Annotated in this window: 46 protein-coding genes, 1 tRNA gene and 1 pseudogene (1 of these 48 cut by a window edge); 22 read left to right on the top strand and 26 right to left on the bottom strand. The window is 65.8% G+C overall.

Going from position 1 to position 57,457, the window contains the following annotated elements; translation table 11 throughout:
- Both ABDJ40_RS23535 and ABDJ40_RS23530 read right to left on the bottom strand, forming a co-directional pair.
- Positions 1-1,686 carry the 5' portion of a TonB-dependent siderophore receptor gene (locus ABDJ40_RS23535; protein WP_347613406.1) on the bottom strand. The gene continues 426 nt to the left of window position 1, outside the view, so only the first 1,686 of its 2,112 coding nucleotides appear in the window; the start codon lies at positions 1,684-1,686; its stop codon lies off the left edge, out of view.
- Between the two features lie 18 nt (positions 1,687-1,704).
- Positions 1,705-2,376 carry a hypothetical protein gene (locus ABDJ40_RS23530; protein WP_347613405.1) on the bottom strand — a complete coding sequence of 224 codons (672 nt, stop codon included), beginning with the start codon at positions 2,374-2,376 and terminating at the stop codon, positions 1,705-1,707.
- 90 nt (positions 2,377-2,466) lie between these two features.
- Here ABDJ40_RS23530 and ABDJ40_RS23525 point away from each other — a divergent pair, with 90 nt between their 5' ends.
- The 8 genes from ABDJ40_RS23525 to nhaA all read left to right on the top strand — a co-directional run bounded on the left by ABDJ40_RS23525 (position 2,467) and on the right by nhaA (position 11,065).
- Positions 2,467-3,522 carry a TauD/TfdA family dioxygenase gene (locus ABDJ40_RS23525; RefSeq protein WP_347613403.1) on the top strand — a complete coding sequence of 352 codons (1,056 nt, stop codon included), beginning with the start codon at positions 2,467-2,469 and terminating at the stop codon, positions 3,520-3,522.
- A 10-nt stretch (positions 3,523-3,532) separates the two neighbouring features.
- A complete protein-coding gene (locus tag ABDJ40_RS23520) occupies positions 3,533-4,531 on the top strand; it encodes an ornithine cyclodeaminase family protein (protein ID WP_347613402.1) in 999 nt (332 codons plus the stop codon).
- Positions 4,531-5,931 carry an alanine racemase gene (locus ABDJ40_RS23515; protein ID WP_347613401.1) on the top strand — a complete coding sequence of 467 codons (1,401 nt, stop codon included), beginning with the start codon at positions 4,531-4,533 and terminating at the stop codon, positions 5,929-5,931. The genes ABDJ40_RS23520 and ABDJ40_RS23515 overlap by 1 nt, the downstream gene beginning before the upstream one ends.
- Positions 5,932-5,947: 16 nt before the next feature.
- The gene (locus tag ABDJ40_RS23510; RefSeq protein WP_347613399.1) at positions 5,948-6,991 is read left to right on the top strand and encodes a PLP-dependent cysteine synthase family protein; all 1,044 of its coding nucleotides are present in this window, start codon (positions 5,948-5,950) and stop codon (positions 6,989-6,991) included.
- Positions 6,988-8,376, top strand: a complete 1,389-nt coding sequence (locus ABDJ40_RS23505; RefSeq protein ID WP_347613397.1) for an MATE family efflux transporter — start codon at positions 6,988-6,990, stop codon at positions 8,374-8,376. The genes ABDJ40_RS23510 and ABDJ40_RS23505 overlap by 4 nt, the downstream gene beginning before the upstream one ends.
- Positions 8,373-8,867: a ParB N-terminal domain-containing protein gene (locus tag ABDJ40_RS23500; RefSeq protein ID WP_347613395.1), complete on the top strand. Its 495-nt coding sequence runs from the start codon at positions 8,373-8,375 to the stop codon at positions 8,865-8,867. The genes ABDJ40_RS23505 and ABDJ40_RS23500 overlap by 4 nt, the downstream gene beginning before the upstream one ends.
- Before the next feature lie 535 nt (positions 8,868-9,402).
- The gene (locus ABDJ40_RS23495) at positions 9,403-9,627 is read left to right on the top strand and encodes a hypothetical protein (RefSeq protein WP_347613393.1); all 225 of its coding nucleotides are present in this window, start codon (positions 9,403-9,405) and stop codon (positions 9,625-9,627) included.
- A 91-nt stretch (positions 9,628-9,718) separates the two neighbouring features.
- On the top strand, positions 9,719-11,065 hold the full coding sequence (gene nhaA, locus ABDJ40_RS23490; RefSeq protein WP_347613391.1) for a Na+/H+ antiporter NhaA: 1,347 nt from the start codon (positions 9,719-9,721) through the stop codon (positions 11,063-11,065).
- 24 nt (positions 11,066-11,089) lie between these two features.
- Here nhaA and ABDJ40_RS23485 read toward each other — a convergent pair whose 3' ends face one another.
- From ABDJ40_RS23485 to rimP, 12 genes and pseudogenes are all read right to left on the bottom strand, one after another.
- Complete coding sequence (locus ABDJ40_RS23485; RefSeq protein WP_347613388.1) at positions 11,090-11,656, bottom strand: hypothetical protein; 567 nt, start codon at positions 11,654-11,656, stop codon at positions 11,090-11,092.
- 4 nt (positions 11,657-11,660) lie between these two features.
- On the bottom strand, positions 11,661-12,029 hold the full coding sequence (locus ABDJ40_RS23480) for a hypothetical protein (protein ID WP_269633201.1): 369 nt from the start codon (positions 12,027-12,029) through the stop codon (positions 11,661-11,663).
- Positions 12,030-12,214: 185 nt separating this feature from the next.
- The gene (locus tag ABDJ40_RS23475) at positions 12,215-14,533 is read right to left on the bottom strand and encodes a M14 family zinc carboxypeptidase (protein ID WP_347613386.1); all 2,319 of its coding nucleotides are present in this window, start codon (positions 14,531-14,533) and stop codon (positions 12,215-12,217) included.
- 388 nt (positions 14,534-14,921) lie between these two features.
- Positions 14,922-16,586, bottom strand: coding sequence for a formate--tetrahydrofolate ligase (locus ABDJ40_RS23470; protein WP_347613384.1), 1,665 nt, complete (start codon positions 16,584-16,586; stop codon positions 14,922-14,924).
- Between the two features lie 110 nt (positions 16,587-16,696).
- Positions 16,697-17,815, bottom strand: coding sequence for an enoyl-CoA hydratase/isomerase family protein (locus ABDJ40_RS23465; RefSeq protein ID WP_347613382.1), 1,119 nt, complete (start codon positions 17,813-17,815; stop codon positions 16,697-16,699).
- 47 nt (positions 17,816-17,862) lie between these two features.
- Positions 17,863-18,744 (bottom strand): DMT family transporter, encoded by an 882-nt coding sequence (locus ABDJ40_RS23460; protein WP_347613379.1) that lies wholly within the window; start codon positions 18,742-18,744, stop codon positions 17,863-17,865.
- 118 nt (positions 18,745-18,862) lie between these two features.
- Positions 18,863-20,695: a translational GTPase TypA gene (gene typA / locus ABDJ40_RS23455; protein WP_269633206.1), complete on the bottom strand. Its 1,833-nt coding sequence runs from the start codon at positions 20,693-20,695 to the stop codon at positions 18,863-18,865.
- Between the two features lie 91 nt (positions 20,696-20,786).
- Positions 20,787-21,785 carry a tRNA pseudouridine(55) synthase TruB gene (gene truB, locus ABDJ40_RS23450; protein ID WP_430765675.1) on the bottom strand — a complete coding sequence of 333 codons (999 nt, stop codon included), beginning with the start codon at positions 21,783-21,785 and terminating at the stop codon, positions 20,787-20,789.
- Between the two features lie 36 nt (positions 21,786-21,821).
- Complete coding sequence (gene rbfA, locus ABDJ40_RS23445) at positions 21,822-22,205, bottom strand: 30S ribosome-binding factor RbfA (RefSeq protein WP_183104992.1); 384 nt, start codon at positions 22,203-22,205, stop codon at positions 21,822-21,824.
- 74 nt (positions 22,206-22,279) lie between these two features.
- A complete protein-coding gene (gene infB / locus ABDJ40_RS23440) occupies positions 22,280-25,237 on the bottom strand; it encodes a translation initiation factor IF-2 (RefSeq protein WP_347613377.1) in 2,958 nt (985 codons plus the stop codon).
- 50 nt (positions 25,238-25,287) lie between these two features.
- Entirely contained in the window at positions 25,288-26,766 is a 1,479-nt protein-coding gene (gene nusA / locus ABDJ40_RS23435; protein ID WP_269633208.1) for a transcription termination factor NusA, read from the bottom strand.
- 143 nt (positions 26,767-26,909) lie between these two features.
- A pseudogene (gene rimP, locus ABDJ40_RS23430) lies at positions 26,910-27,392 on the bottom strand (ribosome maturation factor RimP); the annotation flags it as partial.
- A 509-nt stretch (positions 27,393-27,901) separates the two neighbouring features.
- Here rimP and fabI point away from each other — a divergent pair.
- On the top strand, positions 27,902-28,681 hold the full coding sequence (fabI, locus tag ABDJ40_RS23425) for an enoyl-ACP reductase FabI (RefSeq protein WP_347613375.1): 780 nt from the start codon (positions 27,902-27,904) through the stop codon (positions 28,679-28,681).
- Positions 28,682-28,944: 263 nt separating this feature from the next.
- Here fabI and ABDJ40_RS23420 read toward each other — a convergent pair whose 3' ends face one another.
- Positions 28,945-31,203, bottom strand: a complete 2,259-nt coding sequence (locus tag ABDJ40_RS23420; RefSeq protein WP_347613373.1) for an Orn/Lys/Arg family decarboxylase — start codon at positions 31,201-31,203, stop codon at positions 28,945-28,947.
- Between the two features lie 164 nt (positions 31,204-31,367).
- Here ABDJ40_RS23420 and ABDJ40_RS23415 point away from each other — a divergent pair, with 164 nt between their 5' ends.
- From ABDJ40_RS23415 to ABDJ40_RS23395, 5 genes are all read left to right on the top strand, one after another.
- Positions 31,368-31,805, top strand: a complete 438-nt coding sequence (locus tag ABDJ40_RS23415) for an NfeD family protein (protein WP_347613370.1) — start codon at positions 31,368-31,370, stop codon at positions 31,803-31,805.
- Positions 31,806-31,853: 48 nt separating this feature from the next.
- Positions 31,854-32,765 carry an SPFH domain-containing protein gene (locus ABDJ40_RS23410; protein ID WP_285983413.1) on the top strand — a complete coding sequence of 304 codons (912 nt, stop codon included), beginning with the start codon at positions 31,854-31,856 and terminating at the stop codon, positions 32,763-32,765.
- Positions 32,766-32,871: 106 nt separating this feature from the next.
- A tRNA-Ser gene (locus ABDJ40_RS23405) sits at positions 32,872-32,962 on the top strand.
- A gap of 202 nt (positions 32,963-33,164) precedes the next feature.
- Positions 33,165-33,914, top strand: a complete 750-nt coding sequence (locus ABDJ40_RS23400) for a transcriptional regulator domain-containing protein (protein ID WP_347613368.1) — start codon at positions 33,165-33,167, stop codon at positions 33,912-33,914.
- A gap of 254 nt (positions 33,915-34,168) precedes the next feature.
- Complete coding sequence (locus tag ABDJ40_RS23395) at positions 34,169-34,888, top strand: NYN domain-containing protein (protein WP_347613366.1); 720 nt, start codon at positions 34,169-34,171, stop codon at positions 34,886-34,888.
- Between the two features lie 297 nt (positions 34,889-35,185).
- Here ABDJ40_RS23395 and ABDJ40_RS23390 read toward each other — a convergent pair whose 3' ends face one another.
- Positions 35,186-36,214 carry a hypothetical protein gene (locus tag ABDJ40_RS23390; RefSeq protein WP_347613364.1) on the bottom strand — a complete coding sequence of 343 codons (1,029 nt, stop codon included), beginning with the start codon at positions 36,212-36,214 and terminating at the stop codon, positions 35,186-35,188.
- Positions 36,215-36,275: 61 nt separating this feature from the next.
- Positions 36,276-38,528, bottom strand: coding sequence for an AAA family ATPase (locus ABDJ40_RS23385; protein ID WP_347613361.1), 2,253 nt, complete (start codon positions 38,526-38,528; stop codon positions 36,276-36,278).
- Positions 38,529-38,605: 77 nt separating this feature from the next.
- On the opposite strand from ABDJ40_RS23385, the gene ABDJ40_RS23380 reads away from it, so the two are divergent.
- From ABDJ40_RS23380 to ABDJ40_RS23355, 6 genes are all read left to right on the top strand, one after another.
- Positions 38,606-38,908, top strand: a complete 303-nt coding sequence (locus ABDJ40_RS23380; protein ID WP_347613359.1) for a hypothetical protein — start codon at positions 38,606-38,608, stop codon at positions 38,906-38,908.
- 309 nt (positions 38,909-39,217) lie between these two features.
- The gene (locus ABDJ40_RS23375) at positions 39,218-41,431 is read left to right on the top strand and encodes a type VI secretion system Vgr family protein (RefSeq protein ID WP_347613357.1); all 2,214 of its coding nucleotides are present in this window, start codon (positions 39,218-39,220) and stop codon (positions 41,429-41,431) included.
- Positions 41,432-41,439: 8 nt separating this feature from the next.
- Entirely contained in the window at positions 41,440-42,888 is a 1,449-nt protein-coding gene (locus tag ABDJ40_RS23370) for a DUF2169 family type VI secretion system accessory protein (RefSeq protein ID WP_347613355.1), read from the top strand.
- A complete protein-coding gene (locus ABDJ40_RS23365) occupies positions 42,881-44,377 on the top strand; it encodes a DUF4150 domain-containing protein (RefSeq protein WP_347613353.1) in 1,497 nt (498 codons plus the stop codon). The genes ABDJ40_RS23370 and ABDJ40_RS23365 overlap by 8 nt, the downstream gene beginning before the upstream one ends.
- Before the next feature lie 338 nt (positions 44,378-44,715).
- Positions 44,716-45,393 carry a hypothetical protein gene (locus ABDJ40_RS23360; protein WP_347613350.1) on the top strand — a complete coding sequence of 226 codons (678 nt, stop codon included), beginning with the start codon at positions 44,716-44,718 and terminating at the stop codon, positions 45,391-45,393.
- A gap of 17 nt (positions 45,394-45,410) precedes the next feature.
- Positions 45,411-45,902: a hypothetical protein gene (locus ABDJ40_RS23355; RefSeq protein WP_347613348.1), complete on the top strand. Its 492-nt coding sequence runs from the start codon at positions 45,411-45,413 to the stop codon at positions 45,900-45,902.
- Between the two features lie 279 nt (positions 45,903-46,181).
- Here the strand turns inward: ABDJ40_RS23355 and ABDJ40_RS23350 are convergent, their stop codons facing one another.
- Positions 46,182-47,351 (bottom strand): HNH endonuclease signature motif containing protein, encoded by a 1,170-nt coding sequence (locus ABDJ40_RS23350; RefSeq protein WP_347613346.1) that lies wholly within the window; start codon positions 47,349-47,351, stop codon positions 46,182-46,184.
- 347 nt (positions 47,352-47,698) lie between these two features.
- Between ABDJ40_RS23350 and ABDJ40_RS23345 the strand changes: the two genes are divergently transcribed.
- Positions 47,699-48,277, top strand: coding sequence for a plasmid pRiA4b ORF-3 family protein (locus ABDJ40_RS23345; protein ID WP_347613343.1), 579 nt, complete (start codon positions 47,699-47,701; stop codon positions 48,275-48,277).
- A gap of 190 nt (positions 48,278-48,467) precedes the next feature.
- Here the strand turns inward: ABDJ40_RS23345 and ABDJ40_RS23340 are convergent, their stop codons facing one another.
- The 5 genes from ABDJ40_RS23340 to ABDJ40_RS23320 all read right to left on the bottom strand — a co-directional run bounded on the left by ABDJ40_RS23340 (position 48,468) and on the right by ABDJ40_RS23320 (position 54,938).
- On the bottom strand, positions 48,468-50,720 hold the full coding sequence (locus ABDJ40_RS23340) for a phage/plasmid primase, P4 family (RefSeq protein WP_347613341.1): 2,253 nt from the start codon (positions 50,718-50,720) through the stop codon (positions 48,468-48,470).
- A gap of 335 nt (positions 50,721-51,055) precedes the next feature.
- Positions 51,056-51,415: a helix-turn-helix transcriptional regulator gene (locus ABDJ40_RS23335; RefSeq protein ID WP_347613340.1), complete on the bottom strand. Its 360-nt coding sequence runs from the start codon at positions 51,413-51,415 to the stop codon at positions 51,056-51,058.
- A gap of 260 nt (positions 51,416-51,675) precedes the next feature.
- The gene (locus ABDJ40_RS23330; RefSeq protein WP_347613338.1) at positions 51,676-52,812 is read right to left on the bottom strand and encodes an Ig-like domain-containing domain; all 1,137 of its coding nucleotides are present in this window, start codon (positions 52,810-52,812) and stop codon (positions 51,676-51,678) included.
- A 110-nt stretch (positions 52,813-52,922) separates the two neighbouring features.
- Positions 52,923-53,744, bottom strand: a complete 822-nt coding sequence (locus ABDJ40_RS23325) for a hypothetical protein (protein WP_347613336.1) — start codon at positions 53,742-53,744, stop codon at positions 52,923-52,925.
- A 66-nt stretch (positions 53,745-53,810) separates the two neighbouring features.
- On the bottom strand, positions 53,811-54,938 hold the full coding sequence (locus tag ABDJ40_RS23320; RefSeq protein ID WP_347613333.1) for a hypothetical protein: 1,128 nt from the start codon (positions 54,936-54,938) through the stop codon (positions 53,811-53,813).
- On the opposite strand from ABDJ40_RS23320, the gene ABDJ40_RS23315 reads away from it, so the two are divergent.
- Complete coding sequence (locus ABDJ40_RS23315) at positions 54,904-55,359, top strand: helix-turn-helix domain-containing protein (protein WP_347613330.1); 456 nt, start codon at positions 54,904-54,906, stop codon at positions 55,357-55,359. The two genes, ABDJ40_RS23320 and ABDJ40_RS23315, sit on opposite strands and share 35 nt — an antisense overlap.
- A gap of 144 nt (positions 55,360-55,503) precedes the next feature.
- Here ABDJ40_RS23315 and ABDJ40_RS23310 read toward each other — a convergent pair whose 3' ends face one another.
- The 3 genes from ABDJ40_RS23310 to ABDJ40_RS23300 all read right to left on the bottom strand — a co-directional run bounded on the left by ABDJ40_RS23310 (position 55,504) and on the right by ABDJ40_RS23300 (position 57,128).
- The gene (locus ABDJ40_RS23310) at positions 55,504-56,100 is read right to left on the bottom strand and encodes a hypothetical protein (protein WP_347613328.1); all 597 of its coding nucleotides are present in this window, start codon (positions 56,098-56,100) and stop codon (positions 55,504-55,506) included.
- Positions 56,101-56,114: 14 nt separating this feature from the next.
- Positions 56,115-56,360, bottom strand: coding sequence for a hypothetical protein (locus ABDJ40_RS23305; RefSeq protein WP_347613325.1), 246 nt, complete (start codon positions 56,358-56,360; stop codon positions 56,115-56,117).
- A gap of 93 nt (positions 56,361-56,453) precedes the next feature.
- Positions 56,454-57,128 (bottom strand): hypothetical protein, encoded by a 675-nt coding sequence (locus tag ABDJ40_RS23300; protein ID WP_347613323.1) that lies wholly within the window; start codon positions 57,126-57,128, stop codon positions 56,454-56,456.
- Positions 57,129-57,457 lie beyond the last annotated feature (329 nt).

Here is a 57,457-nt window from a genome sequence, read left to right as displayed (position 1 = left end):
GAGGCCCTGGTGGCGCTGACGTCCGCGCGTCTTGAACACCTGGTCGCCCGGATCCGTCGCCTGCAGGGGCTTGTCGATATGAAACAGCGCCGCATTGGCCACGAAGCCCGCCGTGGGCTGCCACTTGACCCCGGCCTCGATCTGCCGGCTGCGGATCGGGTCCAGCCGTTCACCGCGATTGGCGGCGGCATTGGGCGCATAGGCCCCCTGCTCCAGACCTTCGGTCCGGCTGGCGTAGACGCTCAGGTGCGGGGCCGGCAGCCAGACCAGGGCCAGCGACGGCACGACCACGTCGGCGCGGTAGTCCCGCTGGACGCCAGCAGCGCTGCGTGAAGCATTGCGGTAGCCGATGTAGCGCGCGCCGGCGAGCACGCGCCAGCGCTCGCCCAGCGACAGGGTGTCGCTGAGGAAGAGGCTGGGCTGGCGCGTCGTGGCCTGGTTCTTGGGCGGCGGGCTTGAGAAGTCCGGCTGCGCGCTGTAGAGCGGCGCGTGGATGTTGCCGACGGTGAGCCCGTCATTCGGGAACCAGCCCCCGTCCCAGGACTTGAGACGGCTGTCCGACACGCCCATCACCAGCGCATGCCGCAGACCGCCCGCCCGCAGGCGGCCGCTGAGGAAGCCCTGCGCGCTGACCGTGGTGAAGCGCTGGTCCGGCGAGAAGTAGTAGTCGCCGCTGCTGATGGTGCCGTCGAGCTTCACGCCGTACACATCGGGAAACGCGGCATCGCGGCGGGTGCGGCTGTAGGCCAGCTGCGCGATGAGCTGCCAGTCCGCGTCCAGGGCGTGCTCCAGGCGCAGGCCCAGATTGGAGGCGTCGCTGCGGTACTGGCCCCAGGGCTGGCCCAGCAGGGTCCGGGGATCGAGGCTGTCCGCGGGCAGCACCTGGCCGTCCTCGCGCGGGCCCAGCACCGGCTGGGCCGCCAGCTTCTTGTGCTGGAAGTCCGCGTCCAGGCGCAGCAGGGTGGCGCCGGTCAGGCGGTAGTCCACGGCCAGGCCAGCCATGCGGCGGAACAGGTCCCCGGCATGGCGGAAGTCGCCCTGCTGCTCGGCGGCGAGATTGAGTCGCCAGCCCAACGTCCGGCCTGCATCCAAGGGGCCGCCCGCGTCCGCGTGGAGATAGCGTCCGCCGAAGCTGCGCAGCTCGGCCTGGACGCTGGCGAAGGTCTCGCGCGTGGGGCGCTTCAGCACGTAGTTCACCAGCCCGCTGGGTTCGCCGACGCCGTAGAGAAAGCCGGACAGACCCCTCAGAACGTCCAGGCGTTCCATGTTCTCCAGCGGGATGTCCGCGTAGACGGTGGTCAGCAGGCCGTCACGCCGCACGCTGTTGACGGCATTGGCCGAGAAGCCGCGCACCGCGATGCCGTCATAGGCGCCGCCAAGGGACGCGGGCTGCACGCCGGGGTCGTTGCGCAGCACGTCCTGCAGCGTGCGGGCGCGCTGGTGGTCCATCAGCTCGCGGCCGTAGGAACCGATGGAGAAGGGCAGCTCCTGCAGCGCCTGCACGCCCAGGGCGCCCGCGTTGACGTCGCGGTTGAGGTAGAGGGACACGCGCTTGCCGCTGAGGAGCACCGGCTCCAGCAAGACCTGACCCTCGTCGGTGGCCTGCGCCTGCGCGAGGGCGGTGGAGCTGAGAGCGGCCAGCAGCGCGGCGTGCAGCCGCGTGCGGCTAGGGTTCTTCGTTTTCATGGAATGAGGGACCTGGGATCAATGGGCGGTGAACTGGGCAGGCTGCGGTCGCTCGAAGGCCGGGCCCTCGGGCGTGCTGAAGCTGAGCGTGGCGCGATGGACCACCCCGTCCTGGCTCGGATCGGGGGCGTCGCCCGGTGCCGGCTCGCGGGTGTCGACATCCAGCACGTAGAGGCCGCGCCAGGGCGTGTGGATGCGCACCCGGCCGCGTTCGTCGATGTCATGAACCTGCAGCCACAGGCTGGGCGCGATCACCTTCAGCGTGCCCTGGGTCAGCGGCACCCCCTTGAAATAGACAGCGAAAGTGCCGGCCTCGGCCGTGGGCACGATGTCCAGGGCCATCGCGGGTTGCGCGGCCTTCAGCGGCCAGGCCGCATGCCGCGCGTAGTAGCGGGACCGGGCCCCTGAGGCGCGGGCCTCCACCACCGTGTCTGCCTCGGCGCCGGGGCCACGCAGCACAAAGCCGTCCTCGCCCCTGCGCCAGGGCAGCGCGCCGTTGCTCCGGTCCAGAACCTGCGCCCGCTGGGGCTCCAGCGCATCGAGCTTGCCAGGGCTGCGCTCGAGCAGCCGGATCTCCGGCTCGCCATAGCGCAGGTGCAAACCGCCCGCCTCCGCCGGCTCCAGCCACAGGTTGTGCGCAGCGGCCGGCAGTGCGGCCAGGGCCGTCATGAGGGCCAGGACTGTCTTCATAGGATCTCCATGTTTGTCGTAAGGCAAATACGAATCATTCGCATTCTAGTAGTTAAAGTCCGCTGCACTCAACCACACGGGAGATTGCTGGTGAACACAGCGAGCCTTGGAACCGGGCAAGGGAGCACGGTCCACACACACGCCCTCACACCGCGGGAAGCCGCGGCCGTCGAGGCCCTGGTCGATCGCCTGGCGGCGAGCTTCGGCAGCGTGGAGACGCCGGAGTTCGCGGACGCCTGCGCGCTGGCCGCCCAGGAGCTGCCACGCGCCCTGCGCGAGCTGGCGCACCGCTTCAAGTACCTGCACCTGCCCTGCGGCGCGGTGCTGATCCGCGGCCTGCCGGTGGACGACGGGCGCATCGGCCCCTCGCCCGCGCACTGGGACGCCAGCTGGCGCAACCCGCCCAGCCTGCGCGAGGAGATCGCCCAGTGCCTGCTGACGGCGGCCCTGGGCGAGATCTTCGGCTGGCGCACGCAGGAGAACGGCCGCTTCCTGCGCCACATCGTGCCCATCGAGAAGGACCGCAAGGAGCAGCTGGGCGGCGGCAGCGAGGTGACCCTGGTCTGGCACAACGAGGAGGCCTTCCACGACCACCGCTGCGACTTCCTGTCCATCGTCTGCTATCGCAACGAGGAGCAGGCGCAGACCATCCTGGCCTGTATCGACGACTTCGACATCCCGGACGACAAATGGGCCCTGCTCAGCGCCCCGCGCTATGTGGTGCTGCCCGACACCTCGCACCTCCCGGACCAGAACATCAGCGCGCACTGGCGGCTTGACGACGGCGCCTTCGAGCGCATCCGCCGCATGTACGCCGAGCCCCAGCCTGTGCCTGCGCTGAGCGGCTCGCGCCAGCGGCCCTTCATCCAGGTCGACGAGGCCTATATGCGAGCCGTCGAGGGCGACAGCGAGGCGCAGGCCGCCTTCGACTGGCTGATCCACCGCTTCAACGCCCACACCACCGCCATCGTGATGGAGCCCGGCGACATGCTGTGGATCGACAACAAGCGCGCCGTGCACGGGCGCTCGGTCTACCAGCCGAACTACGGCCCCCGCCATCGCTGGCTGCGGCGCGTCAACGTGACCCTCAACCTGCGCGCCTCCATGCCCTACCGCGAAAGCGCGGTCGCCCGCCACATCGTCTGAAGGACATCCCATGAAGCCATCAAATGCCGCCGCGACAGGCCCCGCCCTGCGCGTGCTGTCCAGGCAAGACCTGTCGAGACTGAGCTACCGCCTGCAGGACGTGCTGGACGCAGTCCAAGGCGCCTACCGGGCCTTCGCCAGCGGCGCCAGCGCCAACCCGCCCAAGCTCAGCGTGAAGCCGCAGGATGGCCGCTCCATCGCCTACGCCATGCTGGGCCGAGACGGCGAGCGCGAGACCGTCGCGGTCAAGACCTCCTACAAGTTCGGCCATGAAGGCGAAAAGGCCGACGAGCGCTACTACACCACCTTGCTCCTGCACGACGACCGGCAGGGCGCGCCCATCGCCCTGATGGACGGCAGCCTCGTGGGCAGCCTGCGCACGCCTGCCGCCACGGCCCTGATCGCCCGCGCCTGCGCCCGCAGCGACGCCAGGACGGCGCTGGTGGTCGGCTCCGGCGTGCAGGGGCAGACCGCCCTGCCCTTCCTGGTCGAGGCCATGCCCCAGCTGCAGCGCCTGATCGTGCACGGCCACCATGGCGCCGGCATCGACGCCGTGCTGACGCGCATGCAGCAGCATCACCCGGACCGCCAGGTGGAGGTCTCGGGGAAGCTGCAGCGATCGGCGGAGGACGCCGACATCATCATCGGCGCCGCCGGCCCCTCCTCGCCGGAGTCGGTGCAGGCCGGCTGGCTGCGGCCCGGCTCCCTGGCCATTCTCGTGGGCTACGGCATCGACAAGAAGGCCCTGCATGACGCCGACTACCGCGTGGCGACCAGCGCCGAGCAGATGAAGGTGACGGGGCAAGACCTGGCCCTGGACGGTCGACTGCCTGACGTGGACGCTGAACTACCCTGTCTACTCAGCAGCCTGCAGAAAGGAAGACGCAGCGAATCGGATCGCGTGTTCGCCTACAACAGCGGCATGGTCCTCACCGACATCGCCCTGGGCCGCGTGCTGGCCGAGCAGGCGATCGCGCAGGGCCTGGGCCAGGAGGTGGCCCTGTGGTGATGCGGCCGAGCACCCCACCCCTCCCGAAGGCAGGCATCCCCAGCCTGCCTGCCCTGCGCCACGCCCTGGTGCAGCGGCTCACGACCGAGCAGGCGCCACTGCTCAGGAGCCTGCTCGATGGCCTGGGATCGCCCCTGCACCTCATGCTGCCGCAGGTCTTCGAGGCCAATGCGCGCGCCTTCCAGCAGACCCTGCGCGAAGCCGGCGTGGACGGCCAGCTGCTGTTTGCCAAGAAGGCCAACAAGGCGCGCTGCCTGGTGGAGCGCTGCCCGGGCCTGGGTCTGGGCGTCGACGCGGCCAGCGTGCCGGAGCTGGTCGCGGCGCTGGCGGCCGGCGTCCCCGGCGCGCACATCGGCATCTCCGGGCCTGCCAAGCACCCGGCGCTGCTGGCGCTGAGCCTGCACCACGACTGCCTCGTCGCGATGGACAGCCCAGAGGAACTTCTGGACTACGCGGCCCTCGCACAGAGCCTGCAGCGCCGGGCCCGCGTGCTGCTTCGCTGGCGGCCGCCGTCGCAGCCCCGCAGCCGCTTCGGCATGGACGACACGGAGCTCGCCCAGGCCCTGGCACTGTGCGTCGAGCACCGGGCGCAGCTGCAGCTGCAGGGCTTCTCCTTCCATCTGTCGGGCTATGACGCCGTGGAGCGAGCCCGCTGTGCGCAGCGGCTCGTCGAGCGCTGCACCGAGGCCCGCGGCCTGGGGCTGCCCTGCGACACCCTGGACATCGGCGGCGGCTTCGCCGTGCGCTATGTCGAGGAGGCCGCCTGGCAGGACTTCATAGCCCGGCAGTCCCCGCAGGACTACCACGCCGGCAAGACCTTCGAGGGCTTCTATCCCTATGCCAGCGCCAGCCCGGGCCCGCAGATGCTGGAGCGCATCCTGTCCCATGCCGAGGGCGGCCGCACGCTGGCCCGGCGCCTGCGCGAGGAAGGCTTGCGCCTGCTGCTGGAGCCGGGCCGCGCACTGCTGGACCAGGCGGGCTTCACGCTGTTCCGAGTGCAGGGCGTGAAGGACCGGCCGGCCGAGGGCTACGGCCTCGTCACCGTCGAGGGCATGAGCTTCAGCCTGTCGGAGCAATGGTTCAACAGCGAGTTCCTGCCCGACCCGCTGCTGCTGGGCGGCAGCGCCTCCGGCCCCTACCCCGCCGCCGTGGCCGGGGCCAGCTGCCTGGACAGCGACATGCTCAGCTGGCGCAAGCTGCCCCTGCCCAGCCGCCCGAAGCCGGGCGACGCGCTGGTCTACCTCAACACGGCCGGCTACCAGATGGACTCCAACGAGTCCCCCTTCCACGAGCTGCCGCTGCCGCGCAAGGTCTCGCTGGAAGTCGACGCGAACTCGGGGCTGCGATGGCGCCTGGATGAAGTCCCGCCCGTCACGCCCCCGCTGCCACTTTCACTTTGATCAGGGAGATCCCCTCATGGAACGTCATCCGCTGCAGACGCAGCCTCTCGTCGCGCAACGCGTCTCGGACCTCATCGGCGGCACGCCGCTGCTGGAGCTGCTCACCACCCGCTTCGGCACCCGCGTGCTGCTCAAGCTCGAACAGTTCAATCCCATGGGCACGGCCAAGATCCGCATGGCCCGCCAGATGCTGGACGAGGCCGAGGCCCAGGGCCGGCTGAAGCCCGGCGGCTGGGTCATCGAGTCGACCTCGGGCAACACCGGCATGGGCCTGGCCCTGCTGGCCGCCGAGCGGGGCTACCGCTTCACCGCGGTGGTCGATCACCACGCCTGCAAGGACAAGCTGCGCGCGATGCGGGCCTTCGGCGCCGAGCTGCTGTACGTCAACGAGGCACCCGGCGACGGCCTTGCCACCTCGGACCGCGAGGCCCTGGCCCAGCGCATTGCCGCCGAACAGGGCGCCTACTGGACCGAGCAGCACAACAACCCGGCCAATGCCAATGGCTACCGGGCCGTGGCCCGGGAGCTGATGGACACCCTGGGCCCCTGCATGACCCACCTGATGGGCGCCGTGGGCACGGGTGGCTCGCTGTTCGGCACCGCGCGCGAGTTGAAGCCCCTGCTGCCGTCGCTGCGGGTGATCGGTGTCGAGCCGGTGGGCTCCATCGCCTTCGGCGGCCCGGGCGCGCCCTATCACCAGTCGGGCACCGGCACGCCCGAGGGCGCGGAGATCGGCTCCCTGGTGGACTTCAGCCTGCTCGACGAGGGGCTCAAGGTCAGCGATGCCCAGGCCTTCAACACCGCCCGCTACCTCGCCCGCAGGCATGCCGTCCTGGTGGGCGGATCGGCGGGCGGCGTGCTGTACCAGGCCTTGCGGCGGGCGGAGGCGGCGCCACCGCACAGCACCATCGTGGTCCTGGTCTGCGACGGCGGCGAGAAGTACCTGGACACCGTGTTCGACGACGACTGGATGCGCGCCCACGAGCTGCTCGACCCCAGCGTCGACGAGGAACTGGACGCGATGTTCGAGCAGCTGGCACCAGGCCGGGTGAAGGCATGACGCGCATGGCCTGGCGCGCCGATGCCTCGCAGGTGCTCACGCTGGCGGCGCCCCTGGTGCTCACGCAACTCGCCCAGGTGGCCCAGGGCACCACCAGCATCGTGATGCTCGGGCAGCTGGACACGGTGGACCTGGCCGCCGGCGGGCTGGCCCTGTCCCTGTTCAATCTGCTGCGCACCATGGGCGTGGGGCTGATCACGCCGACCGGCAATCTGGTGGCCGAGGCCAGCGTCGATGCGCAAGGCGGCGCGTCCCGCATCCGGGCGCTGCTGTGCGCGAGCCTGGCACTGGCCACGGCGGCCGGGCTGCTGGCGGCGCTGCTCATGGTCCTCGGCGCCCCGCTGCTGCGAGGCCTGGGCCAGGACCCGCGGGTCGTCGAGCGCTGCGGGCAGTACCTCACGGCGGCGGCCCCCGGCCTGCTGCCCCTGCTCTGGTTCCAGGTCTTGCGCCAGCTCACCGTGGGGCTGGGGCGGCCGGGGCCGATGCTGGCAGTGACGCTGGCCTCGGTCGGCCTGAACGCCGTGCTGGCCTATGCGCTGATGAAGGGTGCCGGGGGCCTGCCCGCACTGGGCCTCAGCGGCGTGGCCATCGCAGGCACGGTGGTCAATGCCCTCGCGCTGGGCGCCCTGCTGTGGGTGGCCCGGCGGGACCCGGGGGTCGCGCCGCTGCTGAGCCTGAGGAACGAGACCTCCCCCTGGCCGGCCTGGCGCCGCCTGGCCAGGCTGGGCCTGCCGGTGGCCGCCAGCTATGGCAGCGAGGCGGCCTTCTTCTCGGTGCTGGGCCTGCTGGCCGGCGCCTTCGGCCCCACGGCGCTGGCGGCGCACACGGTGCTCAACCAGCTGGTCTATGTGGTCTTCATGGTGGCCGTCGGCTTGTCCCAGGCCGTGTCCCTCTGCATCAGCCGGGCCTGGGCACATCGCGACGGCGCGCGCGCGCGCCGCCTGGGCCTGACGACGCTGGGCCTGGGATGGATCGCGATGGCCGGCGTGGGCCTGCTGTACCTGGCGGCGCCCCTGGAGGTGCTCGGGCTGCTGCTGCGGCCGGGCAGCTCGGGCGAGGTCGCGGCGCAGGCCGCTGCCTTGCTGGGCATCGCGGCCGTGCTGCAGTGCTTCGACTGCAGCCAGAATCTGGCGATCGGCATGCTGCGAGGGGTCGGCGAAACCGCAAGTGCGTTCTTTCGCACGCTGCTCGGCTATTGGGGGGTGGGCCTGCCGCTGGCCTGGTGGCTGGGCTGGGTCCTGCAGCTCGGGCTGAGCGGCCTGTGGCTCGGTCTCGCCGGCGGGCTGGCCACGACGGCCGGACTGCTGCTGCTGCGCTTCGTCAAGGTCACCGCGGCGGCGCGGCATCGCTCGCCGACGGCCCTGGTGCAAGGGGGACCGGCATGAGGACTGCTGACACCCGGGGGCTGCGCCTGGACTGCAGCTCGCCGGCATCGCCCGGCGTGGGGGCGCCCGGCTACACCGTCGCCCTGGAGGCCATCGACTTCTTCAGGGCCTCGGAGGCGGTGGACCCGCAGCGCGTGCGGGAGCTGACCGACAGCATCGTCGCCAGTGGCCACTGGCTGGTGCCCATCCCGGTCGAGCACCGCACCGGGCTGGTGATGGACGGCAACCACCGCCTGCGCGCGGCCCGGCTGCTGGGGCTGCGGCGCCTGCCCTGCATCCCGCTGGACTACGGCGATGCGCGCGTGGACGTGCGCTGCTGGCGCTCCGCCGAGCCCTTCGACATCGACCGCATCCTGCAGCTCGCGGCGCGGCAGGCGGTGCTGCCCTACAAGACGACCCGCCACCGCTTCGATCCCCCCCTCCCTGGCTCGCGCATTCCCCTGGCGCTGTTGGCGCAGGAGCTGCATGCGGTGCAGGCGTGGCCCGCGTGATGCGGCGATGCGGCGATGCGGGCCCGGCCGGCTGGGAGCGGCCCCCAGGCTGGCCTTGGCCGGGCTTGGCGGAAACTGGCGGCGGTGCGCGATCCGGCAGCCACCGGGCAGCCACCGGGCAGGGGAAAACAAATAAGCGGCGCACCGGCCCAAAGTAGAGTAAAACGGTCCTCAGGCCTGATAGGCGAATTGCCTGCCCGCAGTCCAAGGACCTGCACTCGACGGCCTGCCCTCGGCACCCATCCGCCAGGCTCGGTCAGGCCGCTTGCCAGGCGACCAGCCGCGGGCGAGCACCTCCAGCGGGAACGTCACTTGCCCCTGGCCCGAGTGGTCAGACTGCACGATCCCAGTGGATCTTCCCCAAGTCCCCGGCGCCCTGTCATGCGCCAGCGCTTGGACGTCGCGCCGCCGAAAGGCAGCGTTCCCTCCACCCCTTTTCTGCGGCCCCCGCGGCCGAGGCGAGCCGGCCCATGGCAGGCCGGACGCCCCCCAACCGCCACGACCCAGGTCTGTCCACCCTTTGCAAGGAGCCATCATGCTCACCCTATCCGGTACCCGATCTCGTCTGAGCCTACTCAGGAGCGCCCTCGCCAGCAGCATGGCGTCCCTGGACCGGCGGCGCGCCGCTGACATCCCCAGCGGCTACATCGACGACTATGTCGCGCTGAACTGGCTCCGATGGGATGGCGGCCACCTGCGCCTCACCACGGTCGGCAGCAACATCCTGCAGCAGCTCACGCTGCAGATGAAGGCGGAGTGAATTCGGGCCTGTCGGCGGCCGCTCAAGGTCCGCCTGGCCGCCGCCGGGCTAAGTTCCAGCGGCGGCGCGCCCTCGACCCGGCCGCGGCCCCGTGATCGAGCAGGACCGCCCCGGGCCGCACGCGGCCACCGTCGGGCTGCCCAAGGAGTTGATCGACCACGTCCGGCCGAGCTTCGCGCGGTTCCTTCGCATCGAGGCTGCCGGGGGCGTGGTGCTGCTGCTGTGCGCGGTGGCAGCCGTCCTGCTGTCGAACTCGGACTTCGGGCAGGCGCTGTCCGCCTTCTGGGACACGTGGCTCGGCTTGCGCTTCGGGGATCTTGAAGCCGGGCGCTCGCTGAAGGCCTGGATCAACGACGGGCTGATGACGCTGTTCTTCTTCCTGGTGGCGCTGGAACTCAAGCGTGAGCTGGTCCTGGGAGAGATGCGCAAGCCGCGCATGGCGGCGCTGCCCATGGCTGCGGCCCTGGGCGGCATGGCCGGGCCGGCAGCCCTCTTCCTGGCCCTGCAATGGGGAACGCCGACACAGCGTGGCTGGGGCATCGCCATGGCGACAGACACCGCCTTCGTGATCGCCTGCCTCGCCCTGCTGGGGCGCCGCGTGCCGCAGAGCCTGCGCGTCTTCATGCTGATGCTTGCCATCGTGGATGACGTCGGGGCCATCCTGGTCGTGGCCATCGGCTACAGCAGCGGGATTGACTGGCACATGCTGACACTCGCGGCCCTGAGCGTGGTGCTGATGCGCTTCATGGCGCGCGTAGGCATCCGTCAGTTCTCGCCCTATGTGCTGAGCGGGTGCGCTCTCTGGCTGGCCATCGATGCGTCCGGACTGCACGCGACGATCGCCGGCGTGATCCTGGGCCTGATGACGCCCGCACGGCGCTGGGTCAGCGATACCCGGCTGTACGGCATCCTGCGTCAGGTTGTCGCACACCCCGCCGGGCGCGCAGGCAGCGGCAATACCCGCGACCGGAAGACCCTGCTGATCGCTGAGCTGGCCGCCCGCGAATCGCTGTCGCCGGTCGAGCGGCTGCAGATGGCACTGCATCCCTGGGTGAGCTTTTGCGTGATGCCGCTCTTCGCCCTCGCCAATGCCGGTTTGCAGCTGTCCTGGGAACACGCGCGCCAGCCGGTTGCCGTGGCGGTGTTCCTGGGCTTTGTGGTGGGCAAGCCGGCAGGCATCGTGCTGTTCAGCTGGCTGGCGCTGCGCGCCGGCCTGGCGAGCCGCGCGCCCGAGTTGGGCTGGCGGATGCTGGTGGGTGGCGGCTTTCTTGCGGGCATCGGCTTCACGATGGCCTTGCTGATTGCAGACCTCGGGCTGAACGGCCAGGTCCTGGACAGCGCGAAGATGGGCATCTTCCTGGCCTCGCTGTGCTCGGCGGGCCTGGGTCTCGCCCTGCTCCTGTGGGCGTCAAGACCGGCTGGCCGTGCGCCCGGCTGAGCGGCTCGGGCGTCGGCCGACCTGTCAGCGGCTGGCAGCGTTGGCGGCCTGCACGGCCACCGGCTCGCAGCGCATGCCCTGCCCCAGGCCGCGCAGATAGGCGCGGCGGGCCAGGCCGGCAGCGATGGCGGCCGTGACCTCGCGGTTGTAGCGCTCGGCGCCGCTGAGCTTGCGGATCCAGCCGCGGAAGGGCAGCAGGCCCTCGGTGGCGCTGCGCAGGCCGCTGACGGCGGCGTCGCCGAAGGCATCCCCGGCCTTGCCGAACCAGTCTTCCTCGCCGGGCGCACGCGGGCTGTCCAGATCCTGACCCAGCACGGCGTTGAGGCCCTGCAGCTGCACCGTCAGTGCGGAGCAGTCCGCCGGTCGCGCATAGGGCGCCTGCCGGGCCGACAGCAGCACCTCGGGGATCTTGGCGCGCACCAGGTTCAAGTCATTGAGCGGTGAGGTGGCGGCCTCGGCCAGGCGGTCGCCCGTGTCGGCCTTCTGGCCCGGCGTGTGGACGGTCTGCACCGCGCAGGCCGACAGGCCCAGGAGCAGCACCAGGGAGGCCAGCAAGGGCCGCGAGATCATGGGGCGAAGGGATGGGGTCATGCCCCTACTGTATGACAGCCCAAGCCTCCGCCCAGCGGTCCAGGTCCGGGGGGCACTGCTTCTTGTTGCCAAAGACGATGGCCTTGCCGCGGCCGCGCTCGGACTTCATGCCCTCGGCCCGGCTGGCCGGCATCACGAAGACCATGGGGTAGGCCCGCGCCTCCTCGAAGCGCTTGTAGTTGAGCAGCACGTAGAAGCGCTGGTCCATCTCGCCTTCCGGCTCCTCGTTGACCAGCCAGCGGCCGTTGTCCGGCACGCCGCGCACCACCACCTCGAGCTGCCGCCCCGCGGGCGTCTTGACCAGCAGCTCGACACCGCCGAAGCCCCCCAGCGTTGGCACCACCTGGTGGCCCAGGCGCATCAGCTGGCTCATCACAAAAAACTCTGCCGCGCGGCTCACCGCGCGCTCTTTACTGCTCCGGGACAAACAACACTCCTGCTCACTGAAATCGCGCCCCAGCCAGGGCGGCGGGGGCGCGATTGTGCAGCAATTTCGGGCGGCGCTGCCACACCGCCCGGCCCCTGCCGTTGATTCCCGTGGCAGGGGCGCCCGGGCTGTCAGGGGACGTAGTTGAGCGTCAGCTGGGCATTGCTGTAACTGGCGTAGCCGTAGACACCGATGTAGAGCCAGCCGGCGGCCGGATTGCTCAGCGTGCAGGTCTCGGCATTGGTGCTGCCCTGCTTGCGGCAGCTGTAGGTGCTGCTCGTAGGCTTGGCGCCCGAGCGGGTGAAGAGGTCCAGGTCGCCGCTGCCGCCGCTGGTGCTCACGGTCAGCGAGGTGGTGCCGGCCGGCACCGCCACCTTCCAGTAGCGCCAGCTGCCGGTGGCGCCCGCAAGACCTGTCAAGACCTGACCCTTGGTGAGCACCGGCACGCCGTCGTCGCTGAGCTGGACCAGCTTGCTGGTGCTGGCGCTCAGGCCTTCGTTGTCGGTGACGGTGAGCTGCACCGTGTAGCTGCCGGCAGCAGCGTAGGTGTGGCTGACAGGCGTCCCGCTGCCATTGCTGCCGTCGCCGAAGCTCCACTGGCGGCTGGCGATGCTGCCGTCGTCGGTGCTGCCGTCGGTGAACTGAACGGCAAGGCCATTGACGCTGTAGTCGAAAGCCGCGACGGGCGGCTGCCCGCCACCGCTGCCGCCGATGTCCAGAAAGACTGCACTGAAGGCGCCCCAGTTGCCTGCGGCGTCCCGGCCCCGCACATAGACCAGATGCCGGCCCGTGGCCAGGCCCGTGGTGTTGAGCGTGCCGCGCACGGCCTCCGCGCTGCTGTTGAAGCTGCCGTCGACAGCCGCCAGCGGCAGGGCCTGCGCCCCCGCCTGCCAGGGCGGCACGTCGAGGTAGGCCTCGGCCGCGGCGACGGCCTGCGTGGGCTCGGTGCCGTTGCTCTGGTTGTAGCGGGTGTCGTCCACCCGTGCATCCAGGGTCACGGGCGTGCCGGCCGTCACACGGCCCGCGGAGAGCGCCAGCTGGGTGATGTCCGGCCCCGCCGGTGTCTGGTAGGGCGTACGCACGACCTTGGCGGCATAGAACAGGGCCGGCATGTTCCCTGGCAGCAGGGTGTTGGTGTAGTAGCTGCACTGCTCGAAGAAGGCCGTGCCCAGCTCGAAGGTGAAGGCGGCCACGCCCAGCTCGCCGTAGCTGGGGCCGTCGCTGGTGCCGTCAGTCTCGTAGAGGTCGAGGGAGCGCTCCGGCGTGTGGCCGTTCCAGTAGGCGAACTTGCGCCCCAGGGTAGCCAGCTGCACGTCGTTGGCGGCCACCGATCCGTTCGTGCCCCAGGGCCACAGCAGCAGACGGCCGTGGCTGTGGATGTCCAGGTGGATGCCGCTGGTGTCCAGCGGGGCGGGATCGCTGCGGTTCGGCCCGCGGCGGTCCGTCCACAGGGAGCGGATGTAGGCCTCCACCGCCCGGGTCTCGGGCTCGGAGGCGGCGCTGGGGCCGCGGTAGGTCTCATTGCAGGCATTGCCGCTGGAACCCGAACCGCCCGTGCTGTTCCAGCCGAAGCCGAAATTGCGGTTCAGGTCCGCGCCACGGCTGTTGCTGGTCGCGCCGCAATAGGCAGTGTTGGTGTTCTTGCGCCACAGCAGGCCGGTCTCAGCCTTCTTGCGGCCGTCCGGGTTGGTGGCCAGCAGGAGGTGGATCTCGTGGTGATCCAGGATCCAGGTGGCGTCGGCATCGACGCCGTGGCCGTTGACCAGGCGCCGCGCGAACTCCAGCACCAGGGGCGTGGTCGCGTACTCGCGGGCATGGATGCCGGCGTTGACGAAGAGTTTGGGCTTGGGGCCGCTCACCGCGCTGTTGCTGAGCTTGAGCACCCGCAGGTCATAGCCGCCGGTGCCGCGGGTCTTCTCCCAGGAGTCGCCGATGTCGATCCAGCTGGCCAGCTGCGGCTTGGCGCTGACCATGCCCTGGGCCTCGGTGAAGACCTCCTCGACGGTGGGATAGCAGCTGTAGTTGGGGATGCCCGCCAGCGTCTGGCGCTGCCCCGCGGCCAGGGCCTGGCGGCGCCGCTCACCCGATTCCATGCGGGCCTGCTCGCGCTGCTGTGTCAGCCAGTGCGGATCGGGCTCCAGCCGGAAGCCCAGGGCGCGCAGCTCGCGCGCTTCCTCGGCATTGACCTGCACGATCACATAGCCCAGCTCATAGGGCGACGCCAGCGTCTCATAGCGGCTGTGCGCGATGGCCCGGGCCTTTCGCACATCGCTGAAGTAGGCGCGCATGGTCTGCCGCGGGTCGGACTCCCGCCCCTGGATGAGCGTGGGCTCCGGGGGCTGGGCCAGGGCGGATCCGCCGCCCGCCAGGGCCAGCGCCGAAAGCGCGCCGACGATTGCGCCAGCGACGGCGCGCGAGGGGAACTGCAACCGACTGCCTTGCTGCTTCATCTCGATCTCCTGAGATCAGGCAGGTAGCAAGACCTGGCACGTCCGACGCCACCTGGGACTGCAGCGGTGCCGGCCGCGGGGACCTGCGGCCTGCAGGGGCGCCCTCGCTGACAAGCGGGCGCGCCCCGGTTTGCACGGTGCAGGCCGTCCCGCCTGGCGGGCCCGGTCCTGCCTCACTCCGAGAGATCCCCCGCCCCGGCGGCATGCACCGGCGCATCCTTGCCTTGTTGTGCTTCAGGCCCGCCGTGGACGGAGCGCATCGCCCGGCCTCACGGCAGTGCACGGACTGAAGGCGTCATGGCCCCGGCCGAGCCCCTGCAGTATCGGCAGGCGGCCCGTCACGGGGCTCCGTGGCTTCCCGCAGCAGCCGGGCCGCGGGTGTGTCGCATCAGAACAGTCCGTGGATGCGCCCACCGTCATCCAGGCCGATGCGCTCGGCCGCAGGGGACTTGGGCAGGCCGGGCATGGTCATGATGTCGCCGCAGATGGCGGTGACGAACTCGGCGCCCGCATGCAGTCGCAGCTCGCGTACGCGCAGGCGATGGCCCTGCGGCGCGCCCAGGCGCTTGGGATCGCTGCTGAAGGAATACTGCGTCTTGGCAATGCAGACCGGCAGATGGCCATGGCCCAGGGCCGTGATCTCCTCCAGCTGGCGGAAGGCGGCTGGCTCGAAGTCGATGTCCTCGGCGCCGTAGATGCGCGTGGCCACGGCCTGCAGCTTGTGCGCCAGGCCGTCCGCGTCCTGGTACAGCAGGCCCAGGGCCGGAGCCTCGCCTTCGCAGGCCTGGACCACGGCCCGCGCCAGCGCCTCGGCGCCCGCCCCGCCCTGCGCCCAGTGGCTGGACAGCACGCAGCGCACGCCCAGGCGCTCGCAGGCGGCCTGCACGAGGGCGATCTCCTCGGGGGTGTCGCTGTCAAAGCGGTTGATGGAGACGATGGCCGGCAGCCGGTAGTGCTGCTGCACGTTGTGCACATGGCGCTCCAGATTGGGCAAGCCCAGGCGCAGGGCCTCGAGGCCGTCCGGCGCGCCCTGGCCGTGGTGCTTCAGCGCCCGGATGGTGGCCACGACCACCGCGCAGGAGGGCCGCAGGCCGGACTTGCGGCACTTGATGTCGATGAACTTCTCGGCGCCCAGGTCGGCACCGAAGCCTGCCTCGGTGACCACGTAGTCGGCCAGGCGCAGCGCCGTGCGCGTGGCCATCACCGAATTGCAGCCGTGCGCGATGTTGGCGAAGGGCCCGCCGTGGACGAAGGCCGGATTGCCTTCCAGGGTCTGGACCAGATTGGGCTGGATGGCATCCCTCAGCAGCGCCGCCATGGCGCCGTCGGCCTGCAACTCGCGGGCGGTGACGGGCTTCTTGTCAGCCGTGTAGCCCACGACGATCTGCCCGAGGCGGCGCTTGAGGTCCGCCAGCGAGTCGGCCAGACACAGGATGGCCATGACCTCGGAAGCCACCACGATGTCGAAGCCGTCCTCGCGCGGATAGCCATTGCCCGGGCCGCCCAGGCCCGCGGTGATCAGGCGCAGGGCGCGGTCGTTCATGTCCACCACGCGGCGCCAGCTGATGCGGCGCACATCCAGCCCCAGCACATTGCCGTGGTGGATGTGGTTGTCGATCATCGCGGCCAGCAGGTTGTTGGCCAGGGCGATGGCGTGGAAGTCGCCGGTGAAGTGGAGGTTGATGTCCTCCATGGGCACGACCTGCGCATGCCCGCCGCCGGCCGCCCCGCCCTTCATGCCGAAGCAGGGCCCCAGCGAGGGCTCGCGCAGGCAGATGATGGTGTTGGCGCCGATGCGGTTGAGACCGTCGCCCAGGCCCACCGTGGTGGTGGTCTTGCCCTCTCCCGGCGGCGTGGGCGTGATGGCGGTGACCAGCACCAGCTTGCCGCGCTGGGGCAGCTTCTCGAGCCGGCGCAGGGCCGCGAGGCTCAGCTTGGCCTTGTAGTGGCCGTAGGGCACGAGCTCGTCCCCGGGCAGGCCCAGGCGTTCCTGCGCCAGGGGGAGGATCTTGCGCAGCGTGGCGGCCTGGGCAATCTCGATGTCGGTGGGCATGCAGCGCTCCTGATGGGATCGACGGGCGCCGGAAAAGCGATGGCGCGTCAGGGCCGGTGGGCCCTGCGCGCCATTGTGGTGCCTGCACCCGGAGGGCGGCAAGGGTCAGGTCATGCCAGATCGCTCAGGGGATGATCCTGGACCGTCCAGGGGCTCTGGAAGAAGGCGGCCACCATCTCGGGCGTCACGTCTTCGATGCGGGCGGGGTTCCAGCGCGGGGCGTGGTCCTTGTCGACGGCCAGGGCGCGGATGCCCTCCACCGTCTCGCTGGCCGCGCCCGGGCGCAGGTGGAAGCAGCGGTGAACCAAGTCGCGCTCCATGCGGAGATCGTCGGCCAGGCTCATCTGGCGGGCGCGGCGCACCTGCTCCAGCGTCACTGCCATCATCAGCGGCGAGCGCTTGCGCAGCGTGGCCAGGGCATGGCGCGCCCATTCGCTGTCATCGCTGGCCAGCGATTCCATGATGGCCTGCACGCTGGCGGCGCCGAAGTGGCGGTCGATCTGGCGGCGCAGCTCGCGGTGGTCCGGCGTGGGGGCCAGGTCCACGCGCTCCATGACGGTGGCCACCACATGCTCAGCGCTGGTCTGCAGGCCCTGGCGCAGCGCCTGGATCAGCTCGGGCAGCACGCTGCTCTTGACGTAAACATCGCCCAGGCCCATCTCGATGGCGTCGCCCGCGGCGATGGGCTGGCCGGTCAGCGCCAGCCACTCGCCCGTGAAGCCGGGGCACTGGCCCAGGAAGAAGCCGCCGCCGACGTCCGGGAAGAGGCCGATGTTGGTCTCGGGCATGGCCAGTTTGGAATGCTCGGTCAGCACGCGCAGGCGGGCGCCCTGGCTGATGCCCATGCCGCCGCCCATCACCACCCCGTCCATCAGGGCGATATAGGGCTTGGGGAAGCGGTGGATGAGGTGGTTGAGCGCGTATTCCTCGGTGAAGAAGTCCTCCAGGGCCGAGTCCCCGGCCAGCGCGGCCTGGTGGAAGAAGCGGATGTCCCCGCCGGCGCAGAAAGCCGCCGGCTTGCCCTCGCGGCCCTGGCCCAGGACAACCACGGCCTGGATGCCGGGCTCGGCGGCCCACGCCTTCAGCAGGGTGGTCAGGTCGCGGATCATGGCCAGCGAGAGCGCATTGAGCGCCTGCGGGCGGTTCAGCGTGATCAGGCCCAGGCAGCCGTTCACCTCGGCCAGGATCTGGCCCTCGGACTGCAATTGCGGGATCAGGGGGGACGTCATGACTACTCCGTTTTATTGTTCAGGGCGCGTGGCCTTCAGCAGGCTCCTCAACGCACGCGCCGCCAGCCCAGCCATTCATTGCCGACCAGCGCGGCCAGCACCATAGCACCACCCCAGAGGGCGGAGGAAGACGGGACTTCCCCCGCGCCCCACCACGCCCACAACACCCCGAAGATCACCTCGAGCAGGCCCAGCAGGGCCACCTCGGGTGCCGGCAGCACGCGGGTGAGGCGCACGACCAGCAGGCAGGGAATGGCCAGCTGCGTCAGGCCCAGGCCGGCCAGCAGGGTCAGGTCATGCGAGGTGGCCTCGAAGGGCCAGGCCATGGGCAGCGTCATCAGGGCAGACAGCAAGGCGCCGATCAGCACCGCCGGCAGCATGTCCGGCTTCTCCGTCGAGGCGTCGCTGTGGGCAATGCGCTGCAGCAAGGTCCAGTTGGTGGCGGCCGCCAGCGGCACGGCCAGGGCCACGCCCATGCCGGCCAGGCTGGCCGCGCTGCCCTGCATCTCGTGCCCGAACATCCAGGCGATGCCCGCGCTGCCCAGCACGATGGCGATCCAGGTCCGCAGCGGCAGCCGGTGGTGCAGGAAGAGCCGCGAGAACAAGGCCGTCAACAGCGGCCCCAGCGCCATCGTGACCAGCACATTGGCGACCGTGGTCATGGTGATGGCCATCATGAAGGCCGTGAACATCACCGACCAGCACAGCCCCGAGATCCACACCGCCCGCGGCATGCGCGGCAGTTGCCGCCAGAACGCCGCACCGCGCATCCACGACAGCGCCAGCACCAGCGAGAGCGCGTTGAAGGCGCTGCGCCAGAACGTCACCTCAAAGCCTCGGGCGACCTCCAGATGCCGCGACACCACCCCTGCCGTGCTCCACAGCAGGGTCACCAGAATCATCAACAGGACAGCTCGACGATGGCTCATCACGACAAAGCGGCCCCAGCGGGGCCGCTCTCAACTATCTGGCTAGAACCCCCTCCCGGAGGGGGGCTGGGGGGAGCAACATGCCTGCGCGCAGCGCATGGCGCGCGAGGATGCAGCCTCAGGCTGCAGATTCGCGCGACATGCGCTTGCGCTCGTGCTCGACGAGGTAGCGCTTGCGCAGACGCACGCTCTTGGGCGTGATCTCGACCAGCTCGTCGTCATCGATGAAGTCCACGCCGTACTCCAGCGTGAGGTCGATCGGCGGTGTGATCTTGATCGCGTCTTCCTTGCCGCTGACACGGAAGTTGGTCAGCTGCTTGGTGCGGGTGGCGTTGACCACCAGGTCGTTCTCGCGGTTGTGGATACCGACGATCATGCCCTCGTAGACCGGATCATTGGCCTTGACGAACATGCGGCCGCGGTCGTCCAGCTTGCCCAGGGCGTAGGTGAAGATCTCACCGGCGTCCATGGAGATCAGCACGCCGTTCTTGCGGCCTCCGATCTCGCCCTTGTGCGGCTCGTAGCCATCGAAGATGGAGGAGATCAGGCCCGAACCGCGCGTCAGGTTCATGAACTCGTTGGAGAAGCCGATCAGGCCGCGGGCCGGGATGCGGTACTCGAGGCGCACACGGCCGTGGCCGTCCGGCTCCATGTTGACCAGGTCGCCCTTGCGCAGACCCAGGGCCTGCATCACGCCACCCTGGTGGATTTCTTCCACGTCGGCCGTCACCAGCTCCATGGGCTCGCACTTCACGCCGTCGATGTCCTTGAACATCACGCGGGGCTTGGACACGGCCAGCTCGTAGCCTTCACGGCGCATGTTCTCCAGCAGGATGGTCAGGTGCAGTTCGCCACGGCCGCAGACCTCAAAGACGCCGTCTTCGTCGGTTTCCTTCACGCGCAGGGCCACGTTGTGCTGCAGTTCCTTCTGCAGGCGGTCCCAGATCTGGCGGCTGGTGACGTACTTGCCTTCGCGACCGGCCAGCGGGCTGGTGTTGACGCAGAAGTTCATCGTCAGCGTCGGCTCGTCAACCTTCAGCATGGGCAGCGGCTGAGGATTGAGCGGGTCGGTGACGGTCACACCGATCCCGACTTCGTCGATGCCGTTGATCAGCACGATATTGCCCGGGCCGGCCTCGGTGACCTGCACGCGGTCCAGCCCCTGGAAGGTCAGCACCTGGTTGATACGGCCGGTGACGGTCTTGCCATCCGGGCCTTCCATCACGGCCACGTTCATGCCGGGCTTGATGGTGCCCTGGCTGATGCGGCCCACGCCGATGCGGCCGACGAAGGTCGAGAAATCCAGCGCCGAGATCTGCAGCTGCAGCGGTGCATCGGGGTCACCCTTCTGCGGCGGCACATGCTTCAGGATGGTGTTGAACAGGGCCGACATGTCGGGGCCCCACTGGGCGCCGGGCTCGCCCTCTTCCAGCGAGGTCCAGCCGTTGATGCCCGAGGCGTAGACCACGGGGAAGTCCAGCTGTTCGTCCGTGGCGCCCAGCTTGTCGAACAGGTCGAAGGCGGCGTTGATCACGGAGTCCGGCTTGGCGCCGGGCTTGTCCACCTTGTTGACCACGACGATGGGGCGCAGGCCCAGGGCCAGGGCCTTCTTGGTCACGAAACGCGTCTGGGGCATGGGGCCCTCTTGCGCATCGATCAGCAGCACCACGCCGTCCACCATGGACAGGGCGCGCTCCACTTCGCCGCCGAAGTCCGCGTGGCCCGGGGTGTCCACGATGTTGATGTGGGTGCCTTCCCAGGACACGGCGCAGTTCTTGGCCAGGATGGTGATGCCGCGCTCGCGCTCGATGGCATTGCTGTCCATCACGGTGTCGACGACCTTCTCGTGGTCGGCGAAGGTGCCGCTCTGGCGCAGGAGCTGGTCCACCATGGTGGTCTTGCCATGGTCAACGTGGGCAATGATGGCGATGTTGCGGATTTGGGTGCTCATAAATGCTCGCTAGGTAATCGTCTTGCGGCGCGGAACCGAAGTGCCGCCGCGGGGCAGTCGTTGGGCCGGTGTGGCCGAGGAATCAGCCGGATCAGGTGCCGGGCCCGGCCAGGAGGGACTGCACCTCCTGCGGACTCAGCAGCCGATCGGCGATCAGCTCGCCGGCCTTCACGTGTGCGCTGCCCAGGAATGCTTGCGGTTCAGGTCCGTAGACCCTCACCTGCCCGGCATCTGCGGCGGCAACGCGTCGCCGCAGGCCCGAGAGGAATCGCCCGGCCTCGTCGGCATCCAGCCGAAGGGCGGGCCAGTCCTGCAGCAGGCTGTCCGGCGGGCGCAAGAGCGCCAGTCGCTCGTCTTCACTCATGGCCGCCAGGGCGTCCAGGGTGATGGCATCTTCCACCCGCAGCGGACCGCTGCCGGTGCGCCGCAGCGCGCTCAGGTGCGCGCCGCAGCCCAGCCGCTCGCCGATGTCCTCGCCCAGGGTGCGGATGTAGGTGCCCTTGGTGCATCGGACGGCAATGCGGAGTTGTTGGATCTCGCCATCCTGCCAGTCGAGGATGTCGATGCGATGAATGGTGACGCGCCGCGCCGGGCGCTCGATGGTGATGCCCTGCCGTGCGTAGTCGTATAGCGCCTTGCCCTCGTGCTTGAGCGCCGAGTGCATGGGCGGGACCTGGTCTATCTCGCCCGTGAAGGCGGCGCAGGCGGCCTCGATCTGCTCGCGCGTCACGTCCACCGGGCGGCGCTGCAGGACCTCGCCCTCGGCGTCGCCGGTGCTGGTCTTGACGCCCAGTTGCAGCACGGCCTCGTAGGCCTTGTCGGCGTCCAGGCTGACCTGGCTGAACTTGGTGCCCGCGCCGAAGCACAGGGGCAGCAAGCCGGTGGCCAGCGGGTCCAGGGTGCCGGTGTGGCCGGCCTTTTCGGCACGCAGCAGCCACTTCGCCTTTTGCAATGCGTCGTTGCTGGACAGGCCCAGGGGCTTGTCCAGCAGGAGCACGCCATGCACCGGCCGGCGCTGGATGCGCTGGCGCGGGGCACGGGCCGGCGCTGCGGGCGCCTGCTCGGGGGCGAGGTCGGGGGTACGGCTCAAGAGTCTCTTCTCAGGGATGGCGAGTCGGCGCGCGGCTCAGTCCTCGCGGTCGTCGTCTTCGTCCTTCACGCGGGTGGCATTGGCCTTGGCGATCAGGCTGCTCATCTCGGCCGCGCGCTCGATGCTGCGGTCGTAATGGAAATGCAGGGTGGGGACGGTGTGGATCTGCAGACGTTTGAACAGGCCGTTGCGCAGGAAGCCGGCGGCCTCGTTCAGCGCGGCGGCCGACGCCTCCGGGTCACCGACCAGCACCGAGAAGAAGACCTTGGCGTGGGCGTAGTCCGGCGTCACCTCGACGGCATTGACCGTGGCCATGCCGACGCGGGGATCCTTCAGCTCACGGATGAGCTCGGAGAGGTCGCGCTGGATCTGGTCGGCCACACGGAAGCCGCGGTTGGGAATGGAACGCTTGTGTCGCATGGTGGATTCCTTTCAAGCACAAACCCCGCCGCATTGCTGAGGCGGGGTTTGTCGGCCGGGGCCCGCTTGCCTTGTTACAGCGTACGCGCCACTTCCTTGATTTCAAAGAACTCGAGCTGGTCGCCCTCGGCGATGTCGTTGTAGTTCTTGAGCTTGATACCGCACTCGAAGCCTTCCTTGACTTCCTTGACGTCGTCCTTCTCGCGGCGGACGGATTCGACCTCGCCCGTGTAGATGACGATGTTGTCGCGCAGCAGGCGGAACTTGGCGTTGCGGCGCACCAGGCCGGAGGTGACCATGGAGCCGGCCACCGTACCGATCTTGGAGGCCACGAAGACCACGCGGATCTCGGCCGTGCCCAGCGCTTCTTCCTTCTGCTCCGGCGCCAGCATGCCGCCCATCGCTGCCTTCACCTCATCCACGGCGTCGTAGATGATGTTGTAGTAGCGCAGGTCCACGCCGTTGTGCTCGGCCAGCTTGCGGGCACCCGCGTCAGCACGGGTGTTGAAGCCGATGATGATGGCCTTGGAGGCGATCGCCAGGTTGACGTCGGACTCGCTGATGCCACCCACGGCGGCGTGCACGATCTGCACCTTGACCTCGTCGGTCGAGAGCTTGAGCAGAGAAGCGGCCAGGGCTTCCTGCGAGCCTTGCACGTCGGCCTTGATGATCAGCGGCAGGGTCTGGACATCGCCGGCGGCCATGTCGGAGAACATGTTCTCCAGCTTGGCGGCCTGCTGCTTGGCCAGCTTGACGTCGCGGTACTTGCCCTGGCGGAAGGTGGCCACCTCACGGGCGCGGCGCTCGTCGCCCAGCACCATGAACTCGTCACCGGCCTGCGGCACTTCGGTCAGGCCCTGAATTTCCACCGGGATGGAAGGACCGGCTTCCTGGCAAGGCTTGCCGTCCTCGTCCAGCATGGCGCGCACGCGGCCGTAGGTCGAGCCGGCCAGCACCACGTCGCCGCGCTTGAGCGTACCGCTCTGCACCAGCACCGTGGCCACGGGGCCGCGGCCCTTGTCCAGCTTGGCTTCGATGACCAGGCCCTTGGCCATGGAGGCCACCGGGGCCTTGAGCTCCAGCACTTCGGCCTGCAGCAGGACTTGCTCTAGCAGGCTGTCGATGCCTTCACCGGTCTTGGCGGACACGGGCACGAAGGGCGAATCGCCGCCGAATTCTTCCGGCACGACTTCCTCGGCCACCAGTTCGCTCTTCACGCGATCCAGGTTGGCGCCGGGCTTGTCGATCTTGTTGATCGCCACGACCAGGGGCACGCCAGCCGCCTTGGCATGGTGGATGGCTTCCTTGGTCTGGGGCATGACGCCGTCATCGGCCGCAACGACCAGGATGACGATGTCAGTGGCCTTGGCACCGCGGGCACGCATGGCCGTGAAGGCCTCGTGACCCGGGGTGTCCAGGAAGCTGATCATGCCGCGCGGCGTGTCGACGTGGTAAGCGCCGATGTGCTGCGTGATGCCGCCAGCTTCGCCAGCCGCGACGCGGGCACGGCGGATGTAGTCCAGTAGCGAGGTCTTGCCGTGGTCGACGTGGCCCATGACGGTCACGACCGGTGCGCGCGGCAGCAGCTCGTGTTCCTTGTCGGCGTCGGCGCCCTCTTCTTCCAGGAAGGCATCCGGATCGTCCAGCTTGGCGGCGAACGCCTTGTGGCCCATTTCCTCGACCACGATCATGGCCGTTTCCTGGTCCAGCTGCTGGTTGATGGTGACCATCTGGCCCAGCAGCATCAGCTTCTTGATGACCTCGGACGCCTTGATGGACATCTTGTGGGCCAGGTCCGCGACCGAGATGGTCTCGGGCACGTGCACTTCCTGGATCACCGGTTCCGTCGGGGCGGCGTAGTTGCTGTTGCCACCGCGGTCATTGCGGTCGCCACGACGGCCTGCGCCACCCTTGGGCGCGCGCCAGCCCGGCGTGCTGCGAGCCGCACCTGCGGGAGCGGTGTCGCCACGGGTCTTGAGGCCGCGCTTCTTGGCGGCGTCATCGGCCCAGCTCGACGAGAGCTTCTCGCTCTTGACGGACTTCTTGTCACCCGGCTTGGCGCCGGCACCGGCATTGGCCGTGGCAGGCGTGGCAGCGCCCGGAGCGCCCGGCTTCTTGTGGATGGTGCCCTTGATTTCCTTGGCAGGCTCGGCGGGCTTGGGCTCTTCCTTCTTCGCGACCAGCACCTTCTTGGGTGCGTTCATCATCGCGCGGATGGCGGCGGCCTCGGCCTCGGCGGCCTTGCGGCGGCGTTCCAGGTCGGCCTGGCGCTGCTTTTCGTCGGCGGCACTGTCACCGGCCTTGACGACGCGCAGCTGGGGCTTGGGCGGTTCGGCCGGTGCGGCGGCGGCGGCCACGGGCGCAGGCGCCGGGGCGGCCACGGGCGCGGGAGCCGGCGCAGCGGGTGCGGGCGCGGGCTTGCCTTCGGCGGCGGCCTTGGAGGCGGCTTCGGCGGCGGCCTTGGCGGCGGCTTCGGCGGCGGCCTTGGCGGCGGCTTCGGCAGCGGCCTTGGCTTCGGCTTCGGCGGCCATGCGAGCTTCCTCGTCGCGGCGGCGCTGTTCCTCTGCTTCGCGGGCACGGCGCTCGGCTTCCTCACGCTCGCGCATGCGGGTCGCCAGCTCCTCTTCCTGCTTGCGCAGGGCGTCGGCCTGGGCGCGGGCTTCTTCCTCGCGGCGCTGCAGCTCGGCTTCCTGCTCGGCCTGCAGATTGGATTCGTCCACGCCGGAAGCATCGTCACGCTTGACGAACACGCGCTTCTTGCGCACTTCGACCTGGATGGTGCGGGCCTTGCCGCTGGCATCGGCCTGCTTGATCTCGCTGGTCGACTTGCGGGTCAGCGTGATCTTCTTGCGTTCGGCGCTGCTGGTGCCATGCGCGGTGCGCAGGTAGTCCAGCAGACGCTCCTTGTCGGCTTCGTTGAGCGCATCTTCGGCAGACGCCTTCTTGACGCCGGCAGCCTGAAGCTGCTCAAGCAGCGTGCTGGCAGGCCTGTTCAGCTCTGCAGCAAACTGGGCGACGGTGGTCACAGCCATGTGGGGATCCTTCTGGGTAATCTGGGTGCGAATGGTTGCGTGCCTGCGGATCAGGCGTTGAACCAGTGTTCGCGGGCCTTCATGATCATGGCGCGGGCCTGAGCCTCGTCCATGCCGGCCAGTTCAACGAGTTCATCGACGGCCAGGTCGGCCAGGTCGTCGCGGGTATGGATGTCACCGTCGGCGAGCTTGGCGATCAGGTCGGGCGTCACGCCCTCCAGATCGCGCAGGTCTTGGGACACTTCCTCGACCTTTTCCTCGCGGGCAATTTCCATGGTCAGCAGCGCATCCTTGGCACGGGCGCGCAACTCGTTGACTGTGTCCTCGTCGAAGGCCTCGACTTCCAGCATTTCCTGCATGGGCACATAGGCCACTTCTTCCAGGCTGGTGAACCCTTCGGCGATCAGGATATCGGCCACTTCCTCGTCCACATCGAGCTTGTCGACGAAGAGCTTGCGGACCGATTCCGACTCCTGAGCTTGCTTGGCGGCCGATTCCTCGGCCGTCATGATGTTGATGCGCCAGCCCGTCAGCTCAGAGGCCAGGCGCACGTTCTGACCACCGCGACCGATCGCGATGGCCAGATTCTCTTCGTCCACGACCACATCCATGGCGTGGCGCTCCTCGTCCACCACGATGGACTGGACGTTGGCCGGCGCCAGGGCGCCGATCACGAACTGGGCAGGGTCTTCCGACCACAGCACGATGTCCACGCGCTCGCCGGCCAGCTCATTGGTCACGCCGTTGACGCGCGAACCGCGCACTCCCACGCAGGTGCCGATGGGGTCGACGCGCTTGTCGTGCGACAGCACGGCGATCTTGGCGCGCGAGCCGGAGTCACGGGCGCAGCTCTTGATCTCCAGCAGGCCCTGCTCGATCTCGGGCACTTCCTGGGCGAACAGCTCCTTCATGAATTCGGGGCTGGAGCGCGAGAGCATGATCTGCGGGCCACGCTGGGTGGGGTCCACGCCGAGGATCACGGCACGCACGCGGTCACCGGTGCGCAGGTTTTCCTTGGGGATCATCTCGTTGCGGCGCAGGCGCGCTTCCACGCGGCCAGACTCGGCAATGATGTCGCCCTTGTCCAGGCGCTTGACAGTGCCGATGAAGATCTTCTCGCCGCGCGAGAGGAAGTCGTTCAGCAGCTGCTCGCGCTCGGCGTCACGGATCTTCTGCAGGATGACCTGCTTGGCGGCCTGCGCGCCGATACGGCCGATGGGCACGGATTCGACGGGCTCTTCGATGTGGTCATCAATCTCGATGTCGGGGATCTGCTCCTGGGCTTCGAAGAGCAGGATCTCGGCGTCGGCGTTCTGCAGGCCGGCCTCGTTGGGCACGACGTGCCAGCGGCGGAAGGTCTCGTACTCGCCGGAGTCACGGTCGATGGCCACACGGATGTCGACCTCACCGCCATACAACTTCTTGGTGGCCGAAGCCAGGGCCGCTTCCACGGCACCAAACACCACATCACGCTCCACGCTCTTCTCGCGGGAAATGGCGTCCACCAGCATCAACAGTTCGCGGTTCATTGATCGAGACCTCCGTCAACCTTGTCATCCTGATCGGCAGTCTCGACAGACTGCCGGGCCTTGGCGTTGCTCTGCTTCTTCTTCGCAGGTTTCGCGGCCTTGGCCTTCATTGCTGCGGCCTGCCCGGGAGTGGCAGCGCCCTTGGGGGCGGCATTGCGCCCCTTGAAAGTGATTTCCGGCACCAGCTTGGCGCTGCGGACCTCGTCCAGCGCGAAGTCCAGGGCCTGATCGCCCTTGCCGTCATTGAAGACCACGCGCCAGCCCTCGCCCTCGGCAGACAGGACACCGCGGTACTTCTTGCGGCCCTGGAAGGCCTCACGCAGGGTGATCTCGACCTCGTGGCCGGCAAAGCGCTGGTAATCAGCCAGCTTGTTGAGCGGACGATCCACCCCCGGCGAGGACACCTCGAGCCGGGCGTAATCTGCACCTTCCACCTCCAGCACGTACTGCAGCTGGCGCGTCACGCGCTCGCAGTCGTCCACCGTGATCACCTCACCGGCCAGCGCCTGCTCAGGCAGCTTGTCGATGTAGACGCGCAGCAAACCGCCGGCACTGCGCTCGCAGTCCACCAGCTCGTAACCCAGACCGGTCACGGTTTTCTCTACAGCAGCTTGCCAATTCGTCATGCGTTCGGTGTGGGCTTCTAGTCTCTCGAGGAGCAAAAAACAGCAGTCAAAAAGCGCCTGAAGCTCTGCCGCACGGGCACGTTGACTCGGCTTTCGCCGGGCCAGCGCGGACTCCCGCACCGCAGAGCACTCAAGCGGTCGCTCGACCGATGACCCGCGCCTCAAGGACTCAGGTCACCCATCAAACAGAAAACTTCAGAACAAAAGTTCCATCGCCAGATCAAGCAAAAAAAATGGGCTGGAAAAATCCGCCCACATCTGAGTGCCATTCAAGTTCATGAAAGCACCCTCTGCCAGACATGCACCTGGGTGCATGTCGCCTGAAGCTTCTCGCGCTGTGCCTTGAACCAACCGGCACCGCCGCCAATCAAACCAACAGGCGCTTCACTTATTCAGCGAAGCCAGGATTGTACTATGCAAGCACCATGCCCGCAAGAACCCGGCTTGCCCTGAAACGAGGCCGTGCGAGAATCCCGCGCTGATTTGAACATTGATACCAAGGAGCAGACATGGGATTTCTCGCCGGCAAGCGCCTGCTGATCACGGGCGTCCTTTCGAACCGGTCGATTGCCTATGGCATTGCCAAGGCCTGCCACCGCGAAGGCGCCGAGCTGGCCTTCAGCTACGTGGGCGAGCGCTTCAAGGACCGCATCACCGAATTCGCCGCCGAATTCGACTCCAAGCTGGTCTTCGAATGCGACGTCTCCAGCGACGAGCAGATCGACAGCCTTTTCGCCCAGCTGGGCGAGGTCTGGCCCGAGTTTGACGGCTTCGTGCATTCCATCGGTTTCGCCCCCCGCGAGGCCATTGCCGGCAATTTCCTGGACGGCCTGACCCGCGAGAATTTCCGCATCGCCCACGACATCTCGGCCTACAGCTTCCCGGCCATGGCCAAGGCCGCCGCGCCGCGCCTGCGTTCGGGCGCCTCGCTGCTGACCCTGTCCTACCTGGGTGCAGACCGCTACGTGCCGAACTACAACACCATGGGCCTGGCCAAGGCTTCGCTGGAGTCCAGCGTGCGCTACCTGGCCTATGCCCTGGGCGAGCGCAACATCCGCGTCAACGGCATCTCCGCCGGCCCCATCAAGACCCTGGCCGCCTCGGGCATCAAGGATTTCGGCAAGCTGCTGACCCAGTTCGCCGCCACCACGCCCATCCGCCGCAATGTGACCATCGAGGATGTGGGCAACACCGCCGCCTTCCTCTTCTCCGACCTCTCGGGCGGCATCAGCTCGGAAGTGATCTACGTCGACGGCGGCTTCAGCCACGTGGCCCTCAGCGGGGAGTAACCCCCCTACCGCCTTCGCTGAGGAACAAAACGGGACCTGCTTCGGGTCCCGTTTTGTTTTTCAAGGCACACGCTTTGCCCGCAAATGCGGCGGCTCGATAGCGGTCAGCGGCCGTCCTTTTAGGGCAGCGAGTTTCATGTCGACAAAACAAAACGGGACCCTCGAGTCCCGTTTTGTTTTTCAGGCACGGAGCTTGGGGATCCGGCTCTGCCGGGCCTTCAAGCTCGCCCCCCTGGGGGGCCGGCGAAGCCGGTAGGGGGGAGTCAATTCTTGACGCAGTCGACGTAGTAGTGCGTCTTGCCGTTCTCGTCCTTCTCCGCCACCAGGCCGTGCACATCGGTCGCGAAGCCGGGGAACTTGACGTTGAACTCGCGGGTGAACTTGAGGTACTCGACGATCTTCTTGTTGAAGCGCTCGCCCGGGATCAGCAGGGGGATGCCGGGCGGGTAAGGCGTCAGCAGGGAAGTCGTGACGCGGCCTTCGAGCTTGTCGATCTCGACGCGCTCGGTGCGGCGATGCGCGATGTGCGCGTAGGCATCACTGGGCTTCATGGCGGGCTCGAGATCCGAGAGGTAGACCTCCGTCGTCAGGCGGGCAATGTCACCCTGGGCATAGGCCTCGTGGATGCTCTGGCACAGGTCGCGCAGGCCCATGCGCTCGTAGCGCGGCTGGGCCGCACAGAACTCCGGCATGATGCGCCACAGCGGCGCGTTGCGGTCGTAGTCGTCCTTGAACTGCTGCAGCGCGGTCAGCAGCGTGTTCCAGCGGCCCTTGGTGATGCCGATGGTGAACAGGATGAAGAAGGAGTACAGCCCCGTCTTCTCCACCACCACGCCATGCTCGGCCAGGAACTTGGTGACGATGCTGGCGGGGATGCCGGTCTTGGCGAACTTGCCGCTCATGTCCAGCCCCGGCGTGATCACTGTGGACTTGATCGGGTCCAGCATGTTGAAGCCGGCGGCCAGGTTGCCGAATCCATGCCACTTCTGGTTGGCCTTGAGCATCCAGTCCGCGGGCTTGCCGATGCCTTCATCGACCAGCTTGTCCGGCCCCCAGACCTTGAACCACCAGTCCTTGCCGTAATCGGCCTCGACCTTGCGCATGGCGCGGCGGAAGTCCAGGGCCTCGGCGATGCTCTCCTCCACCAGGGCCGGGCCGCCCGGCGCGTCCATCATGGCCGCAGCCACATCGCAGCTGGCGATGATGGAGTACTGCGGGCTGGTCGAGGTGTGCATCAGGTACGCCTCGTTGAACAGGTGCTTGTCCAGCTTGACGTTCTGCGCGTCCTGCACGAGCACCTGCGAGGCCTGACTGATGCCGGCCAGCAGCTTGTGCGTGGACTGCGTGGCATAGACCATGGCCTCCTTCGGACGCGCGCGGTTCTTGCCCATCGCGTGGTAGGAGCCGTAGAAGGTGTGGAAGGCGGCGTGCGGCAGCCAGGCTTCGTCGAAGTGAAGCGTGTCGATCCAGCCGTCCAGCTTCTGCTTGATGGTCTCGGTGTTGTAGAGCACGCCGTCGTAGGTGCTCTGGGTCAGCGTCATGATGCGCGGCTTGACCTTCTTGGCGTCCACGCCCTTGAGCAGCGGGTTCTTGGCGATCTTCTTGCGGATGTTCTCCGGGGCGAACTCGCTCTCGGGGATGGGGCCGATGATGCCGTAGTGGTTGCGCGTGGGCGTCATGAAGACCGGCACCGCGCCGGTCATGATGATGCTGTGCAGGATGCTCTTGTGGCAGTTGCGGTCCACCACCACCACGTCGCCCGGGGCCACCGTGTGGTGCCACACCATCTTGTTGGACGTGGACGTGCCGTTGGTGACGAAGAAGCAGTGGTCGGCATTGAAGATGCGCGCGGCGTTCTTCTCCGACTCCGCCACCGGGCCCGTGTGATCCAGCAGCTGGCCCAGCTCCTCCACGGCATTGCAGACGTCGGCGCGCAGCATGTTCTCGCCGAAGAACTGGTGGAACATCTGGCCCACCGGGCTCTTCAGGAAGGCCACGCCACCCGAGTGGCCGGGGCAGTGCCAGGAGTAGGAGCCGTCCTGGGCATAGTCCATCAGCGCCTTGAAGAAGGGGGGCGCCAGGCCGTCCAGATAGCTCTTGGCCTCGCGGATGATGTGGCGGGCCACGAACTCCGGCGTGTCCTCGAACATGTGAATGAAGCCATGCAGCTCGCGCAGCACGTCGTTGGGCAAGTGCTGCGAGGTGCGAGTCTCGCCGTAGACGTAGATGGGAATGTCCGCATTCTTGAAGCGGATCTCCTCGATGAACTTGCGCAGGTTCAGCACCGCCGGATCCAGCTCGGGGCCGGGAGTGAACTCCTCGTCATCGATGGACAGGATGAAGGCGCTGGCCCGGCTCTGCTGCTGGGCGAACTGCGACAAGTCGCCGTAGCTGGTCACGCCCAGCACCTCGAAGCCTTCCTTCTGGATGGCGTCGGCGAGGGCACGGATGCCCAGACCCGAGGTGTTCTCGGAGCGGTAGTCCTCGTCAATGATGACGATGGGGAAACGGAAACGCAGCATTTCAGGGCCCTCCGGGAACACGGGCGAAAAATCAAAGGCGCGAAGTGTAGGGCTAGCAGCTGACAGCGCAAGATCCAATTTCGCTTTGTCGCACAAACAGAACGGCAAGCCGGCAAAAGCCGGGCGATACACTCAGTTCACATCATGAAATAAAGGAGGACGAGATGGGATTCGACGCTTCGACCTGGTGGTGGATTGCCACCGGCATCCTGGTCGCCACGGAGCTCTACACGGGCACCTTCTACCTGCTGATGCTGGCTATCGGTACGGCCTGCGCAGCCCTTTCGGCCCATGCCGGCCTGGCCAGCGTGGGGCAGATGATCACCGCAGCCCTCGTGGGCGGCCTGGCCGTCACGCTGTGGCACCGCCGCCAGCTGGCGCGCCGCAGCCAAGAGCCGCAAGCCCCGGCAGGCCACAACCCGGACGTGCTGCTGGACATCGGCCAGCAGGTGCAGGTGGACGCCTGGCAGCCCGGCGGCCATGCCACCGTGCGCTACCGCGGCGCCAGCTGGCAGGCCCGCTACGCCGGCAGCGCCACACCGCAGTCCGGCGTGCACACCATCCGCGGCGTCGACGGCAGCACACTGCTGCTGGACGCCTGAAGCCCTGCCCTGCCCCGCTCCATTCATCAAGAACCCCAAGGAGGATTCATGGAACTCATCGCGCTGGTGATCCTCATCGCCGCAGCCATCTTCGTCATCCAGTCCGTCAAGGTCGTGCCCCAGCAGAACGCCTGGGTGGTCGAGCGCCTGGGCAAGTACCACGCCACCCTCACCCCGGGTCTGAGCTTTCTGGTGCCCTTCGTGGACCGCCTGGCCTACCGCCACTCGCTGAAGGAGATCCCGCTGGACGTGCCCAGCCAGATCTGCATCACCAAGGACAACACCCAGCTGACGGTGGACGGCATCCTGTACTTCCAGGTCACCGACCCCATGCGTGCGAGCTACGGCTCCAGCAACTACATCATCGCCATCACCCAGCTGGCGCAGACCACGCTGCGTTCGGTGATCGGCCGCATGGAGCTGGACAAGACCTTCGAGGAGCGCGAGATCATCAACAGTGCCGTGGTGCAGGCCCTGGACGAGGCCGCACTCAACTGGGGCGTCAAGGTGCTGCGCTACGAGATCAAGGACCTGACCCCGCCGGCCGAGATCCTGCGCGCCATGCAGGCCCAGATCACCGCCGAGCGTGACAAGCGTGCCCTGATCGCCGCCTCGGAAGGCCGCCGCCAGGAGCAGATCAACATCGCCACCGGCGAGCGCGAAGCCTCCATCGCCCGCTCCGAAGGCGAGAAGCAGGCCGAGATCAACAAGGCCGAGGGCGAGGCCGCCGCCATCCTGGCCGTGGCCGGCGCCAGCGCCGAGGCCATCCGCCAGATCGCAGCGGCCATCCAGTCCCCCGGCGGCGAGCAGGCCGTGCAGCTGAAGGTGGCCGAGAAGGCGGTCGAGGCCTATGCCCAGCTGGCCCAGAAGAACAACACCATGATCGTGCCCAACAACATGGGCGAGGTCTCCGGCCTGATCGGCACGGCGATGGCCCTGATCAAGGGCGGCAAGGCCTGAACTCCGCCCCGGCCGCCGGCCCCGCGGGAAGCCTCCGCAGAAAATATTCAAAAATTTACCGAAGTTTCCTGGCGGCCCAAAAAACTGCGCTATGATGGCGGGCTTCGGAGAGATGGATGAGTGGTTTAAGTCGCACGCCTGGAAAGCGTGTGTGGGTTAACAGCCCACCGCGGGTTCGAATCCCGCTCTCTCCGCCACTACACCCCATGAAAAGCCGCTTCTAGCGGCTTTTTTCATTTCTACCCACAAATCAACCCACAACTGAGCTTGAGATGCGGTGAGCATCTTTGGGTTGCGTTGAGCGTCAAGTTTGTGACCAAGGCCACAAAAGACTGCACTGGCATGCGCCAGCGGCACGCGCGTTGGCTCAGACCTCATTGGCGTTGTTAGTCTTTGAGGATGAGCACAGCAACCACAAAGAACCGCCCCACGGGAATCGACGTACAAGAGTACAAAGGCTACGAGAAGTGGACCTTCAAGCGATGGGCATGGGAATTCCTGCGCCGCAATCCCGACTTCGCCAAGCAATGCACAGCGGCAGGCGATGACGCGACGGCTCAACAAGCGGTCGCGAACGAGTTCGGCTTGAAGCGCTTCAAGCACTACAAGTCTGCATACGGCCATGCCCCAAAGCCCAGCTTTAGCGATGCGGCGGTCACGAGCTGGTCTTGGCAGCAAGATCAGCCTCGCAAGCCCAAGCCGCGACTCTCACGTGGGCAAGTCGTCATCCGCTTCGACCTGTCCGCGACGACCAAGGACGTGGCCGCACTGGAAGCGCAACTTCGCAACGCCAAATCGCTTCTGACGAAGAGGCAACGCACCTACCTTCAGGAGATTGGTGCGCCGGAGCCCAAGGCCCATAGGAACAAGCCGATGTTCTTCCTCCAGAGCCTTCGCCTACTGGACCTCATGAACTATGGCGCAAAGCACAAGGTCACAGATGCGCAGGCTTGGATGATCGTGAATTCCGGACTAGCCCTTCATGAGGCCCGAACCAGGACAGATGCTCTGACATCCCAAGAGGTGGCCAAACCCCGCGCACTTGCACGGGAAATGGCCGCCAGCGGATACAGGCACTTGGCAAATCGGAGCGGCAGTCCGAATCCGAAAGAATTCGCCGGCAATGGCAGGCGAGATGGCTCAGCCTAACTTGCCTCAGCATGACTACCCGGAGCGGCGGGAAGCGACGGCGGCGATGAGCTCGGTCCACTTGACTGCGGGCGCCGGCTAGGATTGAACGGCGCGCTTGCAAGCCCTGACCGCCGAACGGTCCTGGCCGAATGGTGGCTCTGCAGCGTTGGCTGCCACTCAACCAGCCCACCGCCAGGGTCCGCTGTCGGCCACAACCGGTCGTTTGCTTGCGGCGGCTATCGGGTAGGCTGTCGGAAAAAGGAAACAGGACAATGGCACAAGACGCACTTCGGCTCGCGGTACTCATCGACGCGGACAACGCCAGCGCAGCGGTTATCAAGGAGCTGCTGGAAGAGGTCGCGAAGTACGGGGGCGCGACCGTGAAGCGCGCCTACGGTGACTGGACTACGCAAAACCTGGTGGCTTGGAAGGATCACCTCCACCGCCATGCAATCCAACCGATGCAGCAGTTCGCATACACCAAGGGCAAGAACAGCACGGACAGCGCCTGCATCATCGACGCCATGGACTTGTTGTACGGAGGCAATGTAGATGGCTTCTGTCTCGTCAGCAGCGACAGCGATTTCACTCGACTTGCCACTCGCCTGCGGGAGGCCGGCAAGGTCGTTTATGGGTTCGGGGAACGTAAGACTCCAGACGCTTTCATCGCGGCTTGCGATAAGTTCGTCTTCGTTGAGGTGTTGAAACAACCTGCCTCGGGCGTAGAACCTGGGTTGTCTGTACAGGTGAAAGACGTTCCGGCCCTGCATGGTCTGCTGTCGCACGCCGTGAAAGAGACACAGCGTGACACGGGCTGGTCGTCGCTCTCAGCCGTAGGCGCCTTCATCAGCAAAAACCACGCATCCTTTGATCCGCGGAACTACGGCTTTAGCAAGCTCAGCGACCTGGTGCGCAAGCAACACCACTACTTGGAAGTCAAGGAGACCACTGATGCTGCGGGCTTCAATCACTTGCACATCAAGCTGAAGTAGTCCCGTTCGGCTGTCCCAGCCTCCTCGTACGCGCATGACTGCTACGGAAAGTCAAATCATGCAACTTGCTGGCGGCATTGGGTCGGTAGCTGCCCGCCAACACTAGCCTGCGGGAGGTCGGCATTCAGCCTGAACCTGCCGCTCGTTGATGGAAGGCAGCAAGGCAGCGGGAGCAGCCGGTGGCCGCCGGCGAGCGTATTCACGCTGATTGGTACCAAGCGGTCATCGACCTCGATGGAATTGCGCAGCGTTCTCGTCAAGTCTGACAGGTGTGTCGGTTCGACTTCTTGAGCGAACCTAGTCGTCTCGCATCACCTTGTCGAAGACGTGTGCGTGGTAGCCGCAAAGGCCACCGTTCCACTGGTCACCTTGCCCAAGCGATTCTTCACAGACTGAGCATTCCTTGTAGTCGAGTTCAGCGCCGCACCAAAGGCAATGCTGCTCATGGATGAGGAAGGTAGATCGGTCACACTCATTGCAGCCCTCGACACCGGGCTCGCCTCCATCGCGGGGGTCATAGTCGTCGGCGTCGTTGAGTGCCTTAATCATCAGCGGAGCTATCAGGTCCGAGTGGCCGCAAGCGACGCAGACGTAATCGAACGACTTGTCCTGGCTCTCAACGCTGGCCCCGTCCTCAATGTCGTCCTGGCTAGGACGGAGCAGGGAAGATCCGCATTTCTCGCACTGACACTGATCTAGCCACGGCTTCATCAACTCAGGGACGCCCGCGTCGTCCCAAGCAGCCGCGCATGTCGCCATTGTGTTGGTGAAGAACTCGTGGTGCGCGAGCATGACGGGCCATGCATTGGCCAGTACTTCGGCCGGCTGCTCGTTCAGTTGCGTCTGAATGAACTCGCGCAGCACGGGGAACAGGTCGGCCACGAAGCCCGCCACCTCGCCCAGCGTATTGGCCGGGTGCAAGTGCTCCAGGTGATTGCGGCACTCCTGCATCTTCTCGATGGCCTGCCAGTCGACATCAATATCGAACCCCTCGAAGCGCTTCTTGATGGTCGCGACATCGATGGTCGTCTTTCTGAACTTCCCAACAGGCTTCCACTCGACGCCACCGTTGCCGTCAGCTTGCGGCAAGACCTCTGGAGGGTTGAAGATCAGGGCCTGCGCATCGTCAGGATCATCGACCGAAACCGCAATCTTGTACTTGAACAGAAGCAGGATGCCTGCGAAGAGGTTCCGCACAGCTGAGAGCGCACGGGCCGGATCGCCCCCCTGCTCCTTCGCCTGCTTGGCGCGCTGGAAGTCCTCAATGCCAAGGCGGATCGAGGTCAGCGCGTTCTCCTTTAACTTCTCTGCATCCAGTTCTGCCATTGCTGTTCGTTGATTGTGAAAGTTGCCACCTCAGTTCGCTGATACCGCGTCCCGGTGGGCCTTATAAAACAGCTGCCCTAAGCGCCGCCAGATGCTCGGGATCTGAGGATTGAAGGTGATCCATGAGGTCGCCGACGGCCGCCTCGATGTCGCACATGAGATCGTTGTTCTCCGACATCCGCTCGATGTTGTTGGCGTGGCTGAAATAGTGCAGCGTCTTCAAGATCCGCTTGGCCTTTTCGCCGCCGAAAACGCGCTCGGCCCGGGTGTCGACCGGGGACATGCGGCGGTCTGGATACTTTGAATACGTGTAGAGCTCGACGAACCTGCGCACAGCGTTAGGCAGCAGCATGAGCACCTTCAAATCGGTCTTGTCGGCCGACTTGTGGAAGTCATCGAGCACATGAAAGAGGAAGTGATACTCCGAATCGTATCGGTGCATCGACTCCGGCATGTTCGACAGAGCGGACGTCTTTGGCCCCACTCGCTTGACCAAGTAGAGCGCCGCCCCGGCCTTTCCCTCCGGCTTGAGCTCGCGCAAGAGCGAGAAGAATTCAAAGTTGTGGGTCGAGAAGAAGACTTGCTTGCAACGCGTAGTCCACGGGGCGTTGGGGGCGGGCTGGTAGAAAAACGTCTCCTTGATGATCGCGGCGACTTGAAAGATGTGGTTGCTGTCAAGGCTCGAGATCGGATCGTCGATGTAGACGATGGCCTTGTCGAACTCCTTAATTTCCCGAAGCTTGGTCAGGAAGAACGAGAAGGCGATGGCTGTCTTCTCTCCTTCGCTCAGATGCCGCGCCGGCTTGCCGTCACGTCGAACAAGTTGGAACCGCTCGCCTTCCGGGGTGGGGACCACCGCGATCTGGACGCTCTCGCCGCCGAGCAGGCTCTCAATGCGCTTGTTGATCTCCTCGCGCCCAAGCTGGGCTTGGCTAATGACGGCTTTCAATCGGTCAATCTCGGTTCTCAGCTTTGCCGCGCAGCTCTCGTAGCGAAGACGACGGCGCTCGCGCCGAGCTTGATCATCCTGGAACCTATCCAAGTCCTGCGCCACCATGAATTCATGGGCGAAATGCTGCTTCAATCTGCTGATTGCCGCTTCCTTTTCTGCAGGGAAGTTGTCTTTGACCTCGTTGTGGCTCTTGAAGACAGCATTCAGCGCCGCAAGCGCCGCCTCGAGGGCTTCCGTTGCCTTGCCGTCGGATGCGTTGTAGTCAATGACCACGAACGGTGCGGCCAACTTCGAATCCAGGTTAGCGCTGAGCGCTTCGAGTTCAGCGTTGTAAATGCCGATAGTCTGTTGAACGTCCGCATTGGCTTTGACGAACTGCTCCCTGAATTGCGCGTTGAGTTCCACCTCCTTGCGCTCAGCGACCGTCAACTTCGCAACGGCCACATCCTTAACCAACTGCTCTAAGGCTCGCTTGTGGTCCTCGAGATCCTTGGAGAAGTGCTCACTGAGTGCCTTGAAGCGTTCGGCGGCCAAATCGCCTCCGCAGAATTCGCAAGCCGTTTTCCCTTGATGCAGGTTCAGGCCCGTCTGCACCCATGTCTCCAGGGGTGGGTTATCAACGAGATGAGCGATCGTGTTTGCGAGGTCGGGCTTCTTGGTTAGCAGCGTCGAAGCCCGCTTCGACAAATCCGCCAAAGACATCTTCACCTCCACCGCTGGGATAGCCGGAAGGCTCTCCTTGGCGGAAGCGTGGGCCAACTTGATGTCGGCGTCAAAGGCATCAGCGCCCAAGGCATAGTCCTTTAACCCGAGGCCGACGATCCGAAGCTCGGCATCGAGCTGAGTCGAGCCGAACGCCGCCACCAGGCCGATCGTCTTCTTGATCGTCGCTGACGTAGCTGTCTTGGCTGCGCTCAACGCTTTTGTCGCCGCTGCAGCCTCCTTGGATTGCTCAGCAGCGCCATCGGCGGCTCGCTTGTGCATCGCCTCGCATCGCTCGATCTCCTTCTGTGCAGCTTCCGATTCCGACCCGAGTAGCAGAATCGGCTTGAAATGACTGCCCGCAAAATTCAGGTTGTCAGCAATGAAGTCGGAGTTGAAGACGCGAACGACATGCGACGTCGATTTGAAGTTCGCCTCTGTGACATTGCCCGCGTCGGTCGAGATCGTGAACGTGCACTGCGGAAGCTCTGGATTGAGGGCCTTCGACTCCAACATCGCGACGAGCCGCGACAGCGTCGTCTTGCCTGAGTAGTTCCATCCGTAGATGAGGTTCTTGACTCCAAATTCGGCGGTGCCCGCGGGCGGCGTGTAGTCAGCGAATACGCCTAGCCCCTTGATGCGCTGAAAGCCCTTCAGCATGACAGTCCCCCTGAATCTTCTAGTGTCATGCAGACCGCAACAGTCCCAGTTGGCAATCGCGAAGTGTCGATTTCCACATGTCTGCACAGGCCATTTCCCGTTTGCGTCTTTCAGACTGCAACAGTTTGATGTTCGCACAGGCTAGCGGTGTCCTGTCGACGGCTCGTCGCTATCCGAGCAACGGCCCAGTGTCCGATGACGAGCGGAAGCGACCGCTCGGCCCGCCGAACGCGAATGACTCAGATCAGCCTCAATCCGACATCTCTGCCCGACTGGCAATCGCCGACGAATGCCTCTGCCCGCCCGTCCCCATAGGCGCCTCCGCTTCCGGCCTGTCCGCGCCAAGACTGGCCGAGCGCGATCAAGTCATTGATTCCTGAAGTCATGTGGGCGAGGCTCAGCCGCTCAGGACTTGAGCGTGCACTTCCCCCCGCACTTGCCCCTCTGATCAGGGGGGCAAGCCTCTTTGCTGTTACGCCTCCTGTTGTCTGCAACAACTGGTTTCCCTGAGAAGCATCTCCTTGCGGACGATGGCCAGGCTGCTTGCAAGAATCGGCCGGCTTCCAGGAGAGGGCCTTGGCGTTGCCGCAGGCCTGTCCCAGCGAAGCACACACAACGCAGCGCCTCCCCGAGCGCGCTGCCCAGCCAGTCCGGTTCTGTGAGCCCGTCCTGGCGCAGGGAGGAAAGCCATGTCATCACAAGCGCTGAGCGAAGCCAGCGGCGCGCTGCTGCAATTCATCCGGGGCCAACGCCAGAACGCGCGGCTGCTGCAGCTGCACTTCCCGCGGGAGGACGGGCCGGACGCGCTGATGGTGGCCAACCGCCTGGACGCCACCGAGGGCCTGTCCCGCGACTTCCACTTCGTGGTGGAGGTGCTGTCGGACCAGCCGGACATCGCGCTGAAGGACGTGCTGGGCAAGATGGTGAGCATCGAGCTGCTGCGGGACGACGGCAGCGCGCGCTTCTTCAACGGCCATGTCTTCGAATTCCGCTTCGTCAAGAACGAGGGCGGCTTCGCGTACTACGACATGGTGCTCCTGCCCTGGCTCGCCTTCCTGCGCCTGACGCGCAACAACCGGCTCTTCCACTTCAAGACGGTGGAGCAGCAGACCGCGCAGCTGCTGGGCGAATGCCCGCACGCCGACTGGCGCAGCCAGCAGCTGGGCAGCGACCCGGTGATGACGGACGCCTGCCAGTTCGACGAGAGCAACTACAACTACCTGCACCGCCGCTGGGAGGCCCTGGGCTGGCACTACTGGTACGAGCACAGCAAGGCCGGCCACACGCTCGTGATCAGCGGTGACTCGACAGCCTGCGAGCCCCTGGACGGCGGCGCGGCCGTGCCTTGGAAGGGTGACGCCGGCGTGCGCGAGCCCGGCGTGCAAGGCCTGACCCCCGTGCGCAATGTGGCCAGCACGTCCTTCAGCGCGTCCAGCTTCGACTTCAAGCGCCCGCGCCCGCAGATGGCGGACACGCCCACGCTGAACCAGCAGGGGGACATCCCCCCGCTCGAGGTCTACGAGTACGCCGGTGCCTACGGCTATGCCGACGCCGGCGCGGGCCGCGACTACGTGCGCCGCCGCATGGAAGAGATCGAGGCCGCGGCCAAGCACTTCGTGGCCGTGTCCGACTACCGCGGCATGCAGCCCGGCCGCTACTTCCAGCTCACCGGCCACGTGATGAGCGAGAGCTTCGGCCTGGTGGACGACGGCGACGACACCAGCTTCCTCGTGCTGGAGGTGCGCCACAGCGCGAGCAACAACTTCGAGACCCAGCAGGGTCAGGTCTCGCACTACCAGGCCCAGCTGAGCTGCCTGCGCAAGAAGGTGCCCTGGCGCCCGGGGCGCAGCCACAACTCCATCGAGCCCAAGATCTACGGCCTGCAGACCGCCATCGTGGTGGGCCCCGCGGGCGAGGAGATCCACACCGACGAATACGGCCGCGTGCGCGTGCAGTTCCACTGGGACCGCGAGGGCACGTTTGACGACAAGAGCAGCGCCTGGGTGCGCGTGGCCTCGACCTGGGCGGGCAGCAACTTCGGCTTCGTGGCGATCCCGCGCATCGGGCAGGAGGTGCTGGTGCAGTTCCTGGACGGCAGCCCGGACCGCCCGCTGATCACGGGTCGCGTCTACAACCAGGACAATATGCCGCCCTGGGAGCTGCCGGCCAACAAGACGCAGACCGGCATGCTCAGCCGCTCCAGCAAGGGCGGCGGCTACGAGAACGCCAACGCCATCCGCTTCGAGGACAAGAAGGGCCAGGAAGAGGTCTGGCTGCACGCCGAGAAGGACCAGCGCATCGAGGTCGAGCACGACGAGAGCCACTGGGTGGGCCACGACCGCAGCAAGACCATCGACCACGACGAGACGGTGCACGTCAAGCACGACCGCACCGAGACCGTGGACCACGACGAGACGATCACGGTGCACAACGACCGCAAGGAGCGGGTGGACCACAACGAGACGATCAGCGTGGGAGACAACCGCACGGAGGACGTGGGGCAGAACGAGACCATCACCGTCGGGCAGAACCAGACGGTGAGCATTGGGTCGAATCGCAGTGTGACGATCGGCGGCATGAAGACCGAGACGATCACGCTGGCGAAGGCGGAGACGATCGGGCTGGCCAAGGCGCTGACGGTGGGTGGGGCCTACCAGACGACCGTGGGTGGGCTGATGAACACCACCGTGGCGCTGCAGCAGATGGAGCAGGTGGGGCTGAGCAAGACCAGTGATGTGGGCCAGCAATACAAGATCACCGCTGGCGAGGAGCTGTCCATCACGGTGGGCAAGGCCGAGTTGGTGATGAAGGCCGACGGAACTGTGCTGATCAACGGCACGCGATTCAACTTCTCCGCCAGCGGTCCGGTTGCCATCAACGGCAAAGACGTGGACATCAACTGAGCCACGTCATGGAATTCGAGAACCAGACGCCCTTCCCGGCGTTGGCATTCCAGGGCATCGACCAGCACCAGCAAGGCTTTCATGTGGTGGTGCTGAGGCAGACGCTGAGCTGGCAGCGCGCAGGGATGCTTGAGTTTGCCGACGAGCAGGAAGCGCTGTGCGAGGAGGATGAACACCTCGCGCCCGAGGACGGCGGCGCCGTGGTGCAGGAGTCGGACCTGTGCCATTTCAAGCCCCGCTGCGACGTCATCGTCAAAGGCCTGGCCTATCCACCTGCAGACGAGGCGTCACGCATGAGCAGCTTCCCTGTGCGCCTGACACTGAGCAAGCCGGCCGCCGAGTTGGTACTGCCACCCCGGCCCCGAGGACTCAATCCCTTCATGGCGCCCAGCCCCGAAGCCCTGCGCGACTGGGAACGTGCCTGCGAGGCCGCCCGGGCGCGCACGCCTGAAGGCGAGAAGCTGGTGAGCAAGTCCCTTCTCGTGCATGGACCTCGCGCCTTCGTTCGCCCTCGCGCGCCAGTACGCCTGGTGGGCGCCTTGCTGCGCGTGGGCTCATTGGGGCTGCTACGTTGGCCTCGCTGGCGGCTGGTGTCGAGCGCTGCGACCACGCCCGTTCCCTTGGACCTGGGACAGTCCTGGGGAGGACTCAACCGCATCCTGGCGGGCACGCCGGCAGCGAGATCATTGAAGCAACGTGGCACCCGCGCCAGTGGCGCGCCCGGCTCCGCCTCCCAAGTGCTGCGCGTCGAGGCCTGTGCCGCGAATCCCGCGGGCAAGGGCTTTGCACGATCGTGGTTTGTCAGGGCCGAGCGGCTCAGCCGGATCGCAGCACCCCGCCTGGAAAGTCCCTCACGGCCGGTAAGTGCCCGGGACCTGGAACGCGTGATGCACGGCAACAAGGGCGATGGTTCTGAGCTTGTTGCCGGCTTGGGCGTGCGGCCCAAGGGGCATCCCGAGCGGGCGAAGCTGGCCGGCACCGTTGACGAGCGCTTTGCAGCCAGCGAAGAGGTGCTGCCGCAGGACTTCGACTTTGCCGTGTGGAACGCCGCATGGCCGGATCAGCAGACCGAGCACCTGGCAGGGGATGAGCGCCTGGAGCTGCTCAACCTCTGCCCGACCGACCAGCCCGCAGCGGACGCCCTGGCCCAGGGCACGCGCTTGCGCCTTGCGCTGCCTGGGCACCAGATCGCCCTGACGGTGCGCATGGCGTCCGGGGAACTGTTCTACCACCAGGCCAGCCTGGACACACTCGTCGTCGACACCGAGAAGTGCACGGTGTCGCTGGTCTGGCGTGCCATCCTGGCCAAGGACGAGGAGGACCCGATCCGCAAGGTCGAGGCCCGTAGCTACGCCCCCGCCCAGTGGCAGCAGCTGATGCGGGACACCCAGGCCTGGCGCGAGTTCCTGGCGTCGGCGCCGGACGGCGAAGCTGAACGGGAGGTCCTCCATGGCTAGCATGCTGGGCGCTCGCAAGGACACGGTGATCAAGGCGGTGTCCACCGCACCGTCCTTCAACAAGACGCCGGTGGGGAGTTCGACGCCGCCCTTGCCCTATCCCACGGTGGCGGCGCTGGACAACAGCACGGCCACCGTGCCGAGCGTGCGTCTCAATGGCAAGCCGGCGTATGTGCTGAACCAGACCACGCAGCCCACTTGCAAGGGCGACAGCCCGGGCGTGGCCAAGGGCGTCAAGAGCGGCACCGTCAGCGGTGAAGTCAAGCCGGGCAAGGGTTCCACGACGGTCAAGGTGGGCGGCAAGCCGGTGATCCGGGCAGGGGATCCGTGCACGATGAACGGGGGCAACAATCCGGGCGTCTATGTCGCGGTGGCGGCCACGGCTGGCGTGGTTCCCAAGCTGTCCGGCACGACGGGCTCGGCCACGCGGGCGCAGACGTCGGAGGAGCACAGCTTCTGGGAGGATGCGCTGCAGTCCGCCAAGGCCAAGGCCAGGGAACTGGCGCAGGACTACAAGGACAAGCTGTCAGCCCCGCTTCACCAGTTCGCGGGCGATGCGATGGACACCGGAGGCACGATTGCCACGGCGGGCGGCGGCACCATGGCCGTGGGCGGGGGCATGGTGGCTTCGGGCATTCTGGCGGCGCCGGGGGGACTGATGGTCGCCGGTGGCGGGGCCACGGCCGCGGTCGGCGGCGGCGTGTCGGCCGTGGGCGGCGCGGCGGAGACGGGCGCCACTGCGCTGGATGCCGCGGCGGAGTTCGTGCTGACGGGCAAGACGCCGGATGCCATGGCACTGGGGATGGCCTATGCCGAGCGGATGGTCATGTCCAAGCTGGACAAGATCACGCGGCTGCTGCCGGGGAAGAAGCGCAAGGCGAAGGATCAGGGGAAGAAAGAGGAGTCCGGGAAGAAGGGCAAGCCGGAATCACCCAGCGGGGGCGGGGACGGGTTTCATGTGCAGGGGAGTGGCTCCGGCGGAGACGCGGGCTGCGGCATCAAACCGTACAAGGACCAGAAGTGCCCCGCCGGCCAGCAAGCTCACCACATCGTTCCTGACTACGCGCTGCGGTATGGATCCCGCGGCAAGGGCGCGAAGGGTCAGGACCGGATCCCGGGCATGCCCAGCCTGGCTGACGGTCCCTCTATCTGCCTGAGCGGAGGGTCCAAGGCCGTGGGCAGTGAGCACAACCAGGCCCACGAGGGGACAGACCCGCGCGTGGCCGCAGCCGGCAAGCGAACTGACAATGGCCCGCTGGGCACAGCGCCGTTGAGCGAGATCCTGGACATTTCCGTTGAGGAGGTCTCCAAGGTCAAGCCTCATTGCGGCGACGAGGTCAAGAACAAGGTCGATGAGGCCTTCAAGGGTGTGGATCGGTCCCAGTATGGCCGAACGACGCAGCAGCCGCCGTCGAAGGACAGTCAGGCGCGGGCGACGCTGGAGCGAGGCGACACACATAAGGCTGGCCGCAAGACGCGCGGTCGGTAGGTAGGGATTTTGAAATGAAGCCAGTCACCACTTTTCGGACCGGTAGGGCGATGACGTCCGACTACATCGCCCTATCTGGCGCTATGGACAACTTGTCGTCCCACTACCCTTACACAAGAGTGGTTCTCTACGACGAGCAAGGAGAGCATCTCTGGTCGTTTTTCGAAGAGGACTACGTCGTAGTTGCAATTGCGGTATGGAGACGTTCGACTGATGGACTCAGGTACTTCGCAGCACTTTCAGATGAAGGCAACTTGGTGCTGACGGATGACGATGAGAATCTTGAAAAAATCCCCGGCGCGGGCGTGAACTCTCCCGATGCAACTGGCTGGGGGTACATGAGCGATCTGCGGCAGATCGGCGAGCACCTCTACGCCTGCGGCGGCGCCGGACAGGTCTACAAGCGGGTGGCGCCGAACCAGTGGGAGCACATGGACCAGGGCTTGCTGCAGGCACCAGATGTCTCGGAGCGCATCCTCCCCCGGGCCATCCATGGCCCCGATGAATCGGACATCTACCTGGTGGGCTGCCTGTCGGCCAGTGGGCTGCCGCCCCTCGTGTATCACTGGGACGGCTCGCGATGGCTGCGGCTGCCTCTGCCCGAAGTGGCCGAGCGCATCACCAACATTCACGTCGAATCCAAGGACCGCATCTGGCTGTGCGGCTCCAACGGCACACTGCTGCTGGGCAATGCGCGGGACGGCTTCCGCAGCCTCTCCACGGTGGATGACAACCAGCTCTTCCTGAGCGTGACGCTCTTCGAGGGCCGGGCCTACCTGGGATCGAACCTGGGGCTGTTCGTGTACGACCCGGCCGATGCAGCCGCAGGGATCCGGCCGGTGGTGACCGGCCTGGTGCCGGAGCTGCAGGACGCCAACATCGTGGACAGCGTGGAGGGGGTGCTGTGGTCCATCGGGCCCAAGGACATCGCGCGCTTTGACGGGCAGTCGTGGACCCGCATCCACCATCCAGACAATCCGCCCATTGGCGGACCCATCGCTGGCGCCACCCCGTGACGGCACTTCAGCAAGGCTTGAACGCGGAACAGGCGGATGCGCTCTGTCATGCCGTGTGGCGGCGTGGCGTGGCTGCCCTTCTGGGCTTGTGCTGCCACGCCTTGGGGCAGGAAGCGCACGTCCTGATGCCGGAGCCACCGACGTCGGTTCACCATGAGCATCTCGGCCTGAGTCTGCAGCTGGTGCACCCGCATGCGGGAGAGGTCGCCGTGGGAGACGTGGATCGGTGGCTGATCCGCAGCCTCCAGTGGAGGGCTGACGTTGTGAGCGGGCTCTGGACGCATGCGCTGCCCTTTGGACTGGATCCTGCCAACGAGACGCCCGCATCGGCCGCACAGAAGCTGCAGGTGGGAGGCCTGGGCCTGGATCCAGCTGCAGTCGCCGCAGGGGATCGCCGGCAGACGTTCTTCCTGGAGGAGGGCTTGGTGCTGGAGCTGCTGTGGCGCGAGTGTCTGGCTGGGCTGGAGCAGGTGCGCGCTGTGCGGCTGGGGAGTGAACTGCTGGTGTGAATCGGCAGCAGGGGCTTGGGTCTTGCGCGACCAGGGAGAGAGCTGGGGCGCTTGCCCATTGATTGGATTGCCGGCGGTGGGATGGCCCGACTGGCCGGTGTGCGGCAAATGCGCGATGGGCAGCAATGCAGCGTTTGCAGTCCTACCTAGAAGCAGCCCGTACTGCCGCTTATGACCAGGACCGGTAGCTCACGTCGGTCAGCTTGCCGGGCGGTAATCTAGCTGCCCGACTGCCACGCTCCGGCCATTAAAGCCGCGGGCACCTTTTCTGAGCTGCATCTATTCGGCATCGGCGCCGTCCCATTCGCCGATGTCATTGGGCTCTTCATCGTCCCAGCTGCCGAAGGGCCTGATCAAGCCGGCTTTGTAGAGCCCCGCTTCATAGGTGCGCGTCTTCAGACCCTCCAAGGCACTCCGCATGCCGATCACGGTACAGCTGATGTGCAGCTTGCCCCCGTCCCCACGCTTTAACGTCTTGACCTGCACGAGGCTGCCGATGTCTTGCGCACCGCGCAGCCAGCCGGTCCACGCCGAATTGGAGGTTGCTTCTCGGCGGTCGAAGTCGAAGGTGATCTCCACGCGGTTGGCTGATCGCCGGGCGCGGACAGCCTGCATGCTCGCTGGCGCTTGCGGAATGTCTTCGAAAATGTGGCGACCCTGAACATAGACAAGGTCGCCCGGCAGCATGGCTGCCCTCAAGGGACCACGATCCAGATCGTCGGAAATGTTCCTGACTGCCGTACGGCTTAGCAGTTCATAGAGCATCGCCTTGGCGTACCGATAGAGTGCCATGCAATGCGAGCCGTCGTAGATATAGCCGCCGTCTGGCGCTGTCGCAGTTATGTCGCCATCCTCGTTGCACACGCCAGCACGCTCGGCTTGTACTCGCCCCGGCAAGCTGGCGAGATCAACACCGTTTGCACGCGCAAGCTCGGCCAAACGCAGGTGATTGAAGTAGTTCCACTGATCAGACTGCAGCTGAGTGCCCATCTGGATCGCTTGTGCGTCGTCTCGCCCAGCCTGTTCTTCCCAACGCCGCTTGAAGTCGCGCAGCCGAGCCGCCGTCAGTGAGATCTGTAGGTCGTGCGTCGAGTGGGCTTCACCGTGGTGCTCGGCGCACAACACGGCCAGGTTCCCCGCCGTGTGGTCACGAGTCTTCGCCCAAGGCTCGATATGGTGCACGATGACTGGCCGACCTGGGGTTCGGCAGACACAGCAGGCCCAACGGTTTGCATACAGCACCTGATTCAGGATGTTGGACGGGATCGCGGGCCTGGCCCCTGCGCGCAGATTTCTCATGACCGCCTCGGAAATGCCCAGTGCGCTCAGTTCTGCATCCTTCGCGGTTTTGAGCTTGGCAGCAGTCCAACCACGAGCGCGCAAGTGAGCGGCCTGGTCGCTTGGCATGCCGCGCGCGATCAGCGCTATCTCGATCCGGTTTCCATTCATGCGTAGAACTATATGAGAGTCGATGTGCGCTGCCCCCCCTCCAGCCCTACCAAAGCACTATGGCCGCAAGCCGAGGCAGAAATGAGCGGCCGGTTCCGGCGGCCACCGACACTAGCCGTTGTGAAGCGAATGACTGACCCCATCCTAGTCCGGCCCGTCCTGAAGCGGCAAACTTGAACCGGCACGGGTAGTCAAGTCGACCGGAATTTGCACCTAACAAAGCGCAATGGGTCTAAGCCTCATGTCTACATCCGCGATGTGTTGGAGTGACTTACCGGCCATATGGGCACTAGCATTGCCGAGCTGCTGCAACGGCAGAGACACAGCAGTGCTGCGACACTTGGCTGATGAGCACCAAGTTCCAGCGCGCCAAGCCCCAATTCGCTTACCAACTGCGCATCGAGCTGCAGCACATCGAGCCACTGATCTGGCGGCGCATCCTCGTGCCCGACACCGTCAAACTCGCCAAGTTGGACCGCCTCGTCCAGGCGGCCATGGGCTGGACCAACAGCCACCTGCACGAATGGCAGATCGAGCAGCGACGCTATGGCATGCCCAATGACGACTGGGGCAGCAGTGACGTCCTTGACGAGCGCAAGTTCACCGTCGGTGCTGTGCTCGGCGAGCAGGTCAGCGAGTTCCTCTACAGCTACGACTTCGGCGATGGCTGGGATCACCGCATCACGGTCGAGGAGCGGCTACCGATCCAGGACGGCCACAACGACTGGGCCATGTGCCTGGCTGGCGAGAACGCCTGCCCGCCGGAGGATGTGGGCGGGCCGCCGGGCTACATGGACTTCCTTGAGGCCATGCACAACACGCGGCATGAGCAGCATTCGGACTATTGGCGTTGGTGGGGCGGGCCCTTCGACGCCAGGGCCTTCAGCATCAATGCCGCCAATATGGCGATCCGCAAGCTTCGTTGAGCCTAGCGAAGTCATGAGGGGCTGGCTGGACGTTCGTCTTGAGCATACGGATCACCCGCTCGACCAGGCCGTTCGGGCGATCTAGCGAACGCGACTCTTTCGGAATGAGCCTTGCCTATCCGCGGGTGCGCGATGCATCAGCCCTGATCAAATGAGCATGTCGGTGGGCGCACGGGCCCACCGACCGCCATCAATCGCGCAACTTCACCCCTTTGAAGCAGTTGTGATGCTTGGTCCTATCGTGGGCATAGCCCTTGTCGGCCATAGCCGAACGGAACTTCTGGACCGCCATGGGTTGCACGCCGTTCAACTTGCAGAGCTTCCGGTAAGACTCGTATCCGAGACTGGATTGCAAGCGCGCATCGGCGTCAACGATGCAACTCTCGTCGATCCAGGCCTTCACCGAGTCCCCGGCACCCCTCGCGCGCTGGGTCGCCCTCTCCACCACCTTGCAATTGCCGAGCCCTTCACTGGCATAGGTCTTGGCACCTTCGACCAGCCAGTTCAAGATGCCCGACGCTTCCTCTTGAAGAGCGTTCTCAAAGCCTTCAACCCTCGATTCAACCGTTCCTTCGAAGGGAAGCAACCGGTACCGCTCCCACATGGCGTCGTCCTGGGCAGGAACGTCAGGCAAGTGGTTAGCCGAAATCCAGAACTTGCCGATCGCGGTGAACTGCACTTGCTCGCCAAAGTTGGGGCGGGCGGTCAGCAGATCATTGCCCGCGACTTGCTTCATGAACGCGGTATCGAAGCGATGCCGCTCTTCGCCTTCGCTGCACTGGAACATGCGCCCGCCATGCAGGGCCATGATGGCCGGCGTGGGACCGTTGGGATTGCCGGAGTACGCCTTGCTCAGCAAGTTCGGCGACACCGCCGTGATGAAGTCCCCCAAGACCGCCATGAGGATGCGAAACAGCGTGCCTTTGCCGTTGCGCGTGCGGCCAAAGACCACGAAGAACACGTGCTCGTTCGCATGGCCGAAGAGCGTATACCCGAGGGCACGCTGCAAGAACCTCGCATAGAGCTTGCGTTCGCGGGTCACAAAACGGATGAACGCCTCGAAGCGCGGGCAAGGCGCGGCAGGGTCGTACGCGGTCGGTGCGCGGCGGATCAGCCGATCCTGCGGCAGCCCCGGGCGAAACGTCCCAGTGCGCAAGTCGATCACGCCATTGGCAACGGCGAGCAAGTACTGCGAGGTGTCGAATTCAGTGCGATGAATGTTGAGAGCAGGCTTGTCGGCCGCATCGCTCAGCAGACGACGCACACCGCTGGGGTTGGCGAATCGCTTGACGAGTTGCTGGACGACCGGGTTGCCGGAGCCCTTGGCTTCACGGCTCAGGGCCTCAACAACGGTCTGCGCACCGGCATTGACTCGAGCATCGTCAATGAGCCAGGTCGGCTGCTCGAACACCATCCACTTCTTGCAGGTCGGGTCGTAACAGAGCTTGTCGCTGATCCGCCTGGAAAACTCTTCCACCAAGCCAAACTCGTCGGTGGGCAAGGACTCGGGCTCGGTATGCTGCCACCCATGCTCACGGGCCATGGCGAACAACGTGGACTTCGAAACACCACCGCCACGCCGGAAGCTCTTCCAGTTCTTGATTTGATCTGCCTCGTCAAATTTGCTCGACTTGCGGCTCCAGTCCGTCCACAGCTTCAGGCCCTCCTGATTCGGCAGCGCGTCGTGGATCGCCATTCCCAGATTCAGCCAGGTCGGGCGATCATCCGCGACCGGAATGGCGGAAAGGGCATGACGGACTTCTTCGACGACGTCCATATTGGGTTGCACCGAGGACTTGTCTTTCGTGGCAACTTCTTGAGGCACGCTGTCCAACTTCAGCTCGAAGGACTCAACAAGTTCCGCAACAGTCAGCGGCTTGGCCGCCTTGTCAATGTGCCGCAACTTGACAAGCACAGGTTTGGTCTTGAAGTGCAGCGTGCCGGGAACCCGCATGACGCGCGCCACGTCGACGACGCTGGCGTCAGTATTGAATCGTTGTGCCAACGCCTTTTGTACGGCCGTGAACTCCTCGACTCGCATGTCCTTGACCTTCCAGTACGCGTGATAGCGCTTGCGGGAGGATTGGACGATGGCGTGGGGCTGCGGATTCAATGCCTGGATGTCCCCATAAGTCATGGTCCCATCGATGTCGATGAACACGGCGTTGACCGCGGTGGCGCTCTCATTGTTTCGGGCATTGCCGGTCAGCGTATTGACGGTCATGAAGATGCCTGCGCCCTTCCTATTGGCAGCCAGCAGTGCAGCGCGATGCTTGCGCAGGATGCCGAAAGCATTGCGCGGCTTTTCCTTGGTCACGCCCTTGCGTTCCGGCAACGTCAGGAACCAGGTCGGGGCATTGCCATGGAGCCAACGCTTGAAGTTCAGCATCTGCTCGCTGTCAGGATCAGGACTATTGTTTGTCAGGGTCTTGGTCTTGCTCATGGGAGTACGAAAGTAAAAGTATGAAGTGCTGGGCGCGCCCCCCTCGACAGGTGGAAGAGGTGGAGGAGGTTTTGGTGTGGTGTGCGGTGAAGTCTTTCTTTTTGTTCTTAGAACCAGAGAAAGAAGAGCACCTGCAGCACCAAGTCTTCGACTTGCCTTCCACCCCCTCCACCGGTCGAGGGGGGGATGCGCGATCAGCCTTGCTAGGTGTTGGATAAGGTCATCGCTCAGGCCTCACGCTTGGCTCATGCTTCATGACCCCACACCGGCGGCTCACCTGAGTGGTGATTGGCGGGTGGTATGGGATTTAAGCCGTCAGCGTGGCGGCCCTTTCGTCAAGCCTGCGGGCGGCTTTGCAGCCAGGCGACGATGCTGGATTGAAACCAGCCGACCGTATTCGGCCCGAGGCGGATGCCTTTCGGAGCCAGGCCTTGCTTGACGTAACGCAGCCAAGTGCTTTGCGCACAACCAGTCAATTCCAGGACCTTAGGGAGACGCAAGACCGGATCGAGGAGCGCTGCAGCTTGGGCCGTGACCGGATGCTCGGCATTGCACAGGTTCACCGGCGTGAGCTGGCGGCTGACCACCGGCTTGGCCGGTGCCTTGCGGCGCACAGGCACGCTACGAGAAGGAGCCGGCAGATGCTGACTGGAAGCCAGCGACCGCTGCGGAGGAGGCAAAAAGATGGAACTCATAGGCATTCACGGAAGTTGTTGAAAAGGGCTCGCGAGTGCCTTCATGATCCCGCCAAGGGCCTGCCAAGTCTTGGCAGATGCAGGTGCAGGGAATGTTCCAAAGCGCCAATCCGCCGCGAGCCGTGGAACTTAGGGCCTTGTCCAATCTTCCAACGTGCGCCCAGCCGGCGGCAGCCCGATCAATTCAACATAGACGACTACCCCATGCAGCGGTGCATGGGGTAGCTGGCCATGTGCCATTTGGCCAGGTCCCCCAATGCTCACTGCGTCAGCAGACCGCCGTACAAGGTCGAGAAGCTCTTGCCATGCCCCACCCCTTGCAACAGAGTGCCCACCGACGCCTTGCCGTTCTTCGCTATCCATGCCGCCACCTCCGCCCTCGCCTGGCAATAGGTCGGCGTGAACTTCGCCGGATTTCCTGTGTACGCCACCCATGTGGATTCGAGGTCCAGGGTGCGCAAGTCGGCAACGCCCTTGGCAGACACACCACTGCAATCCGGCTCGCCGCCGATATAGGTTGCCAGCCCCTCGTCAAACCATGCTGGCACGTGCTGCGCCCCGATTCGAGCATTCACCTCGACATGGGACAGTTCGTGCGACAGCACTGCCTGATTCCGATTCCAGGTCGCCGAGGTCAGCACCACGGTCATGCGTGGAGTGACGTACTGCCCCGCATAAGTGTTCGGCGGCAGCGTGGTGTTGCGGTGGCTGGGGCCCGCAAAATAGTCAGCGCATGGATTGCTGTCGCAAACCACCAGGTCAGACAGAGCGGCTACCAGGCTGCCGTATGCGGCCTTGTTGGCATCCCTCGCGGAGGTCATCAGGGCCACGAGGCCGGGGTACAGGTTCTTTGGCACGACAGGGTCAATGAAGACGTTGCCACACGCCGCGACCAACTTGCTCCCACCGTAGGCTGGCGCTTCGTTGGTGGTGGCCGTTGGGCAGTCGAGTGGCCTGACGGTGAAGCTGCCGAGGGTCACATTGGATGCGAAGGCATTGCCCGCCATGTCCTTCGTGCCAGGACCATTCAAGGTGGCCGTGCACTGCGCGCTGGCCACCAGTCCGGGAGCGGTCGGCGTGAATGTCGCCACTGCCCCGGCGATCACTGTTTTGCCGGGGACGGCTGCGCCATCGCAGCGCAGCTGAATGTCGGCAGAGGACAGCGCCTCGCTGGCCGAGAAGCTCACCGTGGCGGCATAGGCCACGCCGGTCGCGCCAGGCGTTGGCGTGATCTGAGCATTCGCCGCTAGCGTTGGCGGCGTTGTGTCCACAGGTACGGTCGCCGGCGCACCGCTCCCCCCTCCCCCGCCGCCTCCACCACAGCCAGCCAACGCGGCTGCGAAGGCCATGGCTGCGGCCAGCCCGTAGGGGTGCGAACTGGATTTCGCGTTCTTCATCTTGTTCTCTCCTGAGTCGCCAGGTCAAACGGCAAATCGCCCCCTCTGCCTGGCGCAGCGAGGGCAAGAGTTCCGGGATTGCTGCGGACAAGTGCAGCGAAAGGTCAGGCCTACGTCGGCCGATCGATGGCGCTGGGCCCTATCAGCAGGACCATGTGGGGCTCCCTTGCGTTGACCAAGGGCGCCAAGGTCAAGCCATGAGAGGCCACGACGTTCAGGTTCAGGAGGCCCATCGAGCGCAAGCGCATCACGACGCGCCTGTAGCCCGCGAGACCCAGGTGTGCTGACGGGAAGACCACGGCAGGCCCCAAGGCCGTTCGATCGGCAGGTAGGCCGAGCTCATTGAACAGGTCATCCAAGCCTTGCAGGTCCGCGGTGAGGCACATCGCCGGCGCCAATGGGGTTCCCAGTGCGGCCTTGACTTCCTCGGCGGCCACACACTCGACAAGTCCCGGCGCTCCGAGCTGGGTCAAGCCTGCATGCAACTGCGCCGCGCCAAGTTCGGACGGCCCCTGTGCGGGTCTGACAAAGCCAAGAGAGCAGCTCAATGAGGCCCAATCTGCTGGCCGATCCGCCACCGCAGCCCAAACGCCCATGCGATGAATTCCTTGCCGCGTGAGCAGGGAATGAAGTTGCTCTACCTGTTCCCGGACCTCATCACAGAACTCGGGCAGTCCCATCACGATGTCGGCAAAGGCTGGGGGTCGCTGGTGGATGACGTCAGCTGCCGCGGCAGCCCATTCCTTGCCCTCTATCGCTTGGATGTGACAGCGGGCACCAACATATCGGGCAGACTCGGAACGAATCTGCCGTCGGACCGCTTCGCCAGGTGCGATCAGGACGAGCACGCAAACACTGCGCTCGCGCTCGGCGCAGGCGCCTCCTGTCGGGTCCGGATATTCCAGCTCCGATTCAACGATGAACAGCTCCACCCCACCCGCGAGAGGTGGCAGCGGATCCGGGCAAAGCCTGGCTATCGCACTGCGGGACACGACGACTCACCTGCCCCGTTGCAAGGTTGCACTGAAGCCGCAAGCGGCACCATGGAAGGCGTTGCAGCCTTCCCCTTCGACCAGCTCAATGGTCTGCCCGACGCGCTTGGCTACGGCCTGGCAGGACAGATTCCCGTCGATGGCCTTGATATGCAATTCCGTGCCCACCACCTGAGCACTACCGACGGCAGCTCCGCCGCACCCACCGCCGGCCTGCCCGGTCGAAGTGCTCAGACTGACCGGGTAGCTCCCGTCTGCTTTGGCGGTACCAACTTCCAGACCGACGTCACCATCGCCTCGGCCGACGTAGCGTCCAGTCCATCCCTGAGCCGCGGCACCATCACTTACCAATGGGCGAGACGGCGCCCCTCGGGAGAGTCGGACCTGGCACGAGCGCAGGCGCAATCCGGAGAGTCCATCAAACAGATCCTTGATCTCTCCAGCCCCGGTCAGTACGCCATCCGTAGAGGCGCCTGACAAGGTCAACCTCACAGGATTCGCCTTGCCCGAGGTGGCATCGTTACCCAGCGAGAACGTCCGCTCTGCCTCGTTCACCCGCCCGATCAACTCATTGATGCCGTAGCGCCCTGCGAGAGGCACATGGAGCAGCCCATCGCGGAACTCACCGGCGACCTGCTCGGTGAACGCCTCGGGCCCCGCATCGGTCGAACGCACACTTGCGGAGCACGCGAGTTCGCCAGACCAGGTGCCGCTCCAACGCTGCTGGCTGACGGTCTGGTCAATGGCATACCGCACCATCATCTGGATCCCGCCGACATCCTCCACGGCAAGGACGAACCTGCTCTTGTCGTCCACCGTCCGCTGGGTTGAGTACTGGATCAGCTGCTCGAACTGCTTGCCGTTTGCCAGGGAGAGGCCCAGCTTGGCGCGACAAGTCTGCTTTTGAGCGTCACGTTGATAGCCCTCAGACACGACCTCCGTCAAATCGATCTTGGTTGCTCTGCGGCTAGCCTCCACCAGCGGGTCCGGACTGCTCTCGCCAAGCAGCAGGTCCCTCATCGTCGCAGTCACTTCCGCATCTGCACAACCGGGCGGCTTTGCACCGCAGCCAGAGAGCAGGATCAACGCAAGCGCACCAATGGCCGCTGCGGCATTCACTTTCATCAGTTTCATAAGGATCCTCCTATTTAAAGGGCTTCAAACACCGTGGATTCAAACGCATCGCCTGCTGACGATGCCGGCAATGCCAAAGGCTGCCAATGACCGGTCAGGTCTTCCTCTTCGTCTTGTCTTCGCCAGGAATATTCGGATGGCGCGGATCGACTGCGGCCTGTCGCAGGAGGCACTCGCTCACCTGGCCGGCCTGGACCGCGCATTCGTGGGAACGCTGGAGCGAGGCACCCGAAACATCAGCATCGACAACATCGAGCGCCTAGCAGTCGTGGTGGGCATTCCAGCCCATGAACTGCTTGACCCTCAGTTGGCTGAGAACCGTGGGTACGACCCTACGTTGACCCGCGCACCCCGCACCGCCCGCCCCTACCCCACGGCGCGGAAGAAGAACTCCGCACCGGCAAAGAAGGCCCATCGCTGATTGCTGAGCAAGCTCTGCGGCCCCTCACCTGCGGATCAAAACCACCCACCGTTAGCTCCGCCTGAGCCGGCTCCACAGATCCACTACTGGACGAGCGCGATCACGTTCCGGTTCTTTGTAGTCACGGAAACGCGGATCCACTGATCACCCGAGGCTGGCCATCACGCCACCACGCGCGGGCCTTTTCGAGCGTTTCACGGCGGGGCCACTCAACGAAGCCATCAGCGTGGCCATGGTTGGATCGAACCACTCTATGCGCTGATACTTGGGCAGCAGGCCCAAGGTACGCAGCGTTGCGTATACCCGCTCACCAAAGGGAGCCAGGTCCACATCCGGGTCATCCCATTCTTCCCACGCATGCAAGGCAACGGGCGGACCTTCTTCGCGATGGTGGGCCAGACTTGCGACGGCAATAAGCCAGGTATCGGCGAGGTGTTCGAGCTTGCCGGGATCACCGCCGTCGTCAACCCGACGCCCCCATACGCTGACCAGCAGCTGATCGCCCATGACATGCAACTGGGCAGAAGGCTCCAGCACGGACATGCCCATGAACTCGATTGGCAAGCCCTGGCCATCGACCACGACGCTTGCCAGGTTCTGCTCGCGGCAAAGCGATGCCAGAACGCGCAGGCGGTCAACAAGTCGCTTGGTGAGCTTGATGGCCAGGAACTGTGGATCGGGGCAAGGGGCGGCAAAGCCAGGGGTGGCCAATTCAAAGAACACGATTGGCGTAAGGGCCATGGCAGGGACTCCCCTCAGCTTTGCCGGCTTGCTCGCTTCTTGGTCTCGGCTCTGTCCGTACCGTGCTCTCCGAAGAGCTCGGCCAGCTTGGTCCACGACAGCTTCTTTCCGTAGGAGACCCCGGAGCGATACCAGACTGCGGCGCCGCTTGAGATGCGAAGCTCGCCCAGCTTTTGCCCGTCCTGAACGACTTCGAAGACAAAGTCGGTCTTGCCGAGGGTGAGTGCGGGCGTAGTGACAGTGACCGCATGAACCGGCATTTGATACCCCTTTTTGTTGAAATTTTCTGCAGGGTACCAAAAGCATCATTTATTGGCGAGTGACTCCTGTGCGGCATGGTGACTCCTAGTCAATCAACTGGCCTGCACATCGATGGCATCCAGCCCGTTCACAACCAGCACGCTGGTGATGTGAGCCTGCTTCAAGCCTCCAGCGATGTCTCGATAGCTGTAGAGCTTCCGGCCTTTCGCAGGTTGACGCTCCTTGCTCAGGTCCAGCCAGGCATTGGCAAAGCCGCCCCGCGGCTCGCACTTCGAAGGATCGAGACATAGCAAGGCACTCGGTTGCCCGGCACGCATCTCGCAGCCAACGGCCACACTCCAATGCGATATCGACGGTCCGTCGAGGCCGAGCAGCGGCACGCCCCCAGCCTCGATGGCGTCCAGGCAGACGCGGTAAGCCTTCTGCACTGAGCCCGGTCGATAGGTTCGCGTCCGGACGTTCTTCAGCTCAGCCGCACAGCCTTGCAGGTCGCGGGGGGACGCCCCGTCAAAGTACAGGCGCTTCGCCTTCTGAAAGAACGCATGCCACTGCCCACGCGTGACCTCGGACAATTTCTCCAACTGCGCACGAGGTACCCCCGTTGTCAGAGAAACGGCGACAAGCAAGGCATGCACGCCGCAAGCGCCATCGAGTGGGCTTTGCTGCAGGTGCAGAGGTGTCCATTGCCGACGCTTGCCGCTGCGAGATTCGTACTGCAGCTGCCCCTCAGCACGAAGGTTGGGCACGTAGACCTGGGTGATCGTCATCGGACCTTCTCCTGCGCACCGCCCCGCCGCAGCGACTCTGCCGAGTACTGCCCCACATCCTCAAAGCCCGCATCCTTCATTCGGCGCTTGATGATCTGGGAGAGCCAGGCGGAGTCCAAACGAGCCTCAGGCATGGGGTCACATCCGCGGTCGAAGCGGCAGAACAGCGGGCCAGTGGATTGACGCCTGTCCAGGTGGTCCAGCCATGTTGGCGCCGACTGAAATTTGACCCACCCGTGAGGGCCCTGCCGATCCAAATTTGACCCAGGTGTTCAACCTACCCTGCCCGAGATATCCACAGCTGGGCGGGGGTGTGAGGAGTGATCACC

It is taken from the genome of Roseateles flavus, from assembly GCF_039872765.1.
Lineage (GTDB): Bacteria > Pseudomonadota > Gammaproteobacteria > Burkholderiales > Burkholderiaceae_C > Roseateles_B > Roseateles_B flavus.
The sequence above is the reverse complement of the archived record's forward strand: the minus strand, read 5'-3'. Positions and strand labels throughout refer to the sequence as shown.

Coding starts and splice junctions, on each gene's coding strand:
- ABDJ40_RS23530 (WP_347613405.1), bottom strand. CDS start 2,376: ATGAAGACAGTCCTGGCCCTCATGACGGCCCTGGCCGCACTGCCGGCC.
- ABDJ40_RS23520 (WP_347613402.1), top strand. CDS start 3,533: ATGAAGCCATCAAATGCCGCCGCGACAGGCCCCGCCCTGCGCGTGCTG.
- ABDJ40_RS23515 (WP_347613401.1), top strand. CDS start 4,531: ATGCGGCCGAGCACCCCACCCCTCCCGAAGGCAGGCATCCCCAGCCTG.
- ABDJ40_RS23510 (WP_347613399.1), top strand. CDS start 5,948: ATGGAACGTCATCCGCTGCAGACGCAGCCTCTCGTCGCGCAACGCGTC.
- ABDJ40_RS23505 (WP_347613397.1), top strand. CDS start 6,988: ATGACGCGCATGGCCTGGCGCGCCGATGCCTCGCAGGTGCTCACGCTG.
- ABDJ40_RS23500 (WP_347613395.1), top strand. CDS start 8,373: ATGAGGACTGCTGACACCCGGGGGCTGCGCCTGGACTGCAGCTCGCCG.
- ABDJ40_RS23495 (WP_347613393.1), top strand. CDS start 9,403: ATGCTCACCCTATCCGGTACCCGATCTCGTCTGAGCCTACTCAGGAGC.
- ABDJ40_RS23485 (WP_347613388.1), bottom strand. CDS start 11,656: ATGACCCCATCCCTTCGCCCCATGATCTCGCGGCCCTTGCTGGCCTCC.
- ABDJ40_RS23480 (WP_269633201.1), bottom strand. CDS start 12,029: ATGAGCCAGCTGATGCGCCTGGGCCACCAGGTGGTGCCAACGCTGGGG.
- ABDJ40_RS23475 (WP_347613386.1), bottom strand. CDS start 14,533: ATGAAGCAGCAAGGCAGTCGGTTGCAGTTCCCCTCGCGCGCCGTCGCT.
- ABDJ40_RS23470 (WP_347613384.1), bottom strand. CDS start 16,586: ATGCCCACCGACATCGAGATTGCCCAGGCCGCCACGCTGCGCAAGATC.
- ABDJ40_RS23465 (WP_347613382.1), bottom strand. CDS start 17,815: ATGACGTCCCCCCTGATCCCGCAATTGCAGTCCGAGGGCCAGATCCTG.
- ABDJ40_RS23460 (WP_347613379.1), bottom strand. CDS start 18,744: ATGAGCCATCGTCGAGCTGTCCTGTTGATGATTCTGGTGACCCTGCTG.
- typA (WP_269633206.1), bottom strand. CDS start 20,695: ATGAGCACCCAAATCCGCAACATCGCCATCATTGCCCACGTTGACCAT.
- rbfA (WP_183104992.1), bottom strand. CDS start 22,205: ATGCGACACAAGCGTTCCATTCCCAACCGCGGCTTCCGTGTGGCCGAC.
- infB (WP_347613377.1), bottom strand. CDS start 25,237: ATGGCTGTGACCACCGTCGCCCAGTTTGCTGCAGAGCTGAACAGGCCT.
- nusA (WP_269633208.1), bottom strand. CDS start 26,766: ATGAACCGCGAACTGTTGATGCTGGTGGACGCCATTTCCCGCGAGAAG.
- fabI (WP_347613375.1), top strand. CDS start 27,902: ATGGGATTTCTCGCCGGCAAGCGCCTGCTGATCACGGGCGTCCTTTCG.
- ABDJ40_RS23420 (WP_347613373.1), bottom strand. CDS start 31,203: ATGCTGCGTTTCCGTTTCCCCATCGTCATCATTGACGAGGACTACCGC.
- ABDJ40_RS23415 (WP_347613370.1), top strand. CDS start 31,368: ATGGGATTCGACGCTTCGACCTGGTGGTGGATTGCCACCGGCATCCTG.
- ABDJ40_RS23410 (WP_285983413.1), top strand. CDS start 31,854: ATGGAACTCATCGCGCTGGTGATCCTCATCGCCGCAGCCATCTTCGTC.
- ABDJ40_RS23400 (WP_347613368.1), top strand. CDS start 33,165: ATGAGCACAGCAACCACAAAGAACCGCCCCACGGGAATCGACGTACAA.
- ABDJ40_RS23395 (WP_347613366.1), top strand. CDS start 34,169: ATGGCACAAGACGCACTTCGGCTCGCGGTACTCATCGACGCGGACAAC.
- ABDJ40_RS23390 (WP_347613364.1), bottom strand. CDS start 36,214: ATGGCAGAACTGGATGCAGAGAAGTTAAAGGAGAACGCGCTGACCTCG.
- ABDJ40_RS23385 (WP_347613361.1), bottom strand. CDS start 38,528: ATGCTGAAGGGCTTTCAGCGCATCAAGGGGCTAGGCGTATTCGCTGAC.
- ABDJ40_RS23380 (WP_347613359.1), top strand. CDS start 38,606: ATGTCTGCACAGGCCATTTCCCGTTTGCGTCTTTCAGACTGCAACAGT.
- ABDJ40_RS23375 (WP_347613357.1), top strand. CDS start 39,218: ATGTCATCACAAGCGCTGAGCGAAGCCAGCGGCGCGCTGCTGCAATTC.
- ABDJ40_RS23370 (WP_347613355.1), top strand. CDS start 41,440: ATGGAATTCGAGAACCAGACGCCCTTCCCGGCGTTGGCATTCCAGGGC.
- ABDJ40_RS23365 (WP_347613353.1), top strand. CDS start 42,881: ATGGCTAGCATGCTGGGCGCTCGCAAGGACACGGTGATCAAGGCGGTG.
- ABDJ40_RS23360 (WP_347613350.1), top strand. CDS start 44,716: ATGAGCGATCTGCGGCAGATCGGCGAGCACCTCTACGCCTGCGGCGGC.
- ABDJ40_RS23350 (WP_347613346.1), bottom strand. CDS start 47,351: ATGAATGGAAACCGGATCGAGATAGCGCTGATCGCGCGCGGCATGCCA.
- ABDJ40_RS23345 (WP_347613343.1), top strand. CDS start 47,699: ATGAGCACCAAGTTCCAGCGCGCCAAGCCCCAATTCGCTTACCAACTG.
- ABDJ40_RS23340 (WP_347613341.1), bottom strand. CDS start 50,720: ATGAGCAAGACCAAGACCCTGACAAACAATAGTCCTGATCCTGACAGC.
- ABDJ40_RS23335 (WP_347613340.1), bottom strand. CDS start 51,415: ATGAGTTCCATCTTTTTGCCTCCTCCGCAGCGGTCGCTGGCTTCCAGT.
- ABDJ40_RS23330 (WP_347613338.1), bottom strand. CDS start 52,812: ATGAAGAACGCGAAATCCAGTTCGCACCCCTACGGGCTGGCCGCAGCC.
- ABDJ40_RS23315 (WP_347613330.1), top strand. CDS start 54,904: ATGGCCGCTGCGGCATTCACTTTCATCAGTTTCATAAGGATCCTCCTA.
- ABDJ40_RS23320 (WP_347613333.1), bottom strand. CDS start 54,938: ATGAAACTGATGAAAGTGAATGCCGCAGCGGCCATTGGTGCGCTTGCG.
- ABDJ40_RS23310 (WP_347613328.1), bottom strand. CDS start 56,100: ATGGCCCTTACGCCAATCGTGTTCTTTGAATTGGCCACCCCTGGCTTT.
- ABDJ40_RS23305 (WP_347613325.1), bottom strand. CDS start 56,360: ATGCCGGTTCATGCGGTCACTGTCACTACGCCCGCACTCACCCTCGGC.
- ABDJ40_RS23300 (WP_347613323.1), bottom strand. CDS start 57,128: ATGACGATCACCCAGGTCTACGTGCCCAACCTTCGTGCTGAGGGGCAG.